Genomic DNA, 57,671 nt, shown 5'->3' on the forward strand with positions numbered 1-57,671 from the left:
TGAAGATTCAGGCGAGGTGTTAATTCAGATGGTGGCGGGAGAAGGATTCGAACCTTCGAAGTCGATGACGGCAGATTTACAGTCTGCTCCCTTTGGCCGCTCGGGAATCCCGCCACTGGCCTGAATTAAAGTGCCTGAAAGCGGGGCGCATCATACCAAATGCGTTTGGACTGTAAAGCGCTGAAAACAAAAATATGAATCGTTTGACCACTTTTCATCCGTGGCGCTGAAGAGTTGCACAATTCAGCGCCCGGTGAAGACTAAAGAATGATGGTACGATTGCCATAAACGAACACGCGTTGACCCAGCACTTTATACAGTGCGCGGCTAAGCACATTTTTCTCAACATCGCGGCCTGCACGCATCATTTCTTCTGCGGTATAGCTGTGATCAACGTTTATCACGTCCTGCATGATGATTGGACCTTCGTCCAAATTATCATTCACATAGTGTGCTGTTGCACCGATGATCTTCACTCCACGCTCATATGCCTGATGATAAGGACGTGCGCCAATAAAGGCGGGCAGGAACGAATGGTGAATGTTGATGATCTGGTTCGGATAACGTTGAACAAAAGCGGGCGTCAACACGCGCATGTATTTTGCCAGCACGACATAATCGGGCTGGTAACGATCGATTTCGTCGCACATGCGATTGTCATGTTCTTCACGCGTCAGCCCTTCATGGCTCACCAGTGCAAACGGAATATCAAAGCGTTCGACCAGTGAACGCAGTGTTTCATGGTTACCGATGACGGCGGCGATCTCCATATCAAGACCACCGAAGGCGCTCTTCATCAATAAATCACCGAGGCAATGTGCCTCTTTGGTCACCAGAATGACCACTCGGCGGCGTCCGGCGCTCTGCAGTTCACGCACTGAACCCACTGGCAGTGCGCTATCAAGATCCGCCAGTAAGGTGTTGTCGTTGAAAATCCCTTCCAGCTCTGTGCGCATGAAAAAGCGCCCGGTACGGTGATCGACGAACTCATTGTTCTGCACAATATTGAGTTCGTGCTTGTAGCAAATGTTGGTGATCTTGGCGATCAGGCCTTTTGCATCTGGGCAAATGGTCCGTAAAACTTTTCGTTGCGTGTTTGGCGCTTGCATCTCGATCAGAGTCCTGTCAAAGCGATGAATGGTAAAGCCGTTGTGCATCTGTCCAGATTAACCACAACATTTTTTGTATTTTTTATCGGAGCCACAAGGACAGCGATCGTTACGCCCTAACTCTGGCGTTGTACCGTCGATATAGTACCAGCGTTGATCCTCACGAAGAAAGCGTGAACATTCATAGATGGCCGAAGCGCGGCCTTTTTCGAGATAGCGCGCAAAAAAAGTCACAAAGGCTTCATTCTCGTGGCTTCCATGATTACAACGGGTTACATTCAAGCCCAGCCATTCAGAGTCGATAAAACTTTCAGATAATAACGTCTCAAAGTCGGCCACGCGCTTGCTGGAGTGCCAGGTTGCCGCTAAGTAAGCCGCATTTTTTTCAACGTAGGCGGTATAACGGGAACGCATTAATTGTTCAGCGCTGGCAGGTATCTCTTGGCCGCTCAGAAAGGGTTGGCAACATAAGCTATACTGCTTTCCGCTGCAGCAAGGGCACTTTTCGGACACGTCATCTCCTGTGAGTGATTAAAGTTACTTAAAGTATGCGCTATGGTAGCCGACTGCTCGGTGTGATGCTACGTGCCAGACGAATCACGAGGTGCGATGAGAAAGGTAAGAATTGGGCTGGCCCTGGGCTCAGGTGCCGCTAAAGGCTGGGCGCACATTGGTGTCATTAATGCGTTGGAACGTGCCGGTATTGAGATCGATGTTGTAGCAGGATGCTCTGTTGGGGCACTGGTGGGATCCGCCTACGTTAATGGCCGCCTCGGTCTGATGGAAAAGTGGGTGAGTGCTTTTCGCTACTGGGATGTTATCCGTTTGATGGATCTCTCATGGCAGCGCGGCGGGTTGTTGCGTGGTGATCGCGTGTTCAGCCACGTTCGGCAAATCATTCCCAACGAACTGATTGAAGGTTGCGATAAGCCATTCGGAGTGGTTGCCTCTAATTTAAGTACCGGACGCGAGTTGTGGTTAACGGAAGGCGATCTCCACCAAGCGGTGCGCGCGTCATGCAGTATGCCAGGTTTATTACCCCCTGTTAGCTACAATGGTTATTGGCTAGTGGATGGGGCAGTCGTCAACCCGGTGCCAATTTCGCTTACGCGTGCACTGGGTGCAGACATTGTGATTGCGGTTGACCTCCAGCACGACGCGCATTTGATGCAGCAAGATCTACTTTCGGTCACGCCACAAAGTGGCGAAGAGGCCGCCGCAGCCGAAGCACTGAGCTGGGGCAAAAAATTGCGTCAGCGGATTCTGGGGTTAACGCATCGTCGGGCTAATCAGACACCCGGCGCAATGGAGATCATGTCTACCTCCATCCAGATCCTTGAAAATCGTTTGAAACGTAATCGTATGGCAGGCGATCCACCGGATGTCCTGATCCAACCATTTTGTCCGCAGATATCCACACTGGATTTTCACCGTGCAGAAGAAGCCATCGCGGCAGGTAAAGCCGCAGTTGAGAAAAAAATGGATGAACTATTACCGCTGGTCCGTAGCAGATAATCAGGTTGTTCATTCACAAGCACGACGACTTCAGTCAATTCTGAAAGGCGTAACTGCGTTTTATGAACCACTATTGAAATATCTGGTACACAGGGGAAGAGAATGGAAAAGCCACTAATCGGCAAAAAGATACTCATTGTCGAAGATGAGGTCGTTTTCCGTTCATTATTGGACAACATGCTGGCGAATCTTGGCGCCAGTACGCTGGAAGCCGGTGATGGCCTTGATGGCTTGAACTTGCTGTCGGCGCAAGCCGTCGATCTGGTGATTTGCGATCTGGAGATGCCACGCATGGGCGGTATCCAGTTTGTGGAGCGTATTCGCAGCCGTGGTAACACGGTACCGATCCTCATCATTTCCGCCACGCAAAATATGGCTGACATCGCACGTGTTCTAAGACTGGGAGTACAGGATGTTCTGCTCAAACCGCTGAAGAATCTCGAGCGGTTTCGTGAAGCCGTTTATGAATGCCTGTATCCCTCGATGTTCACTTCCAAAGTAGAGGAAGATGAGCAGCTGTTTCAGGATTGGGACGCGCTGGTCAGCGATCCGTCAGCCGCCTCAAAATTACTGAAACAGCTGCAACCCCCCGTTCAGCAAACCATCGCCAACTGCCGTATTAACTATCGCCAACTGACGATGGCAGAGCAGCCGGGACTGGTGTTGGATATCGCCGCGCTGTCAGACAATGATCTTGCCTTTTACTGCCTCGATGTGACGAGAGCGGGAGATAATGGCGTACTGGCTGCGCTGCTACTGCGCGCATTGTTCAATGGTCTGCTGCAAGAACAACTGTCTGGGCAGAAACAACGTCTGCCAGAGTTAAATGGCCTGTTACGCCAGGTCAACTTGCTTTTACGTCAGGCCAACCTGACGGGCCAGTTCCCGCTTTTGGTGGGGTACTACCATCGCCAGCTTAAAAATCTGATTCTGGTCTCTGCCGGACTCAACGCCACTTTGCACGTTAACACCCACCAAATACAACTCAGTAACGGGGTGCCGCTTGGTACTATGGGCAGCACTCACCTCAATCAAATCAGCCAACGTGCCGATGCCTGGCAGTGCCATGTTTGGGGCGCGGGCGGCAGACTCCGTTTGATGCTTTCGACTGAAGAATAAGCGGTCGGATTTATATTTTTCGCGGGTTGAAGACAGGGCCAAGGGTAAGCTTTACACTTGGGTAATAGTCTTAAATTCCGCGGATTAACTCCATCCAGGATAAATCCGCCTGATACTAACTGATATACTCATTTCGTTTTTAAACCGACATATCAAGTATTAACTTGAACGGCCTATTAAGAGAGGTATTTAGATGTCTGCCTATAAGTCTAAAGTAAAAAAAGCGGTAATCCCGGTTGCGGGTCTGGGTACGCGTATGCTGCCTGCTACCAAAGCGATTCCTAAAGAGATGTTACCGCTGGTCGATAAGCCGCTGATCCAATATGTCGTGAATGAGTGCATTGCTGCGGGCATTAATGAGATTGTACTGGTCACCCACTCATCTAAGAATGCTATCGAAAACCATTTTGATACCAGTTTTGAACTGGAATCTATGCTGGAAAAACGCGTTAAGCGTCAGTTGCTGGATGAAATTCAGTCAATCTGCCCACCGCATGTCACCATCATGCAGGTTCGCCAGGGTATCGCTAAAGGCCTGGGCCACGCAGTGATGTGTGCACACCCGCTGATCGGTGATGAGCCATTTGCCGTTATCCTGCCAGACGTCATCATTGATGAGTACGAATCTAATCCTACAAAAGACAACCTGGCAGAAATGCTGACGCGTTATGAAGAAACGGGCCGCAGCCAGATCATGGTTGAACCTGTTGCTGACGTAACCGCATACGGTGTTGTGGATTGCCAGGGTGCCGATCTTGCACCGGGCCAGAGCGCACCCATGGTTGGCGTTGTAGAGAAGCCGAAAGCGGCTGAAGCACCTTCAAACCTGGCTGTAGTAGGACGTTATGTTCTTTCTCCTGATATCTGGCCACTGCTGGCAAAAACCCCTCCAGGTGCTGGCGGTGAAGTACAGTTGACGGATTCCATTGCCATGCTGATGGAAAAAGAGACCGTCGAAGCTTACCACTTGACGGGTATCAGCCATGACTGCGGTAACAAACTGGGTTATATGCAGGCTTTCGTTGAGTATGGCGTTCGTCATCCGGTGTTGGGTAAAGACTTTACTCAATGGCTCGAAGGCGCTGTAGGCAACAAAAAGTAATTCATTAAACACAGGATAATTCAATGAAAGTCACTGTATTTGGTATCGGCTATGTCGGTCTGGTTCAGGCTGCGGTGTTAGCCGAAGTCGGACATGACGTTCTCTGTATTGATGTCGATGAAAAGAAAGTCGAAAACCTGAAGAAAGGTCATATTCCGATTTTCGAACCTGGTTTGACGCCGCTGGTGATGTCTAACTACGAGTCGGGCCGCCTCAAATTCAGCACCAATGCAGAAGAAGGTGTGAACCATGGCGTGATGCAATTCATTGCTGTGGGTACGCCGCCGGATGAAGACGGTTCTGCCGATCTGAAATATGTGACTGCGGTTGCGCGCACAATTGCATCGCACATGGATGGCCACAAAGTGGTTATCGACAAATCGACCGTTCCTGTAGGAACCGCCGACCGTGTGCGTGCGGTTATGCTCGAAACGCTGCAAAAACGTGATGCGAACATCCCGTTTGATGTGGTTTCTAACCCTGAATTCCTCAAGGAAGGGGCTGCAGTAAACGACTGTATGCGTCCTGAGCGTATTGTTGTGGGCACCGATAACGATGATGTGGTTGAACTGTTGCGTGAGCTGTATGAGCCATTCAACCGCAATCACGATCGTATGATCCTGATGGATATCCGCAGTGCGGAGCTGACGAAGTACGCAGCAAACTGCATGCTGGCAACCAAGATCAGCTTCATGAACGAGATCTCGAACCTGGCTGAACGTCTGGGAGCCGACGTTGAGAAAGTGCGTCAAGGGATTGGATCGGATTCACGTATTGGTTACCACTTCATCTATCCGGGCTGTGGCTATGGCGGTTCGTGCTTCCCGAAAGACGTGCAGGCGTTAATTCGTACTGCGGAGTCTATCGGTTACACACCTCGTCTGTTACAGGCGGTAGAAGACGTAAACGACTCGCAAAAGAACAAATTGCCAAGCTTTATTAAGCGTCATTTCGGCGATGATTTACGCGGAAAAACGTTTGCACTATGGGGTCTGGCGTTCAAACCCAATACTGACGACATGCGTGAAGCCTCCAGCCGTGTGCTGATGGAAACGCTGTGGGAAGCCGGTGCGTCGATTCAGGCGTTTGACCCAGAGGCGATGGAAGAAGCCCAGCGCATCTACGGTCATCGCGATGATCTCAAGCTAACGGGCACGAAAGAAGCAGCGCTGCAGGGTGCGGATGGTTTGGTCATTTGTACTGAATGGCAGAATTTCCGTGCACCAGATTTCGATGTCATCAAAACCGCGTTAAAACAACCCGTGATTTTTGATGGTCGTAACCTGTATGATCCGGAGCGTATCAGCAAACGCGGCTTTACTTATTACGCAATCGGCCGCGGAGCATCAATTCAAATTGTGTAATGAATGAGGGATGTATGAAGTTTCTGGTTACTGGCGCGGCAGGTTTTATTGGATTTCACGTGAGTCAGCGTTTACTGACTGCCGGTCACCAGGTTGTCGGCATCGACAATCTGAATGACTATTACGATGTGAGTCTCAAACAAGCCCGCCTGGATCAGATTGCTCAACATCCCGAGTTTATATTTGTGAAAATGGACCTGGCAGACCGCCAGGCCATTTCTTCTTTATTTTCCAGTCATGGTTTTGACCGCGTAATCCATTTAGGCGCGCAGGCGGGGGTTCGTTATTCCATTGAAAACCCACACGCCTATGCCGATGCCAACCTGATCGGCCATCTCAATATTCTTGAAGGTTGTCGCCATCATAAAATCGGCCACTTATTGTACGCCTCATCGAGTTCTGTATATGGGCTCAACCGCAAAATGCCATTTTCAACTGATGACTCAGTTGACCATCCTATTTCATTGTATGCGGCGACCAAGAAAGCCAATGAGTTGATGTCGCATACATATTCACATCTGTATCAATTGCCCACTACGGGGTTACGCTTCTTTACTGTTTATGGCCCATGGGGCCGTCCCGATATGGCGTTGTTTAAGTTCACTCGGGCAATGCTGGCAGGTGAAGAAATTGATGTGTATAACCGCGGGCAGATGACGCGCGACTTTACCTATATTGATGATATTGCAGAATCGATTGTGCGTTTGCAGAATGTGATTCCACAGGCAGATGAAAACTGGACGGTTGAAGACGGTTCGCCAGCAACCAGCTCTGCACCGTACCGTGTCTACAATATTGGTAATAGCCAGCCAACAAGCCTAATGACTTATATTGAATCACTGGAAAAAGCGCTGGGCATTGAAGCAAAGAAAAATATGCTGCCAATGCAACCTGGTGACGTGCCGGGCACCAGTGCCGATACACAGCCGCTGTTTGAGGCGATTAATTTCCGCCCGCAAACGGGGGTTGAAGAGGGCGTTCAGAGTTTTGTTGATTGGTATCGCCGTTTTTATCAGCAGTAACATTCAATAAAAAAGGAAGCCAGAGGCTTCCTTTTTCTTACCCGGTGTAAAGTGAAACCGCCAAGGGCATTTCACAATTCGAAGCACTGGAGAGATTACAGCAGGAAATCGTCCAGTTGTTTGCCTTGTTCTTCAATTGCTTTTTTAATCACAGCTGGCGTACGTCCCTGGCCTGTCCAGGTGCGGTTTTCGCCATTTTCATCAACGTAAGAATATTTTGCAGGACGTGCAGCACGCTTAGCTTTACCTGGTGCTTTGGTCTCTGAAAGTGCCTGCAGTAACTCATTAGGGTCAATACCATCTGCAATCAGCATTTCACGGTACTGTTCCAGTTTACGGCTACGCTCTGCGTTTTCAGCCTGCGCATGGGTATCTTCTTCACGACGTTCATTAACCACAACTTCGAGTTTTTCCAGCATCTCTTCCAGCGTTTCCAGAGTGCATTCTCGAGCTTGTGCGCGCAATGTACGGATATTATTAAGAATTTTAAGTGCTTCGCTCATTGTCCTAATCTCAAAATATAATAAATGGGAGTTGTTCTGCCGACTTATAATAGTGTCGCCAAAAAATAACTGCAATAGCCAGTTTAAAAAGCAAAACGTAAAGTAAAAGTCAGGAATGTCATTTTATAACGGTATGCATAATATATTTACCCTTTTTAGTTTTTTCACAAGCCTTGATTTACTGCGGTTCAGGGCAGAGCAATGTGCTTATCCTTACAGTTTGGCGGTAATAAACTGGAATAAGTTGTGAGCATTAGATGTTCTTTGTCAAAACGTGCTGTTCTACGAGTGGTGACAAAATACTAAGTCAGTCATGCCGTTAATTTGAGCAAACGATAAAAATAATGCATCGCTACAGAATCGCCTGTTTATGGTAGACTGCGCCTCATCTGATTTGCGCTGCGATGAGAATTTGCACATGGCTCAACTTTATTTTTACTACTCTGCAATGAATGCGGGTAAATCAACAGCTTTGCTTCAGTCGTCTTATAACTATCAAGAACGCGGCATGCGCACCTTGGTGTATACCGCCGAGATTGACGATCGCTTTGGTGCAGGTAAAGTCAGCTCACGTATCGGACTTTCGTCTCCTGCCTTCTTATATAACGCCCAAACGAAACTTGACCAAGAAATAGCGCAAGAACATGCGAAGCAAGCGGTTCATTGTGTACTGGTCGATGAAAGCCAGTTCCTGACACGCGAACAAGTTAGGTCGTTGTCAGATGTGGTCGACAATATGGATATTCCCGTTTTATGTTATGGATTGCGCACCGATTTCCGCGGTGAGCTGTTTGTCGGCAGCCAATATTTGCTGGCGTGGGCTGATAAACTGGTTGAACTCAAAACCATTTGTCATTGTGGGCGTAAAGCCAGCATGGTGCTCCGTCTCGATGCCAATGGAAAACCCTTCAGTGAGGGTGAGCAAGTGGTGATTGGTGGTAACGAGCGCTATATTTCGGTGTGTCGTAAACACTATAAGCAAGCAATAGATGAAGGTTCGTTAAATGCCATCTATGGTTCGCAGTTACCGCATAGCTGATGATTTAGATGTATAAAAAACCCGCCGTGGCGGGTTTTTTATATTAATGACACTTACGCTTTTTTGGTTTTCTTATCCACTTTCACCGCTTTCTCCTCGGTAATTTCAGCGGGAGAATTATCGGACTCGGAGAATTCACGTCCGTAGAAAGTATCAAGCATAATTTGTTTCAATTCAGCAATCAGCGGATAACGTGGGTTAGCGCCGGTACACTGATCATCGAAGGCATCGTCTGCCAGTTTATCCACTTTTGCCAGGAAGTCGGCTTCCTGTACGCCAGCTTCGCGAATTGAGGTTGGAATGCCCAGCTGAGTTTTCATCTCCTCCAGCCATGCCAGTAGTTTTTCGATTTTCTGTGCAGTGCGGTCGCCTTCGCTGCTGAGTCCTAAATGGTCAGCAATTTCCGCATAACGGCGGCGCGCTTGTGGACGATCATACTGGCTGAAAGCGGTCTGCTTGGTTGGGTTATCATTCGCGTTATAGCGGATGACGTTACAAATCAGCAGGGCATTTGCCAGACCATGTGGAATGTGGAATTCAGAACCCAATTTATGCGCCATTGAGTGGCACACGCCGAGGAAGGCGTTAGCAAAGGCAATGCCGGCGATGGTCGCAGCATTGTGCACACGTTCACGCGCCACAGGATTTTTAGCACCATCGCGATAACTGGCAGGCAAATTCTCTTTCAGCAGTTTTAACGCCTGAAGGGCTTGTCCATCAGAATACTCATTGGCCAGAACAGACACGTAGGCTTCCAGAGAATGCGTGACGGCATCAAGACCGCCAAAGGCACAGAGCGAACGTGGCATATCCATCACCAGGTTAGCATCGACAATCGCCATATCCGGGGTCAGGGCGTAATCTGCTAATGGATATTTCTGACCGGTGGCATCATCTGTCACCACGGCAAACGGTGTGACTTCAGAACCGGTACCGGAGGTGGTGGTAATCGCTATCATGCGCGCTTTGACGCCCATTTTAGGGAATTTATAGATACGTTTACGGATATCCATAAAGCGCAGCGCCAGCTCTTCAAAATGCGTTTCAGGATGTTCATACATCACCCACATAATTTTAGCGGCATCCATCGGTGAGCCACCCCCCAGCGCGATAATCACATCGGGTTTGAAACTGTTCATCTGCTCCGCACCTTTACGCACGATGCTCAGCGTCGGGTCTGCCTCCACTTCAAAGAAGACTTCAGTTTCGATGCCGTGGGCTTTAAGAACACGGGTGACCTGATCTGCATAACCATTGTTGAACAGGAAGCGGTCCGTCACGATGAAAGCACGCTTAGCGCCGTCGGTGGCAACCTCTTCAAGGGCAATAGGCAGCGATCCGCGACGGAAGTAGATAGACTTCGGAAGTTTATGCCACAACATATTTTCAGCTCGCTTGGCCACGGTTTTCTTATTGATGAGGTGCTTAGGTCCCACGTTTTCAGAAATGGAGTTACCGCCCCATGAACCACAACCTAACGTCAGGGAAGGCGCCAGTTTAAAGTTATACAGGTCACCGATACCGCCTTGAGAAGCCGGTGTGTTGATCAGAATACGTGCCGTCTTCATCTTGTCGCCGAAATAGTGCACGCGTTCGTGTTGGTTATCCTGATCGGTGTAGAGGCAGGATGTATGGCCAATACCGCCCATGGCGACTAACTTCTCAGCCTTATCTACCGCGTCGTGATAATCCTTAGCCCGGTACATCGCCAGAGTAGGAGATAGTTTCTCATGCGCAAAAGGCTCTGACTCATCCACCAGTTTCACTTCACCGATCAAAATTTTGGTGCTGGCTGGCACGCTGATGCCGGCTAACTCGGCGATTTTTGCGGCGGGCTGTCCAACGATAGCGGCATTCAGTGCACCATTCTTCAGAATGATGTCCTGAATGGCTTTCAACTCTTTACCTTGCAGCAAATAACCGCCATGGCTGGCGAAACGCTCACGGACGGCATCGTAGATTGAATCGACTACAATCACCGACTGCTCAGAAGCACAAATCACGCCGTTATCGAAGGTCTTTGACATCAGGATCGAGGCGACAGCGCGTTTAATATCTGCGGTTTCGTCGATCACGACCGGGGTATTACCGGCACCGACACCAATTGCGGGCTTACCTGAACTGTAAGCGGCTTTCACCATACCCGGTCCGCCGGTGGCAAGGATCAGGTTGATATCAGGGTGATGCATTAACTGGTTAGACAGCTCAACAGAGGGCACATCAATCCAGCCAATAATGTCTTTTGGCGCGCCAGCAGCAATAGCGGCCTGCAGCACGATATCGGCGGCTTTATTGGTCGCATCTTTAGCGCGTGGATGTGGAGAAAAAATAATGCCGTTTCGGGTTTTAAGGCTGATCAGTGCTTTGAATATGGCGGTTGAGGTGGGGTTGGTTGTCGGGACGATACCGCAAATCAGGCCAATAGGCTCTGCGATGGTAATTGTGCCGAAGGTGTCATCGGTGTCGAGCACACCGCAGGTTTTCTCATCTTTATAGGCGTTATAGATATACTCCGAAGCAAAGTGGTTTTTAATGACTTTATCTTCAACAATACCCATGCCGGATTCGGCAACGGCCATTTTAGCCAGTGGGATTCGCGCATCTGCAGCAGCCAATGCCGCAGCTCGGAAAATGGCATCAACTTGTTCCTGACTAAAGTTGGCGTATTCACGCTGTGCCTTTTTAACACGCTCAACCAGTGCATTAAGTTCGGCAACATTTGTAACGGCCATAGTGCTCTCCTGAAGGAAGTTAAACTCTTTTAGTAAGCAAGCCTGAGTTCGAAAGTATAGCCGCGCTATGCTTATACGTTGGTCAGGATGGTGAGTGACGCACCGTTGCTTACTAAAAGGGTTTTCAGGTCAAGAGCCTCGTCTCTCTGTCTCTGGTTTTGATGGGTAAAGATTACCCCCGATGAGGTAGGCTAATTTTGATGCAGATCAATCTGGAGCGAAGCTGACTCCATTCAGCAACCACTTTGGCAACTAAAGTAAGCAATTTTTCAGAGGGCGCAGAGGTAGGTGAGTGGGCTGGCGGTGGAGAGCGGATTTCTTCAGATGATTTCGCTAACTATCTGCGAAAATAGCAGCATAAATTTCTGCTTGCCCTACTGGTTTTTTTCTGGTTTTTGCACTACATTAAGCGCGATTTAACCCATTTGAATTTTCCGGAGCTGATTTTGAACCCTGTGCTACTTGATTTTTCCGGCTATATAAAATTTTTTGTCGGATTGTTTGCCTTAGTGAATCCGGTGGGAATTATCCCGGTCTTTATCAGCATGACCAGCTACCAAGCGGCCGTTGAGCGAAATAAAACCAATTTCACCGCGAATCTTGCGGTGGCAATCATTCTCTGGACCTCGCTGTTCCTGGGAGATGCGATACTCCATCTGTTCGGCATCTCCATTGATTCATTTCGGATTGCAGGTGGAATATTGGTGGTCACCATCGCCATGTCGATGATCAGCGGAAAGCTGGGCGAGGATAAGCAAAACAAGCAGGAAAAGTCTGAGACAGCCATCCGCGAGAGTATTGGTGTGGTGCCGTTAGCATTACCTCTTATGGCTGGGCCAGGCGCCATCAGCTCCACTATCGTATGGAGCACGCGTTATCACAGTTGGCCAAACCTGATTGGCTTCAGTGTGGCTATTGCCCTTTTCGCATTTTGTTGTTGGCTGCTGTTTCGTGCTGCACCTTTAATGGTGCGAGTATTAGGACAAACCGGCATTAACGTCATTACGCGTATCATGGGATTATTGTTGATGGCGTTAGGAATCGAATTTGTCGTCACGGGTATGAAAGCGATTTTCCCAGGACTTCTAAACTAGTCGTTCGGTTATTTCTCATTATTAAAATACTCTCGGTCCAAAAAGGTGCAAATTAAGAGTGGTTTGCACCTTTTTGGTGAAAGTATTCGCTTGGCTTAATACGGGCCCTCCATCATCACTTTTGCTACTCGTGCATTATTATTTACCACTTCATTTACTAATATCTGTGATAATTATCACAGTGTTTTTCACTATTTAAATCACGTTATCTAGAATCTAACCAAAATTTTTATCGATACGAATAATCTATTATGCCGACATGACGTGATTATGCAGAATGATTGCAATTGTAGGCTATTTATTCATTACTTTGCGCAAAATTACTTCTATATTTTAATTTAATTGTTATAAATCATTAAGATAGTCGATAATTTGATTTAAAAATTAACACTTTTACTAGGGTTATTTACGTGATAAAAGAGAATTAGCTAACATTTTTGTTGTTTGGCTTTGGCGTGCGGGCATCTGTTCTGATAATTTTCGGCACATCACAAATTTTTAATCTGTTAGTCGCAAATGAGTACGCTTCTTGCTTATTGGCTATCAGGTTTTTTGTTTAAGGTTGATCTTTGTTGATGAAAAGCATGGTAGCGAAAACGGCCGGACGGTATTTAGCGCTATGCCTGTCGAGTGTTGTAGTAGCACCCGGTCAGGCCGCGCAGGTTCCAACGGGCACACCTTTATCAGAAACTCAGCGCATAGTGATCAACAATGGCAGCGAAGTTGCCTCGTTGGATCCGCAGAAAACAGAAGGCGTGCCCGAATCCAATGTGATCCGTAATTTATTGGAAGGATTGGTAGAGACTGATAATGACGGGCAAATCGTGCCGGGTGTGGCGGCCACTTGGCACCAAGAGCAAGGGCGTGTTTGGACCTTTACGCTGCGGGATGATGCACGCTGGAGTAATGGCGAACCGGTCACCGCGCAAGATTTTGTCTACAGTTGGCAGCGCTTGGCAGATCCTAAAACTGCTTCTCCATATGCCAGCTATTTGCAAGCGGCTCATGTGGCCAATATTGACGCTATTCTTGCGGGCAAAGCACCTCCCACTGAACTGGGTGTTAAGGCACTCGACGCACATCACCTGCAAGTGACCCTCTCTGAATCCGTTCCCTATTTTATCGATATGCTGGCACATACCGCTATGAAGCCGGTTTATCGTTCTGCCGTTGAAAAATGGGGTGAGCAGTGGACGCAACCGCAGCACTATGTCGGCAACGGGGCCTATACGTTGGCAGATTGGGTGGTGAATGAAAAAATCGTGTTGAAGCGCAATCCCCAATACTGGGATAACGCGCATACCGTGATTGATGAGGGCGTTTTATTGCCCCTGACCTCTGAAAACAGTGACATTAATCGTTATCGCAGCGGCGGTTCGGACATGACGAATAGCGTTGTCCCCCCGGATTTGTTCAAGAAGTTGCAGCAGGATTTGGGTGATCAGGTCAAAGTCAGCCCATTGCTTTGCACCTTTTACTATGAAATTAACAATAAAAAGTCACCGTTTGATGATGCACGTGTTCGCACTGCCCTCAAGCTCACACTTGATCGTGACATCATCGCCAACAAGATCATGGGACAGGGACAGATTCCTGCCTACGGGCTTACGCCGCCTTTCACGCACGGTATCACTCCTGAAGCACCCGCTTGGTCGAAGCAAACCCAGGCTGAACGTAACGCCAGTGCGAAGCAGCTTTTGACTGAGGCAGGCTTCACTGCGCAGCATCCGCTGCGGTTTACCCTGCTATATAACACCTCGGAACAAAATAAACGCCAGGCGATTGCCGCTGCGTCGATGTGGCAAAAGAATTTGGGTGCGGAAGTGACGTTACAAAATCAGGAGTGGAAAACACTGCTCGAAACGCGTCATCAAGCGCAGTACGACGTGGTGCGTGCCACTTGGTGTTCGGACTACAACGAGCCGTCTACCTTCCTCAATATGCTGTTAAGTGACGCTTCGATTAACACTGCGTTTTATCGCAGTGAGGCGTTCGACAACCTCATGGCGCAAACATTAACCGCTGCCGATAACACGCAGCGTGCCGCGCTTTATCAACAAGCAGAAGCGCAGCTGGATAAGGATTCAGCCATTGTACCGGTTTACTACCGCGTCAGTGTGCGACTGGTGAAACCATGGGTAGGAGGGTTCACCGGTAAAGACCCGCAGGATATGCTGGCATTGAAATACTATTACATAAAGAAACATTGAGAAATGCGCTGATCCGGCGCTAAAGTCGGACGGCACAAAACTGAAGTAAACCCTGAAGGGTGGTAGTGGTCTCTGTTCAGACAGGCAGAGATCTCCCGGAAACGGGGTACGCTGGGCGGTCAATCGACCCGGTGACGATAATAAAACTGGAGCGAAATAATGAACAACATCACGAAAAAAAGCCTGATTGCCGCGGGCGTTCTCGCAGCAATTGGCGCGCTGGCAGGGAATGCCGCGCTGGCAGCAGTACCAGCAGGCGTTGAATTGGCAGCAAAACAGGAACTGGTGCGTGGCAATGGCGATGAAGTGCAGTCGCTGGATCCGCACAAAATCGAAGGTGTTCCAGAAGACAACATCGCACGTGATCTGTATGAAGGTCTGATCATCAGCGACAGTGAGGGCAAACCGGTCCCGGGCGTGGCGGAAAGCTGGGAAAACAAAGATTTTAAAGTCTGGACTTTCCACCTGCGTAAAAACGCCAAATGGTCGAACGGCGAACCGGTCACTGCCCAAGATTTCGTGTATAGCTGGCAGCGTCTGGTGGACCCGAAAACGGCTTCACCGTATGCCAGTTATCCGCAGTATGGCCACATTCAGAACGTTGATGACATCATCGCCGGTAAAAAGCCTGTAACGGATTTAGGTGTGAAGGCCATTGATGACCACACGCTGGAAGTGACGTTGAGCGAGCCCGTGCCGTACTTCTACAAACTGCTGATTAACTCCGTGATGTCACCGGTATATAAGCCAGCCATCGATAAGTTTGGCGATCAGTGGACTCAGCCGCAAAACTGGGTCGGCAACGGTGCCTTCAAACTGGAATCACACGTTATCAACGAACGTGTCACTATCGTGCGTAACCCAGAATACTGGGATAACGCGCACACCGTGCTGAACAAAGTCACCTTCCTGCCAATCAACTCTGAAGTCAGTGATGTGAACCGTTACTTCTCTGAAAACGGCAGTGATATCACTTACAACAACATGCCGATTGAGCTGTTCAAAAAACTGCAGCGTGATAACGGTAAAGAGTTGATGGTGAAGCCATATCTCTGCACCTATTACTATGAAATCAACAACCAGAAGGCGCCATTCACCGATCCTCGCGTGCGTACTGCACTGAAACTGGGTCTGGATCGCGACATCATGGTGAACAAAGTGCTGGCGCAGGGTCAGTTACCGGCGTACAGCTTCACCCCACCTGCGACCGACGGCATGGAATTGCTGCCGCCAGACTGGTTCAAGTGGGATCAAAACAAGCGTAACGAAGAAGCAAAAAAACTGCTGGCTGAAGCCGGTTACACCGCTGACAAGCCGCTGACCTTCAACCTGCTGTACAACACCTCTGATCTGCATAAGAAACTGGCTATCGCTGCTTCTTCGATCTGGAAGAAAAACATCGGCGTTAACATCAAGCTGGAAAACCAGGAGTGGAAAACCTTCCTCGACACCCGTCATCAGGGCAACTTCGATGTGTCCCGTGCGGCTTGGTGTGCAGACTATAACGAACCGACTTCGTTCCTGAACATCATGTTGTCAGACAGCAGCAGTAACACCTCACATTATAAGAGCGCAGATTTCGATAAAGTGATTCATGACGCGGTGAAAGCGGTAGACGATAAAGCCCGTGTCGCGGACTACCAGAAAGCCGAGCAGATTCTGGATAAAGACAGCACCATCGTGCCGGTTTATTACTACGTGAATGCGCGTTTAGTGAAACCGTACGTGGGCGGTTACACCGGCAATGACCCGCTGGATAAAACCCTCGATAAAAACCTGTATATCATTAAACATTAATAGCACTCAGGCTATCGACAGTGGCGGTGCTGCGGCACCGCCTTTTTGACTTTGTGAAGCAACAGCCTGGTAGGTACGGCAATGTTAAAATTCATCTTGCGTCGGCTCTTGGAAGCGATCCCGACGCTCTTTATCTTGATCACCATCTCATTCTTTATGATGCGACTGGCACCCGGCAGTCCATTTACCGGCGAGCGTACGCTATCGCCTGAAGTGATGGCGAACATTGAAGCCAAATATCATCTTAACGATCCGATCGGCAAACAGTACGTCAGTTATCTGGTGCAACTGGCGCATGGCGATTTTGGCCCCTCGTTTAAATACAAAGATTACTCGGTAAACTATTTGGTCGGCCACGCCTTCCCAGTTTCAGCCAAGTTGGGTTTGGCCGCGTTTTTCCTGGCAGTGATTCTCGGTGTCACTGCGGGTGTGATCGCCGCGCTGAAGCAGAACAGCCTCTGGGATTATGCGGTGATGGGGGTCGCCATGACGGGCGTTGTGATACCCAGCTTTGTCGTCGCGCCGCTGCTAGTGTTGGTTTTCGCCATCACCTTGCGCTGGTTGCCGGGCGGCGGCTGGAACGGCGGACAGTGGAATTACATGCTGCTGCCGATGGTCGCGCTGTCACTGGCTTATATCGCCAGCATCGCGCGTATCACCCGTGGCTCGATGATTGAGGTGATGCACTCCAACTTTATCCGCACCGCGCGCGCCAAAGGCCTGCCGCTGCGCCGTATCGTTCTGCGTCATGCGCTGAAACCTGCGATGCTACCTGTGCTCTCGTACATGGGGCCTGCATTCGTCGGCATTATCACCGGTTCAATGGTGATTGAATCCATTTATGGCCTGCCAGGTATCGGCCAGCTGTTTGTTAACGGGGCACTCAACCGTGACTACTCGCTGGTCATGAGCCTGACCATTTTGGTTGGCGTGCTGACCATTCTGTTTAACGCGATCGTTGATGTGCTGTATGCCGTGATCGATCCGAAAATCCGTTACTGATGGTGGAGTTCGCCCATGATGTTAAGTAAGAAAAATAGCGAAGCTCTGGATGCCTTCAGTGAGAAACTGGAAGTCGAAGGGCGCAGCCTGTGGCAGGATGCGCGTCGTCGCTTTATCCATAACCGTGCCGCATTTATCAGCCTGCTGGTGCTGTTGGTGATCACCCTGTTTGTGGTGTTAGCGCCGGTGTTATCTCAGTTCAAATATGATGATACCGACTGGGCGATGATGTCAGCGGCGCCGGATACCGTTTCGGGCCATTGGTTTGGCACCGACTCTTCAGGCCGCGACCTGCTGGTGCGCGTTGCCATTGGTGGACGTATCTCGCTGATGGTTGGCATTGCATCCGCATTGATCGCCGTATTGGTGGGTACATTGTATGGCTCATTAGCGGGTTATCTCGGCGGCAAGATCGACTCAGTGATGATGCGTATTCTGGAAATCCTCAACTCCTTCCCGTTCATGTTCTTCGTGATCCTGCTGGTGACCTTCTTCGGTCGTAATATCCTGCTGATTTTCGTCGCGATCGGCATGGTGTCATGGCTGGATATGGCACGTATCGTGCGTGGTCAGACGCTGGGCTTAAAGCGTAAAGAGTTTATTGAAGCCGCGCAGGTGGGTGGGGTTACCACCTTTAATATTGTGCTGCGTCACATCGTGCCAAACGTGCTGGGCGTGGTGGTGGTTTACGCCTCGCTGCTGGTACCCAGCATGATTCTCTTTGAATCTTTTCTGAGTTTCCTCGGCCTGGGCACGCAAGAGCCGCTGAGCAGTTGGGGTGCGTTGCTGAGTGATGGCGCCAACTCCATGGAAGTGTCTCCGTGGTTGCTGATGTTCCCGGCAGGTTTCCTGGTGGTCACGCTGTTCTGTTTTAACTTTATCGGCGATGGCCTGCGTGATGCCCTCGACCCGAAAGATCGTTAAGGAGTTTCCCGATGACCATTCATGAATTTCAGCCAGCAATGGCTGCACGTGCGGGAAACAGTAACCTGCTGCTGGACGTCAAAGATTTGCGCGTCACATTTGGCACTCACGATGGTGATGTCACTGCGGTAAACGATCTCAACTTTTCGCTTCATGCCGGTGAAACGCTGGGTATTGTTGGCGAATCCGGATCGGGCAAGTCGCAAACGGCATTCGCGCTAATGGGCTTGTTGGCAAAAAATGGCCGCATTGGCGGTTCAGCGAAATTTAACGGCAATGAGATCCTCAATCTGCCGGAAAATAAGCTAAACAAACTGCGTGCCGAACAGATTGCGATGATTTTTCAGGATCCGATGACCTCGCTCAATCCGTACATGCGGGTGGGCGAGCAGCTGATGGAAGTGTTCAAGCTGCATAAAGGCATGAACAGTGCGCAGGCTTTTGAAGAGTCAGTGCGGATGCTGGATGCGGTTAAGATGCCAGAAGCGCGCAAACGCATGAAAATGTATCCGCATGAGTTCTCAGGCGGCATGCGGCAGCGCGTGATGATTGCGATGGCGCTGCTGTGTCGTCCAAAATTGCTGATTGCCGATGAGCCAACCACCGCGCTGGATGTGACGGTGCAGGCGCAAATCATGACCTTGCTGAACGAGCTAAAACGCGAGTTCAACACGGCCATCATTATGATCACTCACGACCTCGGCGTCGTTGCCGGTATCTGTGACAAGGTGCTGGTGATGTACGCAGGGCGTACCATGGAGTACGGTCGCGCGCGTGATGTGTTCTATCAACCGGCACATCCGTATTCGATTGGCCTGCTCAGCGCGGTGCCGCGTCTGGATGCGGAAGAGGGCGAGTCGCTGACCACGATTCCGGGTAATCCACCTAACCTGTTGCGCTTGCCTCAGGGCTGTCCGTTCCAGCCACGTTGTGCTTATGCGATGGACGTGTGCGCGAAATCACCGCCATTGGAACCGTTTGCTGAAGGCCGCCTGCGTGCCTGCTTCAAGCCCGTGGAGGAATTGGTATGAGCACCGTGATTGAAGAGAAAAAAGTCTTACTGGAAATCGCCGATCTCAAGGTGCATTTCGAGATTAAAGATGGCAAACAGTGGTTCTGGCAGCCCCCGAAAACCCTCAAAGCAGTCGACGGTGTCAGCCTGCGTCTCTACGAGGGCGAAACGCTTGGCGTGGTAGGAGAATCCGGCTGCGGTAAATCGACGCTGGCGCGTGCCATCATTGGGCTGGTCAAGGCCACCGAAGGCCGTGTGGCGTGGCTGGGGCGTGATCTGCTCGGTCAAAGCCAGCAAGAGTGGCGCCAGGCGCGCAGTGATATCCAGATGATCTTCCAGGATCCGCTGGCCTCGCTAAACCCGCGTATGACTATCGGCGATATCATTGCAGAACCGCTGCGCACCTACTATCCGAAGATGGCTAAGCAGGAAGTGAAGGATAAGGTAAAAAACATGATGATGAAGGTTGGGCTGTTGCCAAACCTCATCAACCGTTATCCGCATGAGTTTTCAGGTGGTCAATGTCAGCGTATTGGTATCGCTCGTGCGCTGATCCTTGAGCCGAAGCTGATCATCTGCGATGAACCGGTATCGGCGTTGGATGTGTCGATTCAGGCGCAAGTGGTGAACCTGCTGCAGAAGTTACAGCGAGAGATGGGACTGTCGCTGATCTTCATCGCGCACGATTTAGCGGTGGTGAAGCACATCTCTGACCGCGTACTGGTGATGTATCTCGGTCATGCGGTGGAACTGGGGACTTACGACTCGGTGTACAACAATCCACAACATCCCTACACCCGTGCTTTGATGTCGGCGGTGCCGATTCCCGATCCGGATCTGGAGAAGAATAAGCAGATTCAGTTGCTGGAAGGGGAATTACCGTCACCAATCAATCCGCCGTCGGGCTGTGTGTTCCGCACGCGCTGTCCGATTGCCGGACCGGAATGCGCCAAAACGCGTCCATTACTGGAAGGCAGTTTCCGCCATGCGGTATCCTGCTTGAAAGTTGATCCGCTCTAAGCTGTAAATGAAAACGCCGGGCAATTGCCCGGCGTTGTTTTATGCGTTGCTGACGACTATTCGCGCCACAGAATATGACACAGCTTGTGATCCTTCTCGCGGCACAGCAGGACGCGGGCAAAGATATCGGTAATCGGCTCGCCATCCGCTTCACCTAAACCAATCACCACTTCCGCGAAGAAGTCAGGGTTGAGATCACAATCAACATGCTCCTGCCAGTCATCAGCCGGATCAAACAGCTCTGCGCCGCCGCGCTCTTCAAACTGCAAATTGAACAGAATGATGTCAGCGGGATCAAGGTTATCGCCAGCTAGCTCAAGAAAAATGTCGTAAGCCTGTTCCAGCGTTTCATCTTCGGTAAGGCGATTATTTAAATCCATAGTCATTCCTGCTTGCCTGAGGCGGTAATATTTTCGCTCGTTTTACAGTAAAGGACTAAAGAAGTAAAACAGTCGTTCAACGATACGCTGCCACCACGCACGTTTAGCCCAGCGCGCGCCATCCAGTAAGCGTGAACGGGCAATATAGTCATCCTGTACGGTAGCTAAATCGCTGCCAAAGCCATCATCATCCACCACCAGCGTGATTTCAAAATTGAGCCACAGGCTGCGCATATCGAGGTTAACGGTGCCCACTAAGCTTAACTGGCCATCAACCAGTACGCTTTTAGTGTGTAGTAAACCATCTTCGAATTGATAGATTTTAACGCCCGCTTCCAGCAGCTCGGTAAAGAAGGCACGGCTGGCCCAACCTACCAACAGCGAATCATTGTGGCGGGGCACCACAATACTGACTTCAACGCCGCGCAAGGCCGCTGTGCAGATGGCGTGTAGCAAGTCATCGCTGGGGACAAAATAAGGTGTCGTCATGATCAGTTGCTCACGTGCAGAGTAAACAGCCGTGAGCAACGCTTGGTGAATCATATCTTCTGGGAAACCGGGGCCAGATGCGATCACCTGGATGGTATGGCCGCTCTCTTGTTCAAACGGCATGATATTGCCGTCTGGTGCGGGGGGCAAAATGCGCTTGCCGGTTTCAATCTCCCAGTCGCAGGCGTAAACGATGCCCATGGTGGTGGCCACAGGGCCCTCCATGCGCGCCATGAGATCAATCCACTGCCCAACACCAGCATCTTGTTTAAAGAAGCGAGGGTCGACTAAGTTCATGCTGCCGGTGTAAGCGATGTAGTTATCGATCAGCACCACCTTACGATGCTGACGCAAGTCCATACGTCGCAGGAAAACACGCAGCAGGCTGACTTTGAGAGCCTCAACGACATCAATACCTGCATTGCGCATCATATTGGCCCATGGGCTGCGGAAAAACGCCACGCTGCCGGCTGAATCCAGCATCAGGCGACAATGTACGCCGCGACGTGAGGCTGCCATCAATGACTCCGCTACTTCATCCGCCAGGCCGCCCGGATGCCAGATATAAAACACCATCTCGATGTTGTGACGAGCCAATTGGATGTCACGAATCAACGCGTGCATCACGTCATCAGAGTTTGTGAGCAACTGTAGCTGATTGCCTTTTACACCCGCAATCCCCTGACGATGGTGGCAGAGTTCAAATAATGAACGTGCAACGTCACTGTGCTCGGTCGCGAAGATGTGGCGGCACTGCTTGAGGTCATTAAGCCATTTGGCGGTTGAGGGCCACATGGTGCGGGCTCGTTCCGCACGTCGCTTACCCAAGTGGAGCTCACCAAACGACAGATACGCGATAATACCCACCAGTGGCAGAATATAGATGATCAACAACCAGGCCATTGCAGAGGTGACGGCACGGCGCTTCATCAGAATACGCAGTGTGACACCCGCAATCAGCAACCAGTAGCCGAACAACAGCAACCAACTGATCAGGGTATAAAATGTTGTCATTAAGTGGACATCCTGTTCGCGCTTTGATGAGCAAAGTTTACGTGCTGATCAGCACTAGTGAAACCTTTAATCGTGAATGAAGGTTTGATGAAGCTTTCGATTTGGCATTTTCGAACAGATCTTTATAATGCCTGCCGAGTGTAGCCTGTCTGAGAGGATGTGATGAGACGAAGCAGAAATGAAGTTGCGCGCTGGAGAATGTTACGTCAGGTACACCGTCGTCGCTCACGTTGGCTGGAAGGGCAGTCACGTCGTTATAAACGGATTCATACTATCCGTCATCAGGTGGCGCAACAGCATCGCCGTTCCATTCTGTTCATCACCCAAGATATTTGAAGGGCATACGCGGCCACTAAGCGCCGCGTAATACCAAAGACACGTTCACAATCTGCAACGCTGCGGCCAGCACAACTAACATGACAATATGCTGCCGAGCGTGACGCCAGCCTTGCTGGCGCCAAACCCATACCGCTCTGCTAATCAGCACAAACACTGCCACCAGCAGTAAAACTGACTGCCACATCGATTAGAAAACGCGTTTGAACGGCTTAACGGCCACTTTCTCATACACGCCAGCGGCGATGTACGGATCGTCATTGGCCCAAGATTGTGCTGTTTCCAGAGAAGAAAACTCAGCAATAATCACGGAACCGCTGAAGCCTGCTGGACCTGGGTCATTACTGTCTACCGCAGGCAACGGGCCAGCAGCGATCAGACGACCTTCATCCTGCAGCAACTGCAAGCGCGCGAGATGCGCAGGGCGTACGGAATTGCGTTTATCCAGTGAATCTGCGGTATCTTCCGCATAAATGACGTAAAGCACGATGGGGTACTCCCGTTAGACTTGCCGAAATTGCGAGACACGTTAAGTGATCGTTAATCAGAGTGCAAATGAAAGATAATTACACTAGTTAATAGCGCAATTGGCGCTAAAAAAAGCCTTTCTGATAGCAGCTTGCACATCGCTTATTGAAACTGATTGCTATTTGCATTTAAAATCTGCCCTTCACTCAATGAATATGACTGATATGACGACGTTGACTACGCCTCTTCCTACACGTACACCCGTAGCTATGATTTTATCCGTGGTGCTTCACGGATCGCTGATTGCGGGCATTCTCTATGCATCGTTTCATCAGACCATTGAGGTTCCGAAAGCATCCCAGCCAATCAGCGTGACGATGGTGGCGCCGGAAGTCCAGCCAGAACCTGCTCCTGCGCAGGTCACGCCACCGCCTCCTGAGCCTGAGGCCGAACCTGAGCCAGAGGTCGCGCCTGAGCCGCCTAAGGCCGAGCCTGTGCCCATTCCGAAACCGGAACCTAAGCCGAAACCCAAGCCTAAGCCTAAACCCAAGGTTGAGAAGAAAGTTGAGCCGAAGCCGCGCCAGGAAGTGAAGCCACAGGAAAATCAGGTTAAGCAAGACGCACCTACTACGCAAACGCGTCCTACGACTGCGCCGAAAAGCAATCCATCCCCGACGCAAACCATCTCCGATGGTCCGAAAGCCGTGAACGTCAGTAAGCCTGTTTATCCGGCGCGAGCGCAAGCATTGCGTATTGAAGGTAACGTCCGCGTTAAATTTGATGTGGATAGCGATGGCCGCGTTGATAACATTGAAATTCTTTCCGCTAACCCGCGTAACATGTTTGAGCGTGATGTGAAAAATGCGATGAGGAAGTGGCGTTATCAAGCGGGTCGCCCGGGTACGGGTTTGACGATGAACATCGTGTTCCGTTTCAATGGCGGCGCCAGCATAGAGTAATAAGCTCGTCATAATAGAAAAGCGGTCATTGACCGCTTTTTTTATCGCTACTCTTCGCTGAGATTGGCTCTTCCTGGGGGGAGTGGGCGAGATTGACCTGAGTGATCCACGGCGACATAGACGAATACGGCTTCCGTCGCACAATAGGTCTGTCCAATAGGTTCTGACGATACCTTTTTGATCCACACTTCTACATTGATGGTCATTGAACTGTTACCGGTGCGGATGCAACGCGCATAACAGCTCACCACATCACCGACGGCCACAGGCTTCAGGAATGACATACCATCCACGCGCACCGTGACGACACGACCTTCGGCAATCTCTTTGGCCATGATGGCGCCGCCCATGTCCATCTGCGACATTAACCAGCCGCCAAAGATATCACCATTAGCATTGGTATCCGCTGGCATCGCCAGGGTACGCGACACCATCTCGCCTTGCGGCAATTTATGTTTTTCGTCCATTGCTCAGTTCTTCTGCAGATGAAGAGAAGCCCGACTGTGTCGGGCGGGTTTCTTATTTTTGTTCTTGTTGTGGCATCTGTCGCCAGATGTACACGCCGCTTAAAAGCGTAAACAGTAGGGTCAGGCCGGTCAGACCGAACACTTTAAAGTTAACCCAAAACTCTTGTGATAACCAAAATGCAACATAGATATTTGCCAAGCCGCAGGTAAGGAAGAAGATCGCCCAAGCCACGTTCAGCCGACGCCACACGCCGCCTGGCAACTGCAGTTCTTTGCCCAGCATGGTCTGAATCAATGGTTGTTTCATGAACCACTGGCTATAGAGCAGCGCCAGCGCGAACAGGGAATAAATGACGGTCACTTTCCATTTAATGAATTCATCATTGTGGAACACCAGCGTCAATGTTCCGAATACCGCGACCAGCACGAAGGTAAAGATGGTCATCTTTTCCAGCTTGCGATACAGCACCCAGCTTACGACCAGTGCTAATCCCGTTGCGACAATCAGGGCACCTGACGCGACAAAAATGTCGTACAGCTTGTAGAAGATAAAGAAAACTACCAGGGGAAGAAAATCGAGTAACTGCTTCATAGTGTTTCCAGTTAGGGCAGGATCGTTCAGTCAAGGCGCCCCGCAGAGCGCCTTAGCCGTCAACGTAACAGCATATACAGCCGATACAAATAAATAATCAGGATGGCAGAAACCAGATTGCCCAGCGCGTTCATCACAACGGAGGCGATATTCACCGGCAATACGGTGAGTGATGATACGAGGAACATCAACACGATTTTAGCCAAAAGCCACAGCACAATGGCCGGTGCGATGACTTTCATGTTTTTCCACGCCAGTTTCATACTGGCACGCATGGCACCAATGACACCCATTTTCTCGCTCACCAGCATCACCGGCGCCAGTGACAACAGGATCGCAAGAATAACGCCGGGGACCATCAGAACCATAAAGCCAATTTGAACCAGCAAGGTGATCAGGAAGGTTTGCAGCAGCAGTTTCGGCAATAAAGGCGCAGAGGCACCAATCGCACGCAAGGCGCTTACGCGTTGGCCGTTAGAAACCAGTGGAATCAGACACAACATACCGCCCAACAACAGGGTGTTGCCAATCAGCGCAGCAAAGGTGCCAGCAGCGGAGGCGCGCAGCAAAATGCGTTGTTGATCGGGTGACATATTCTGGACCAGCTCAAACAGCGATGTTGCGCTGTCATCGGCTTGGCTGAGCAACGATAACTGGTCTTCGCCTGGCGTTAATGCATGACCCACGATCACGGTAATGAACGACGTCAGCAATGCCATCAGCACAATAGTAACCAGCTGATGGCGCAGAAAATTTCCTGTGTCACGGTATAACGAGCTTGCCGTGATAGACATGTACTCTCCTTGATGGAACCGGGTTAATTAACCCGGCGATTGTACATGTTCTACGGGCATGCTGGCACCCGCAATACCATAACTTTCTGTCATCTGAGGTAAAGAAGGATTAAGCCGCGCAACTATGACGCCTGACAGGCTGCCGCAACGGGTTTTCATTTAGGCTGCGACACCAAAATTGATCTGAATCAATCCATTGTTTTTTAAGTGATTAATTTGAATTGATACAGATGATCTTTTACCGAAAAAGGGGTAGATCTTGTGCCGCAATCAACATTGAGACCCTACTTTTCTGCAAAGGAGTGATTATGAAACTGGCAAAATGCGCGCTGTTGATGGCTCTGGCCATTCCTCAATGGGCACTGGCTCATGAAGCCGGGGATTTCTTTATGCGTGCGGGTAGTGCCACCGTTCGCCCGACCGAAGGCTCTGATAATGTGCTGGGTATGGGTGGTTTTAACGTGAGCAACGATACGCAGCTAGGCTTAACCTTCACTTACATGGCCACCGACAATATCGGTGTTGAGCTATTAGCCGCTACGCCGTTCCGCCACAAGGTTGGATTGGGGCCAACGGGTAATCTGGCGACCGTGCGCCAACTGCCACCGACGTTAATGGCACAGTATTACTTTTTTGAGCACAATAGCCCGGTACGCCCTTATGTCGGTGTTGGGATCAACTACACCACATTCTACGATGCCAAATTTAATCAGACGGGCCAGGATGCAGGCTTAAGCGATTTAAGCGTCAAAGATTCTTGGGGTATTGCCGGTCAGGTGGGGATGGATTATCAAATTAATCGCGACTGGATGCTCAACGCTTCATTGTGGTACATGGATATCGATACCGAAGTGAAATTCAAAGCAAACGGTGAACAACAGAACATTAATACGCGAATTGATCCCTGGGTGTTCTTCTTTGGTGTGGGCTACCGCTTCTGATGGAGCCATAACGCGACGTCATCCCGTCGCGTTATGCAGTAAATTTACGGTCGGTTAAACAGGGAAGTGCCTTACCGCTATCAGTTGCTTCTCTTTGGGCTTTTTAGGCGGCTTTTTTGCCCCGCACAAGGGAATAAGAAGAGGGGGATTGACGGGGGCAACTTTGGCATGCGTTACCTCAGACAAACAATGAGGGCAGTAGTGAATGTTACTGTATTGCATTAATGAAACGGTTAATGCCTGCGCTGGCGTATAACAGCTTCCAATAAACGTACGAGAATCAGGTCGAGGCAAATACTGACAGCCTTCTTTATGGAGCAGCACAGTTCTCGAAGTATGTTGTGAAATATAATACTTTGTTGATTTATACATGATATTTCCGTTAGCTGTGTGCGAGTCCTGAAGGAGACTCAAAGTTTAATGAATGATGCGGCTTACATAACTTATAGTTTATCGTATTCAATATTATTTAAATCTGAGCATTTCACTATAGCCTGAAAATGAATCTGACTACCACGATCGTTGAGGGTGAAAGGGATAAGAAATTTCGTCCCCTCCCTTTTAATCTCATCCCCATGAAATAACAAGGAATTCATAGTGATAAGCTGCTTTCCTGACATCTCAGGATGCAGACTCTCAATTAAATCTTGTTTTACTGACTTCAAAGCATCGTTGCTATGAACTTTAAGGCAAATTATCGGATCTTGCTGGTTTCCCGTGGGTTGTGAAGCAACTTCATAACCGGATCCACACAGCAACATTCCCAATGTGCATAACAATCCAAGCTTAGCAGTAGCCTTCATTTTTGATAATTCCCTTTTTATTATAATTCTTAGCTAGTGTCCTGGATATTTATTGCACACACAATATTAATTTCGAGATTATGCTTAATGCTGACTAATGGAATTATTTTTGTTATGGGTAATATTCTTAATTTTATTCAGCCGTTCAGTACCATTTCTGCCAAGTGTGAGGAATGCTAACAACATACCAAATCAATAGTCTCGCGCATCTTAGTAAAACTCATTCAATTAACCTGATGAACAGGGAGGGAAATGCAAGAATGTGATGTCAGTAATAAGGATATTGCGTTTTGACTTCAGTATTAAATGGCACTAATCAGGTGAATTTGACAGCTAATGTGGCAAAAATAAAATTTCAGGCGCACGACCCATGTGGCGGCGATCGGGCCCATTGTAAAAAAAATGGGCGGCCAAAGGCCACCCATGATGCTATCTGTAAACTGTTACTTAATCTGCATGTTGTTGACTACAGATTTCACCCCTTCAACACTGCGGGTCACCGTTACGGCGCGATTCGCCATCTGCGGTGAGCTGACAAAGCCGCTTAGCTGCACTTTACCTTTGAAGGTTTCTACATTGATCTCGGTCGATTTCAGCGATTCATCGTGCAATAGCTGAGCCTTAACCTTGGTTGTTATCACCGTATCATCAAGGTAGCCCCCGGTGCCTTCCTGTGTAGCGGTTGGTGCACAGGCGCTGAGTGTCAGTGCCATAAATGCAGCCATCAAAAATCCTGCAACGACTTTGAAAAGATTCATTGGTTATCTCCCTGTCTTAGATGGTGTTTCACCGCAACGAGACGGTGCATCTAATTGTGGTCTGGGGTTGGCGAATCAGCAAATCGCGGAGAGTGAAAAAGTTTGAATGGCGTAGGTTTTGCCACTCATTGGGTTAATACGTGCCGTGAATGCAGGGTGGCAGCGTGGCTGGGCGAGAAGGGGGATAATGAATCAAAAATGGCTGGTGAACACTGATGATGCTGATTCTTTAATACAGAATGTAGATCATTAAGGTGAGGCGGGTCTTAGATTAATCCACAAGCTTCCAGGGCTCTTACGCTGGAAAGTTGAAATGCCCTGCAGCTCTCTTGACGAACCACACTCATAGCTACAAGGCATAATGTTTAAGGCGTAATGTGTGAGGCTATGTTTTTAGCAACCTGAACCGCAACGTCATCCCATGCACTTTCGAGAATACCCGTCTGGCTGGTGCCTCCAATGGTTGGATCCTTTTTATGCGAAGAAAATTGCTGGGTCCAGGTTTTACCATTTAGATTAAACGCTGCATTTAATGTCACTGTACCGACATCAATCGCAGGAGTGATGTTGAACATACCTGCTGAGTATTCAAAGCCTGAACGTGCTTCAAGCACTGTGATGGTCAAATTCTTGCCACCCGCAGTGATGTCTGCATAAGTTGAAATGGCTTCTTCAATTCTCGAAGACAATGCAACACCTGTGGGCAGTCGTGTGCGAGAGCCCCCACCCACGAAACCATCAGATCCGTGAATATCGATACGTTGAGGGAAATCAGCTGGATTCCAAACAATAGACAGTTTCGGTCTTTCACCCTGAACCTGAACAGACTTCATATCCGTAATAGATGAGTAAGCAAGACGATTATTAAAAGGCAGGCTAATAGCGCAGCCAGATAGCCCAACAGCCACACATGCAACGATGGAGGCCTTGAGAAGCGTATTCATAGGTAGTCCCTTTAGAGAAGTAAAGTGCGTAACTGATTACATTTTATAGTTATTACGCGAGCAGTTTACTCTCTTTGAACCAAATCAGTACTACCAAAACTAGTAGTTGTTGATTGGCAAGGTCAGTGTGAGTACTTGGGGTGATTGGAATGTAAGATGAGCCATCACAGTCAACGTCCTAATGTTTTTCCTGTGGTGAGCAGTATTCAGACTATCAATTACATCAGTAAATGGAGTATTAATGTCAATCATTATTACAATGAATAAATGGGATCATAACATTCATGAATTCATGAGTGTGATTTTGAAAGTCCATAGAAAATGATAGAAGGGCAATGGCTAGAATTGTCACGACCCGGTGAAGGATTTAATGTGTCAGTAATTGATGATATCAAGTTTTTCGTTAAAGGAAAGAATGTATGGGAAGATGCAGTTGGGATTATTTAAAAGGAGTAGGACATATTTGGATTAGGGACAATCATTGAACTGGTGAAGACCGCAATTGGGTACTTCACCAAGAAGCAGGAAAGCAAAAAGGAGTTAGATGCGAAGAACTAAGAACAACAGAATGAAATTACACTGAAAAGGCGCGCAAGGAGTTTGTCTAGCGTCAGGCACTTGGCTATGTACTCACATTCATAATTGCATGGAATTACATTGTGAACCCCATCCTTAGGGTTTGTTTCGGTGTAGTACTAACGTCAATTCCATTACAGAATGTTTGGAGAGTTTTAATTTGTTTTAATTTGTGGTGGTTGAGTCATTATTAACTAATATATAGATACTTTAATCAACCTTGTCTTTTTTCTCGATGATTTTTTCTTTTAAACATAAGCGACAAGGTTCAAAACAAAATTTTTCAAGGAATGACTTTTCGAAACTGAAGTCAGATGGACCAAATTTTTTTATTCCATATTGATACAAAGCCTCCATTAATTTAGGTTTCAAATTCTTAAGCCAGTAAGTTAATTCTTCTGAATCATTTTTTAATAGTCTCGCTGGCTTGTACCGTTTATTATAAACATCCCTATTATTATTCATGAGGTCAACTGCTTTTTTTGTTAACTCTATAGATTTAGCGTAAACTTCTTCAACTGAAAGTTCAGAAAATTCATAACGGCCACTATTCACATACTCTAATTTTCTTGGCGGGTTTGCTAAAAAAAACTGAGCAGTTAATTTGTCAATGAACTTTGATTCATCTTCCCTAAGTAATTCCTTGTGTTCATTAGCGAATTTTTTTAGCCTAAGAATCTCGCCATCACCACGGAATTTAATCTCTGGTGGGATTTCAAAGTTTATATAATTATTTTTTAAAGACTCGCAATCTGAATTCTTATGGTATTTTGGCGTTGTGTTGGTATCAAACAATAAATTCATGTTTAAAGATTTTAATCGAGCTTTCTCGATGAAATCCTCTTTTGACTCATCGAACAGAATTCGCGTCTTCCATAATAACTTTATATCATCATCATTCAATAAGACTCTTAATTTTTCATTGCTATAGTATTTCTGGCACAATTCGACTGTTACATCATTTGCTATAACATGAAATTGATAAGTAAGACTTTTAAAGCTACTTAATGTTATGTGATATTTTTGGGGGTGTATATTACTCATCATTCCGCACCATTAATTTCAATTCTTTCAAGTATGGGTTCCCTTCCAAAAGATCAAACTCTATGATTTCCTTTTCTAACAAAATGCCTATGGCAGAACCTGAAAGATCAACGTTATTATGAGCTTCAATTGCTTTTTTAATCAATGGAATTGTTTCCTTAGATGATAATAATATATTTGCTAGTAGTTCACTAATTTTAGCGTGGAACAAACTTGTTTTATTAGTGCCATAAATCTTGCACATTACATCGATCATTGAGTTTATTTTATTGCTAGGGCGATAGCTTATTATCGAGTAATGGTCTGTACTACTTTCAACTAAACGTTGGTTTATCACATCAGTAAGTTTTTTCATTTTAGTTCTCAATGGATAGTAGTTTAATTAAAGCATCATGCTCATGCGAATGTTGGTCGTAAGGATTTGAATATCTGTCGTTTAAATCACTAATGCTTTTCTCTGTATCGATTTCGAAAAGCCAACTTTGTGCAGGCTGAAAATTATTTAACTCAGGATTGTTAATGTCAGCTAGCCTAGCAATTATATAGCGTGAGTCAAAGTTCTCAACTTCTTTATGAATGAAGTTATTAATTGCCTTTTCTATAATGGCATTAACCACTTGAGAGCGAGTCTCATCTAAAATTTTTGAAAGCTCATCAATTACATATAAATCAATTTTGTTTACTTTAATATTCATTTTTGGTTGGGGATGTTTGGTAACTGAAAGATTACCATCTTGAAAATGATTTTCATTAACTTTAATCATTGTATTCTACCTTTTTTATTAAAGCTATCATTGAAGTAAGTAGTAATCAGTGTATTTTCAGATTCCACAAGAGTTACCCCACCTCTATTTTTGATTCTTTCAAGCTGCTTTTTAATTTCAGAAATTGAGATCATCATCATTTCAATGGTTTTTTTGTCAAGAATGATTTTGTCACCATCTTTACTTTCAGAACCAAAATGAAGAACCATATCAATCATAGACTTATTAATACATCTTTCATTCATACGTTTATATGCATGCCGTGAAATATTCATTGATGTCTCCCTTAAGTGTTGGACTAATCATAAAGTCATAAATCGAACATTGCAATAGTCATAAAATGACTATTTTAGTGAATATTGCTTAACCTATTGAATTTTAAGTTTTAATTTGTCGTAAGATTTAAATGGTTTAACAGTTGATTCAGTATTGTGTACAAGAAGTTTTCAGATCAGACAGGTTATGTACTGGAAGCGGGATGCGGTATTGATACTTCAATTTATCGGGAGCAATGGCATGGTACTAACGTTGTATGTGAGGTAGTTACTGTTGAGTACGAAAATTCATGATTGTTAAACGTTACTGGTTATCACCGTATCATCAATGTATCCCCCGGAGCCTTCCTATGCAGCAGTTGGTGCACAGGCGCTGAGTGTCAGTGCCATAAATGCAGCCATCAAAAATCCTGCAACGACTTTGAAAAGATTCATTGGTTATCTCCCTGTCTTAGATGTTGTTTCACCGCAACGAGACGGTGCATCTAATTGTGGTCTGGGGTTGGCGAATCAGCAAATCGCGGAGTGTGAAAAAGTTTGAATGGCGTAAGTTTTGCCACTCATTCGGTTAATACGAGGAGGGGATGCAAGAAAGACCTTACTCGCCGAAACGAATAAGGTCTTGAAGATTTAACGGGTGCCCGCTTTCAGATTGCTAACGAAGGCTTTCAGTTCCGCCAGCAGGGTTGCCGGTTCATGCTGATGGCGTTCGATGATTTTCACGATGGCCGATCCGGAAATGGCACCTGCTGCGCCTGCGGCAATCGCTTCCTTAACCTGGCTGGCTTCTGAGATGCCAAAGCCCTGAAGGGGAGGGGCTGCGTTATATTCACTCAGCTTTTCAATCAAATGATGCAGTGGCTGACTGGCGCGATTCTCCGCACCTGTCACACCTGCGCGTGACAGCAGATAAGTATAACCACGGCCGTGTGAGGCGATTTCACGCAGCAGATCATCATCAGCATTGGGTGGGCAGATGAAGATGGGTGCGACGTTGTGGCGCATCGCGGCCTGGCGGAATGGGGCGGACTCTTCGACTGGCACATCGGCAACCAACACCGAGTCCACGCCAACCGCCTCGCACTGAGCATAGAAATTATCAATGCCTTTGCTGAACACCAGGTTGGCATACATCAGTAACCCAATCGGCAGCTCAGGATACTTTTGGCGCACGGTGGCCAGGATTTCGAAACACTGTGCAACGGTTGTACCGGCGGCGAATGCGCGTAATGTTGCCCCCTGAATCGTCGGGCCATCAGCCAAGGGATCGGAGAACGGGATGCCAAGCTCTAAGGCATCGGCACCGCCCTCGACCAGCGTATCGATAATCTTCAGTGACAGCTCAGGTGAAGGATCGCCAAGGGTAACGAAAGGTACGAATGCCCCTTCTTTTTTGGCCGACAGACGTTGAAACAGCTGATTATAACGTTCCATCAGATCTCTCCCTTAGCTTTCAAAATATCGTGAACGGTGAAGATGTCTTTATCGCCACGACCAGACAGGTTGACGACCAGTAACTGCTCTTTTTCTGGATTCTCGCGGATCATTTTCAACGCGTGAGCCAAGGCGTGAGAGGATTCCAAGGCCGGAATGATCCCCTCTGCGCGGCACAGCTCTTTGAAAGCAGAGAGCGCTTCGTCATCGGTGATAGAAACATACTCTGCACGACCAATGCTGTTGAGATGGGCGTGCTGAGGACCGACTGATGGGAAATCGAGACCTGCAGAAATAGAGTAAGACTCCTCAATCTGCCCCTCTTCAGTCTGCATCATCGGTGCTTTCATACCGAAGTAGATGCCCACGCGGCCATGTTTCAGTGGCGCACCGTGTTCACCGGTTTCGATCCCGTGACCGGCGGGTTCCACACCGATAAGGCCCACGCTGGTTTCATCGATAAAGTCGGCAAACATACCGATAGCGTTAGAACCGCCACCGACACAAGCCAAAACTGCATCAGGCAGACGACCTTCACGTTCTAGAATTTGAGCTTTGGTCTCTTCACCAATCATGCGTTGGAATTCACGCACAATAGTCGGGAACGGATGGGGACCGGCTGCCGTGCCGAGCATGTAATGCGCGGTTTCATAGCTGCCAGACCAGTCGCGTAAAGCTTCGTTACAGGCATCTTTCAGCGTGGCGGAACCGCTGTGCACCGGGATCACTTCTGCGCCCATCAAACGCATGCGGAACACGTTCGGTGACTGACGTTCAACGTCTTTAGCGCCCATATAAATACGGCACTTCATACCCAGCAATGCGCAGGCCAGAGCGGACGCAACACCGTGCTGACCCGCACCGGTTTCGGCAATGATTTCATTCTTGCCCATACGCTTAGCCAACAGCGCCTGACCCAAAACCTGGTTGGTTTTATGCGCGCCGCCGTGCAGCAGATCTTCGCGCTTCAAGTACAGGCGGGTGTTGGTGCCTTTGGTCAGGTTAGTGCACAAAGTCAGGGCGGTAGGACGCCCGGCATAGTTCTTCAGCAGGTCGGTAAACTCCGCCTGAAACTCTGGATCACGTTGTGCTTCGACAAACGCGTTTTCCAGTTGGCGCAGGGCCGGCATCAAAATTTGTGGCACATATTGACCGCCAAACTCGCCAAAATAGGGATTCAATAACGTGGTCATCTTTTCATCTTCCTTATTCGGCCCGCGCAGGGGCGGGCTCGCGAAATTAATAAGCACGCAACGTGCGAAACACTGCTGCGACTTTACTGGCATCTTTAATGCCTGGCGCGGATTCAACACCGGAGTTGAAGTCGAGACCCGAGCAGCCAAGTTGTGCGGCTTCAACGCAATTATCTGCACTGAGCCCTCCTGCCAGCAGCACATTGCTCAGGTCTTCACCTTGCAGCAATGACCAGTCGAAACGCTGTCCGCTGCCACCTTGGCCATTATCAAACACGTAACGATCAACATGCGGCCAATCGCGTGCTGGAAGGTGGCTGCTGATGCTCAGCGCCTTCCAAATTTTCACCTCTTCAGGTAACGCGTTTCGCAGTTCTGCTACAAACGCGGGGTCTTCGTCACCGTGCAGCTGAACTGCGGTGAGGTTCAGTGATGTCGCTTTCGCTACAATGTCACTGATGGACGCGTTGCGGAATACACCTACGTATTTCAGAGGCGCAGCCAACATCACGTTTTGAGCTTGTTCAGTGCTGACTTTGCGCGGCGAGCCTTCAGCAAAAATGATCCCGCCATAAATGGCGCCCGCTTCATACGCACTGCGCGCATCTTCAGGGCGGGTCAGGCCACAGACTTTATTGTCGCCTAACAGTACGCGACGCACGCCAGCATTGAGGTCCGCTTCTTCCATTAACGCTGAGCCAATCAGGAAGCCATTCGCGAAGTGGTTTAACTCGCGTACTTGTGCATAGTTGTGAATGCCTGACTCACTGATTACCGTCACACCGTGGCCCAGACGTGGTGCCAACTGGCGCGTGCGGTTCAGGTCAATCGAGAGATCGCGCAGATCGCGGTTATTAATCCCGACCACTTTCGCTTCCAACGCAATAGCCCGCTCCAGTTCTTCTTCATTACTGACTTCAGTCAGTACGCCCATCTTCAGGCTATGCGCAACGCCTGCGAGTTGACGGTACTGTTCATCATCCAGGACGGAAAGCATCAGCAGGATGGCATCAGCCTGATAGTGACGCGCGAGATAAATCTGGTAAGGATCAATGATGAAGTCTTTGCACAACACCGGCTGAGTGATTGCAGCACTGACAATCGGCAGAAATTCAAAGTCGCCTTGAAAGTACTTTTCATCCGTTAACACGGAAACGGCGGAAGCGTAATGGCGATAGACACCTGCGATAGAAGCCGGATCGAAATCTTCGCGAATCAGGCCCTTAGACGGTGACGCCTTCTTGCATTCAAGGATAAACACCGTGCGTGTGCCGCGCAGTGCATCGTAAAAGTGACGTCCAGCAGGTTGTAAACTGTTCTGGAAGGTGGACAGCGGCTGCTGTGCTTTACGTTCTTCAACCCAGACAGCTTTGTCCTGAACGATTTTCTCTAAAACGGTGCCCTTAATGCTCATCTCATCCTCTCGCTGCCAGAGCCACAACGCGCTCGTACGCCTGACCGCTACGGATGGCGGTAATGGCACGCTGTGCGTTGTCGCGCAGATCTTCATTTCCAAATACTTTCAGCAACATTGCGACATTCACCGCAACGGCCTGCTCATGGGCGGGCTGGCCTTTACCCTGAAGTAATCGCGTTAGAATGTCACGGTTTTCTTCCGGAGTGCCGCCTGCCAGCGCTTCTTTATCATGGAAGCTAAAACCAAAGTCTTCAGGCGTCAGTTGATAACTGGTGATCTCACCGTCACGTAACTCTGCAACCTGTGTTGGGCTGTGCAGGGCAACTTCATCCATACCGCCACCGTGCACGACGGCCGCACGCTGATAGCCAAGTACTTTCAGGGTTTGGGCAATCGGCAGCACCAATTCTGCGCTGTAGACACCAATCACCGCCAGCGGAGGACGCGCAGGGTTAATTAATGGCCCCAGTACGTTGAACAGCGTGCGGGTTTTCAACTGTTGGCGCACCGGCATCGCGTGACGGAAGCCACTGTGATACTGCGGGGCAAACAGAAAGCAGACGTTAAGATCGTCCAACGCCTTCCGCGCTTTCTCTGCTGGCATGTCCAGATCAATGCCAAAGGCCGCGAGGAGATCGGATGAACCGGATTTGCTCGATACGCTGCGGTTGCCATGTTTTGCCACTTTCAACCCGCAGGTTGCTGCCACAAAGGCACTGGCTGTAGAGATATTAATGCTGTTGCTGCCGTCGCCGCCGGTGCCGACAATGTCCGCAAAGGTGTAGTCGGGGCGTGGGAAGGGCTTCGCATCTTCCAACAGTGCGGTGGCTGCCCCGGCAATCTCTTCCGGGCGTTCGCCGCGGACTTTCATGGCAATCAGCGCGGCAGCGAGTTGAGTCGGCTCAAGCTGGCCTTTGATGATGGCGCTGAACAGCTGGTGGCTTTCGGTCTGGCTCAGGGTTTCTGCCTGATACAGTTTTTCCAAAATAGTTTGCATCATAATCTCCCTATTACTTCGCCAGCGCCCAGGCCAGCGTTTGCTCTAACAGACGCGCGCCCTGGGTGGTGAGAATGGATTCGGGGTGGAACTGGAAGCCACACACACGGTCGGCATCGTGGCGCACGGCCATCACCATGCCGTTGTAGCTGGCGTTAACGGTCAAATCGGCAGGCGTATTACTGCCAACCAGCGAGTGGTAACGGGCCACGGGCAGCGGATTGCTCAACCCAGTAAACATCGCGTCACCATCGTGGTTAATAGAAGAGGCTTTGCCGTGCAGAATCTCACCGGCCTGACCGACGTGACCGCCATAGGCTTCGACAATCGCCTGATGGCCGAGGCAGATGCCGATGATGGGCAGACGGCCGCGCAGCGCTTGCAGTAACGCAGGCATGCATCCCGCATCTTTCGGTGCGCCAGGTCCAGGCGACAGCATCAGTATGGGATTCTCCATCTGCTGCAGACGTTCAATCAGCAGTTCAGCAGGCACGTTATTGCGGTAAATCACCACGTTGTGGCCAAAGGTACGCAGCTGATCAACCAGGTTGTAGGTAAAGGAGTCGATGTTATCGAGCAGCAGGATATCGGCCATCAGAAAATCTCCTTGCAATGATGGGCAGTGGCGATGGCACGCAATACCGCGCGCGCTTTATTGCGGCTTTCATCGGCTTCCGCTTGAGGTTGAGAATCGAGAACCACGCCCGCTCCGGCTTGAACCGTGGCAACACCGTCTTCTACCCAGGCAGAACGAATAACGATGCAGGTGTCGAGATCGCCATGAGCGGTGAAGTAACCGACCGCACCGCCGTAGCTTCCGCGACGCGTGCCTTCTTTCTCAGCAATCAGCTGCATCGCGCGGACTTTAGGTGCGCCGCTCAACGTGCCCATGTTCATACAAGCGCGATAGGCATGCAGGACATCAAGATCGTTGCGCAGCGTACCTACCACGCGTGATACCAAATGCATCACGAACGAGTAACGGTCCACTTTGGTCAGATCCGCCACGTAGCGGCTGCCAGGGACACAGATGCGCGCCAAATCATTACGGGCCAAATCCACCAGCATCAGATGCTCTGCCAGCTCTTTGTGATCGGTGCGCATTTCGAGTTCGATACGGCTGTCCAGGTCACGGTCCAGTGAGCCATCTGCATGACGTCCACGTGGACGCGTGCCGGCAATCGGGTAGATCTCAATCTGGCGTGAAGTGGCGTCATACTTCAGTGAGCTTTCCGGTGAGGCACCAAACAGCGCGAAATCCTGGTCCTGCATGAAGAACATGTACGGGCTGGGATTGCTGTGCTTCAACGTGTCGTAAGCGGCCAGCGGTGAAGGGCAGGGCAAGGAGAAGCGGCGCGATGGCACCACCTGGAAGATTTCGCCAATGCGAATCGCTTCCTGCATCTCACGTACCACACTGCAATACTCTTCATCGCTCTGATTGGTGCTGAGCGCCATGTGCTCAACGCGCTGTACCGGTAACGCCGGGGCAGGTTGCGTCATTTGGCCACGCAGTTGCTCTATGCGGCTTTGCAGGCGCTGGAATTCGCTGGTTGAGGGGCTAAACAGGCTCGCCTGCAGGCGGGCGCTGCGTGTCTGATGATCGATCACCAGTAACGTCTCGGCCAGGTAGAAGCAGTAATCTGGGCAGCTCTGTTCGTTACGTAATGATGGAAGGTCTTCAAAACCGGCCACCAGATCGTAAGCGAACAATCCCCCGAGGAACATGGCTTCACGCTCTTCGGCTGGGCTGTTGACCAGTTGAGGAATCAGGCGTAGCGCATCGAATACCGACAAGGCTTTCAGGCGCGAGTCTTCATCATGTAAACCCTGCGGCTGCGGGAAATGCAGTTCGCGGCCATCTGGACGAGCCTGAATGCGAACTTCTTGCGGCAGGGCCTCGTCCAGCAGCGGCAGAATCGCGCGGCCATTTTCGGAGAGGGCCTGCAGCGTGACGACATTGCCCAGCGCGCTGATGCGCAAGGCGCTATCCACAATCAGCAAACTCTTGAGGTTCTGTTTGCTGTCGATATCGGCAGATTCAAGCAGCAACGTTGCTGGACGTGCGCCGCAAATTTGATGAAACACTGCGGCCGGATCTTCGCGGTAGGGCGCGGTACCGGTAATCAACTTCAATGTAGGTTTCGCATTAGACATTATTGTGTTCTCTAAATTTCGCTCAAAAAAAAGCCCGCTCGGTGGCGGGCTCAGGTATCTGCACAGCGGTTACGCAAATTGTGCACGACGACGTCGCCCGTTAAAGGGATTATCGCGCCACCAACCTTTTGCATGCGTAACGAAAACAGCCATGATTGAATACCCTATGCGTGTGAACTTGTGTACTAGTTAACTGGTTCGGGTGAAAAATGTCAATACCCTTTTTCAGTCTGGGGCAAAATCGTTATCATGCCAGCCGGTTTATGCAGTTGCTGGAGTTACCTTGTCGGATATCGCCCGTTTTCCCCTCTATGATTTACACAGCCATACGCAAGCATCGGATGGTTTACTGACACCTACTGCGCTGGTGCAGCGTGCCGTTGAGATGAGAGTCGGTGTGCTTGCCATTACCGACCACGACACCGTTGCGGGTGTGGCTGAAGCGCAACAGGCGGTGTTGCAACAGGATTTGCCGATTCATATTCTGGCGGGACTCGAAGCTTCCACGCTGTGGGAAAATCACGAAATTCACATTGTGGGGTTGAATGTGGATTGCCAGCATCCGGTCTTGGTCGAATTTCTTGCGCAGCAGCATCAATGCCGGGCGGATCGCGCGCTGTTGATTGCGGAGCGGCTGGAACGTGCACGCATACCGGACGCGTTAGCGGGCGCACAGCGCCTGGCTCAGGGCGGTGTCATAACGCGCGGCCATTTTGCCCGTTATCTGGTCGAGATAGGCAAAGCGGATAACATGGCGCAGGTCTTTAAGAACTACCTTGCGCGAGGGAAAACCGGCTACGTGCCGCCGCAATGGTGTACAATTAAACAAGCTATTGATGCCATTCATCATTCTGGTGGTGTCGCCGTACTCGCACATCCCGGCCGCTATGGCTTGTCAGCAAAGTGGCTTAAGCGATTGATTGCCCATTTTGCAGAAGTCGGGGGGGACGCCATGGAAGTGGCGCAGTGTCAGCAAGCACCTAATGAACGGTCACAGCTGGCGACTTATGCTCGCGGTAATAAACTGGCGGCATCGCAGGGATCAGATTTTCACCAACCCTGTCCGTGGATAGAACTGGGGCGCAAATTGTGGCTTCCGGGCGGCGTGGAACCCATTTGGGAACGTTTCCCCGAGTTAGCACCGGCCTCGGCTATTGAAGACAGGTGATATGAGGTTTTTATGAGTCAATGTTTTCACATTCATCCCGATAATCCACAGCCGCGTCTGGTGAATCAGGCGGTAGATTACCTTAATAAAGGTGGCGTCATCGTCTACCCAACCGACTCCGGCTACGCGCTGGGCTGCCGTTTGGAGGAGAAGAATGCCATGGAACGCATCTGTCGGATTCGTCAACTGGATGGCAATCACAACTTCACGCTGATGTGTCGTGATCTGTCTGAACTGTCAACCTATTCGCAGGTTGATAACACGGCGTTTCGTATCCTGAAGAATAATACCCCAGGCAGCTATACCTTCATTCTGAAGGCGACCAAAGAAGTCCCGCGTCGTTTAATGAATGATAAACGTAAAACTATCGGCTTACGCGTACCCTCAAATCCAGTGGCGCTGGCCCTGTTGGAACGTCTGAATGAACCGATGATGTCAACTTCGCTGATGCTACCAGGCAATGACTTCACCGAATCGGATCCAGAAGAGATTCAGCACAGCATTGGTAAGCTGGTGGATCTTATCCTTGATGGCGGCACTCTGGGCCAGCAGCCAACAACCGTGATTGATCTCACCAGCGATACACCCGTTGTGGTGCGCGAAGGGGTCGGCGACACGCGCCCGTTCCTCTAATCACACGTGGCCGGGCGGCGTTAGCGTTGTCGGGCCAATATTCTGTTCCAGCCAATGCTTGAAATCACCATAGGGAATATACAGTGAGACATCTTTAAGGATGACTTGCTTGCTGCGTATATTGGAGATTTCATGGCTGTAGCCGACGATCACACCGCCAATTGTCTGGTCGGCATTATATACCGCGCCGCCTGACATTCCTTGCACAACGCCGGCATTTGATGCCATCGCCATACACGGTCTTTTATTCCATTTATTGGTGATGGCAGTGCGTGCTAAATTTACGCCGCTTGATTCAACCGGCATGGCTGAAATAAAGCTGTAACCGTACATCTTAATCGGTTCACCAACTTTACTGGTGCGGAATTTTGCCAGAGTTTCAGGGCTATTCTTGTGATAGATAATGGCGACATCACAATAGGGATGATAAGCCTTAACACGTTGAACAGCGGTCGTTGCCACGTGTGCAGCTGTCAGACTATATTCAGGTGTTAAAGGGATGGTGGTGCCGAGGATACCCAAACCCAGCACTGTCGGGATGCCTGTCACGCTCATATCAACGTGTTCAAGCGCCGTACGACTGTACTCAGTGTGGCCCACGGAACAACCGCTCAGTGCCAGCGCAGCAAGCGCAGGCCAAAGCAGGGTGGTTCTCATGATGAGTTGCCTTAATTTTCAGCATGCCAGTAAAATCCCTGGTGAAGACTTTCGACATGCAAATTAAATTCATTCCATGAATGAATTAACGCGTCATTTCCCGTGCGCGCCGGATTATATTATCAACGAAATAACGCAGTGATCGTTAATGGCTTGTTAGATAATCAAGTGTAAATAGTAAAGATTTCGCTTTATAAATACGATGCACCGGATTTCAGGGTTAAATTTTACACATATTTTTTTCAGAACAATTCATCAAATTTAATCTGAATCAAATAATGTGAAAATACAGACTTAATCCAACCTGCAGTGCCAATTAACTAGTAATTTATTATTACTGGAGTGATGACCCTAATTTATCTCATGTATCTGGAGTTTTATGCTGTTTTTAAATTTGGCTTTAGATTTTATGTTTGGGATTATCCTTAAGCACGGTGAGCAATGCTACCAAAGCAGTCTTGAGATGGGCTAATGTATCATTGGGCTAAAGTGGGATGAACAAGCAGGCTTATCATGCTGAAGGTAAATAACAAAAATTCAAGGGGTTGGCTTCATCGGTATCTTAGGTCCGCTGGGCAATCAATCAGATACGCAAATATATTCATCAGTGGCACGGATCGTGTGACGTAGCCTTTGGCCTTTATTATCGGCAGCAAAGGAAAAGGTGTTAACGAAACTTGCGTTAGTGTAAAATCGCGGGCCGCATGAGATTGCCGAAGTCAGGCAAAGCGGTAACAGATTCTGATATGGGAGTTGGTAATCCCTGTATCTTACCTCTTCTTACCACGACGCCTGGGAAGGCGACAACGAGGCTGCTCCATGAGCGAGAAACTACAGAAAGTATTAGCGCGCGCCGGTCACGGTTCGCGCCGCGAACTCGAAACAATGATTTCAGCCGGACGCGTCAGCGTCGATGGCAAATTGGCGACGCTGGGCGATCGCATCGAGAGTGATAAATCTCTTAAAATCCGTATTGATGGCCACTTGGTTTCAATTGCTGAGTCCGCGACTGAAGTGTGCCGCGTGCTGGCGTATTACAAACCAGAAGGTGAACTCTGTACCCGCAATGATCCTGAGGGTCGCCCAACCGTGTTTGATCGCTTGCCACGTCTGCGTGGTTCGCGTTGGATTGCCGTCGGCCGCCTGGACGTTAACACCTGCGGTTTGATGCTATTCACGACTGACGGAGAGTTGGCCAATCGCTTGATGCATCCAAGCCGTGAAGTTGAGCGTGAATATGCAGTACGTGTGTTTGGTGAAGTCGATGACGACAAAATTCGCCAGTTAAGCAAAGGCGTGCAGTTGGAAGATGGCCCTGCATCGTTCAAAACCATTAAGTTTGCTGGCGGTGAAGGCATCAACCAGTGGTACAACGTTACTCTGACTGAAGGCCGTAACCGTGAAGTTCGCCGCCTGTGGGAAGCGGTGGGTGTGCAGGTAAGCCGTCTGATGCGTGTGCGTTACGGTGACATTCAGTTACCCAAAGGCTTGCCGCGTGGTGGCTGGATGGAAATGGAGTTACCCGCAGTGAACTACCTGCGTACGCTGGTGGACATGCCAGAAGAAACGGTGACTAAAGTCGCGGTAGAGAAAGATCGCCGTCGTACTAAGGCCAACCAGATTCGTCGTGCGGTGAAACGCCACAGTAATGTGAGTGGAAGCCCGCGCCGTGGTGGTGCAAGTAGCAGCCGCAATGGTACCAGTAAAAAACGTGGTGCCTGATGTTGTGTTGACGCCGCAGTATGCGGCGTCATTGTTTTACCAGTCTATTCCCTGCTGTGCCTGAATCCCCGCGTCAAACGCATGCTTTACTGGCCGCATTTCCGTCACGGTATCCGCCATATCCAGCAAGATGCGATGACAGCCCCTACCTGTAATGATCACACTTTGATGGGCGGGACGTTGCGAGAGTGCATCCACTAACTCATCCAGGCCCAGATAATCCATGCTGACCATGTAGGTGATCTCGTCGAGAATCACCAAGTCTAGCCGCGTATCAGCCAGCATACGCCGCGCTTCTTGCCATACCTTTTGGCAGGCGAACGTATCAGTTTCACGGTTTTGTGTGTCCCAAGTAAAGCCCGTGGCCATGACCTGAAACTCGACGCCATGCTGTTCAAGCAGATTGCGTTCACCGTTAGGCCATTCCCCTTTAATGAATTGCACGGCTGCAACCGTTTTACCATGCCCACAGGCACGCAAAGCGGTTCCAAAGGCGGCAGTGGTTTTGCCTTTTCCATTGCCCGTGAACACCATTAATATCCCACGTGATTCTGTCGCGGCGGCAATACGCGCATCCACCTGCTCTTTTAAACGCTGCTGGCGTTGCTGATGACGGTCACTCATGCGCTGGCGGGTCCTGGTTTACGCCCGGGTTGTGCATCAAAACTGATGCCCGTTTTACGTCGGCTATCGTCGCCCATTAAATAGAGGTAGAGCGGCATCAAATCGGCCGGGGTCTTTAGTAAATTGGCATTCTCATCAGGGAACGCACTGGCACGCATTTTCGTGCGTGTGCCGCCAGGGTTGATGCAGTTAACCCGTAGAGGGCGATTTTTATACTCATCGGCCAGCACTTGCATCATGCCTTCGGTGGCGAATTTCGATACCGCATAAGCGCCCCAGCCTGAACGTCCCGTTCGTCCTACGCTCGATGTGGTAAACACCAGTGAACCCGCATCTGACTTCAGCAACAGCGGCAGCAGGGCTTGCGTCAGATAAAAGGTCGCATCGAGGTTAATTTGCATCACCTCGCGCCAGACGGCGGGATCAAGTTCGGCCAGCGGCACGATTTCGCCAAGGATACCGGCATTGTGCAGCACACCATCAAGACGTGGCACCAGGGCTGCGATTTGTTCAGCTAACTGCTCGCAGCTTTCTGGCGTAGCTTGGGATAGATCAAGCAACAAATAAGAGGCCGGTTGCTTATTGAGCTGATTAATCGCCTGTTCGGTTTGTTGCAGCGTTTCGGCGTTGCGCCCAAGCAAGATAACGCGAGCGCCGTAGCGCGCGTAGGTCAGTGCAGCTTCACGGCCAATGCCGTCTGAAGCGCCGGTGACGAGAATGATGCGATTTTCCAGTAGATCGCTTTTCGGTTGATAATGCACAGCGATGTCCTATGGCAGGTCAAAGGGTTTTTGGTTTTATGCCTCAATTCGTCGCAAGGTGCAATCGCTCTACCTCGCAATCTGTGCCGCCTGCGGGCATTTCAGGCGACGCAAGCGCGTAAAGCGGGTAAACTCAGCCTTTGATTGTAATTCACTGTTTAATAAGGCGGCAGAATGGATTTACTCTCCAGTTATGGATTATTCCTGGCCAAGGCCGTCACAGTCGTCGTGGCGGTTGCAGCTATTGTTCTGATTGTGCTCAATGCCGCAATGCGTAAACGTCATAGCGGCGGTCAGCTGCGCTTAACCCATCTCGACGAAGAGTACCGCGAGATGAAGGAAGATCTGCAGCTGGCTAAGATGAAGCCGCAGGCGCAAAAAGTATGGCTCAAGCAGCATAAAAAAGAAGAGAAGCAAAAGGCTAAAACAGAGAAGCGCAACGCTAAGACAGGTGTGAGCGAAGCAGCCAAGCCAACGCTTTATGTATTGGAATTCAAAGGCAGTATGGATGCGAGTGAAGTCAGCTCGTTGCGTGAAGAGATTTCAGCCGTGTTGGCGGTCGCCGTTCCAGGTGATGAAGTGTTGCTGCGATTGGAAAGCCCTGGCGGCGTAGTCCATGGTTATGGCCTGGCGGCCTCTCAATTACAACGCTTGCGTGATGCAGGTCTGCAATTGACGGCGGTGGTTGATAAAGTCGCCGCAAGTGGCGGTTATATGATGGCCTGTGTGGCTGATCGTATTGTCGCTGCACCGTTCTCTATTATTGGTTCGATTGGCGTCGTTGCCCAGATTCCTAACTTTAACCGCCTGCTCAAGCGAAATGATATTGATGTGGAACTGCACACGGCCGGTCAGTACAAACGCACGTTGACGCTGTTTGGTGAGAACACCGACGAAGGGCGTGAGAAATTCCAGGAAGATCTCAACGAAACGCATCAACTGTTCAAAGATTTTGTCCAGCAGATGCGCCCGACGCTCGAACTGGATAAGGTCGCAACGGGCGAACATTGGTATGGTCGTCAGGCGCTGGACTTGGGTCTGATTGATGAGATCGGCACCAGTGATGCACTGATTATCAAACAGATGGATCGCTTCACCGTTCTCGGTGTGCATTTCGCACGTAAGAAGAAAATGATGGATCGCTTTACCAATAGCGCCAGCCTGGCAGCAGAGCGGTTAATTCTGAAAATATGGCAGCGCGGTGATAAGCCGTTACTGTAAGCGAGCCCGGCTGATGCCGGGCTTTTTTATGCCAGATGATATTGCGCAGAAAGCTCGACGGCGAGGTGTTTAAAAACGTTAAATACCGCCGTTGTTTTCGCGGTCGGTAAGCCGTCCTCATCGAGAAAATAGGGACCGCGAAACACCAGCACGCCGCCTTGCTGAATCACGTCATGCGCTTCCATGCCAGCCAAATAATCATTGTGCTGTTTGATCATCTGATTGGCTATTTCCAGTAACGCTTGGCGTGAAATGGATTCCGTTTCTGCTGACATTTTTCACCTCTTTTTTGACAGCGATTATTCTCCTTCTATATTACTTGCCAGTTAACGTGTTCAGCAAATCTCCATCGGCCAGCAAAACTGGCGCAAAATTAACCTGAATGCTAATTAAGTTGCGTAACGGATTTTATCAGGTAGAGTGTGGGCGATTCAGCTTTCAGGGAGATCACACCCGGATGTGTGATGGTGTCAGATGGAAAACTCGCTCCTAATCATAAAGTTGCATAAGTCGATGCAATCTGACCTGAGATTATCCCCGCTGCCTTGAAAAGCGAAAAGCTGGCAGCAATATTGAACCCGTTGGGTTTTGGGGCATCCAATCCTCTCCCGTTTATCAGGACGTTTCAATTAGGTAAAGGTACATATGGGTAAAGCACTCGTAATCGTTGAGTCCCCGGCAAAGGCGAAAACAATCAATAAATACCTCGGTAATGACTACGTGGTGAAATCCAGCGTCGGTCATATCCGTGATTTGCCGACCAGCGGTTCAACTGCCCGTAAAAGTGCCGATGGGGAAAAAGCGAAAACAGGCAAAAAGGTCAAGAAAGATGAGAAGGCCGCGCTGGTCAGCCGTATGGGTGTCGACCCTTGGCATGGCTGGGAAGCGGACTATCAAATTCTGCCTGGCAAAGAGAAAGTCGTTGCTGAGCTAAAAAACCTCGCTGCTGATGCTGACCACATCTATCTCGCAACCGACCTTGACCGCGAAGGGGAAGCCATTGCGTGGCACCTGCGGGAAGTGATCGGTGGCGATGACAAACGTTTCAGCCGCGTAGTGTTTAACGAAATCACCAAAAATGCGATTCGTCAGGCGTTTGAAAAGCCGGGCGAACTGAATATTGAGCGCGTCAATGCGCAACAGGCACGCCGGTTCATGGACCGTGTTGTGGGCTACATGGTATCCCCGCTGCTGTGGAAGAAGATTGCCCGTGGCCTGTCTGCCGGTCGTGTGCAGTCGGTAGCTGTGCGTCTGGTGGTTGAGCGCGAGCACGAAATCAAAGCTTTTGTGCCGGAAGAGTATTGGGAAATCAATGCCGACTTCACCACGCCAAAAGGTGATGATCTGGCGATGCAGGTGTCGCATCAAGGCGACAAAGCATTCCGTCCGGTTAACCGCGAACAAACGCACGCTGCCGTCGCTGTTTTGCAGAAAGCACGTTTCGACGTGTTGGATCGTGAGGACAAACCGACCAGCAGTAAACCTTCTGCACCTTTTATTACCTCCACGCTGCAACAGGCTGCGAGCACGCGCCTTGGCTTTGGCGTGAAAAAAACCATGATGATGGCGCAGCGTCTTTACGAAGCGGGTCACATTACTTACATGCGTACTGACTCTACTAACCTGAGCCAGGATGCCGTGGCCATGGCGCGGGGTTATGTTGAGAAGAGTTTCGGCAAGAAATACTTACCGGAATCGCCGATCACTTACGCCAGTAAAGAGAATTCACAGGAAGCGCACGAAGCGATCCGTCCTTCAGATGTCAACATTGCTGCTGAACAGCTGAAAGACATGGAAGCGGATGCGCAGAAACTGTATCAGCTTATCTGGCGCCAGTTTGTTGCCTGCCAGATGGTGCCTGCACAGTATGATTCCACCACGCTGACCGTGGGCGCGGCGGACTTTAAACTGAAAGCGAAAGGGCGCACGCTGCGTTTTGACGGCTGGACCAAAGTGATGCCGGCGCTGCGTAAGAATGATGATGATTTAACCCTGCCGCCTGTGAATGTGGGCGACACCTTGGACCTCAAAGAGTTGATGCCGAGCCAGCACTTTACTAAACCGCCTGCGCGCTTTAGTGAAGCGTCTTTGGTACGCGAGCTGGAGAAACGCGGCATTGGGCGTCCTTCGACCTACGCATCGATTATCTCCACCATCCAGGATCGCGGTTACGTGCGAGTTGAAAACCGTCGTTTCTACGCTGAGAAGATGGGCGAGATTGTTACCGATCGTCTGGAACAGAACTTCCGTGAGCTGATGAACTATGACTTCACCGCGCGTATGGAAGATCGCCTGGACCAGGTAGCGAACAATGAGGCGCAGTGGAAAGCCGTGCTGGACTCTTTCTTCAGTGATTTCAGCCAGCAGTTAGGTCAGGCTGAGAAAGAGCCGGAAGAGGGGGGGATGCAGCCGAATCAGATGGTGTTGACCACCATCGACTGCCCAACCTGCAGCCGTAAAATGGGGATTCGTACCGCGAGTACCGGCGTATTCCTCGGTTGTTCGGGTTATGCCTTGCCACCCAAAGAACGTTGTAAGCAAACCATCAATTTGATTCCAGAAAATGAAGTGCTGAACATTCTGGAAGGCGATGATGCGGAAACCAACGCCTTACGTGCGCGCCGTCGCTGCCAGAAATGTGGCACCGCGATGGACAGCTACCTGATCGATAATCAACGTAAGCTGCATGTCTGTGGTAACAACCCAGAGTGTGATGGTTACGAAATTGAGCAGGGTGAATTCCGTATCAAGGGTTACGACGGCCCTATCGTAGAGTGTGAGAAGTGTGGTTCTGAGATGCACCTGAAAATGGGGCGTTTCGGTAAGTACATGGCTTGTACCAACGATGATTGTAAAAACACCCGTAAAATTCTACGCAATGGTGATGTTGCACCGCCGAAAGAAGATCCGGTTCCACTGCCCGAACTGGCATGTGAGAAATCAGACGCTTACTTCGTGCTGCGTGATGGGGCTGCGGGCGTGTTCCTGGCGGCAAATACTTTCCCGAAATCGCGTGAAACCCGTGCGCCTTTAGTGGAAGAGTTGCAACGTTTCGCCGACCGTTTACCGGAAAAGCTGAAGTATCTTGCGGAAGCCCCGGCTGCCGATCCAGAAGGGAACAAAACCCTGATTCGCTTTAGCCGTAAAACCAAACAGCAGTATGTCTCCTCTGAAAAAGAGGGTAAGGCGACGGGCTGGTCGATGTTCTACATTGATGGTAAGTGGCAGGAAGCGAAAAAATAATCTCCCCTCAAGGCCAGCATCAGCTGGCCTTTGCTTTATCCTTATAGCTAATCGTTCTACATTCTTCCTTTAACTGATATAGTGGTTATAGATTTTTCGTTTCGCTGACACACTTTCCCTATCCAAATCTTAATCAAGGCGGAAACACGCCTGCTGGGAATGTTCCTCTGTCGCTACCGGGAAGATATAACTATGAAATTGCAGCAGTTGCGTTACATCGTCGAAGTGGTTAATCACAATTTAAATGTCTCTTCGACCGCCGAAGGTCTCTATACGTCACAACCGGGTATCAGTAAGCAAGTTCGCATGCTGGAGGATGAGCTCGGTGTGCAGATCTTTGCACGCAGCGGGAAGCATCTCACCCAAGTAACGCCCGCAGGTGAAGAGATTATTCGTATTGCCCGTGAAGTATTGTCTAAAGTGGACGCCATTAAAGCGGTGGCGGGTGAGCACACCTGGCCTGATAAAGGGTCACTGTATGTCGCGACGACACACACTCAGGCGCGCTATGCGCTACCCGGAGTGATTAAAGGGTTTATCGAGCGCTACCCACGCGTCTCTCTGCATATGCATCAAGGATCACCGACACAAATCGCTGAGGCGGTCTCGAAAGGTAATGCCGACTTTGCCATTGCCACCGAGGCGCTGCATCTCTATGACGACCTCATCATGCTGCCTTGCTATCACTGGAACCGCGCCATTGTCGTGACGCCAGACCATCCTTTAGCGGGCAAATCGAATGTGACGATTGAAGAGTTAGCTGACTTCCCACTCGTCACCTACACCTTTGGCTTTACAGGCCGTTCTGAACTGGATACCGCATTTAATCGTGCTGGATTAACACCACGCATCGTCTTCACTGCAACGGATGCTGACGTCATTAAAACCTATGTCCGCTTAGGGCTTGGGGTGGGTGTGATTGCCAGTATGGCCGTTGACCCAGTTTCAGATCCTGACTTAGTGCGCATTGAAGCATCAGAGATCTTTACCAATAGTACGACCAAAATTGGGTTTAGACGTAGCACGTTCCTTAGAAGCTATATGTATGATTTTATTCAACGTTTTGCACCTCATCTGACGCGTGATGTCGTGGATGCCGCGGTCGCATTACGTTCGAATGAAGATATCGAAGCGATGTTCCGCGATATCAAACTGCCCTTCAAATAATTTCCTAAGTCATTATTTTGCCAAGGTGTCCAGTGGGCACCTTGCAGATCCCCTCCCACTTAGCGCCACAAGTATCTTAAAAAAATTCATTATTTTTGTGTAAATGAAACATGGGTCACATGTTTTTCCATTGTTAGTTCTTAAATGCGAATCAGTACACAATTTTTACTTTGTCACTTTGCGGGTCGCCAGGATTATTCCCATACTCCAGTTAAGAGTTGATGAGGAAGGGCTTTTTCGCTGGCCTTGAGAATTAAACTCAAATTTAGATTGGCCCTAAATTTGTTTTAACCCAAATTTACAATGTAACTATTTAATTAATAGTTTGATTGGTTATTAAATTTATCTCATCAGTTTTTTGGGTTTTGATAAATAGCGTTAATCGTTGTGCTCAATAAAAATAACTGGATTTTCGGCCTTAACAAGTTTAGGATTCGTCCTAAATCTTAATCGTTATCAACAATCGTTTTATTGAGAGTGATTATCAAAAACTATGAATACAAGACTGACTGTGCAACAAGATTTCCGTACTAAAAGTACCAAGGTTGAACGCTCAGGTAACGTGCGTCGCAAGGCTTGGTTGACTGTCTTCGCTGCTTCAGCACTGTTCTGGGTAGTGGTGGCGTTAATGATTTGGCGTATGTGGGGTTAAGCCATGTGGGCAAATTCACTCAGTCGTAAGTCTACCGTTTCTGCGCGTCAGCCGAACACGCCAGCGTGCAAAGCAAAAGAAGTCAAGAGCGCTGAACAACCTGTGGCGATTCCATCGTCTTGGGAACTGAGTGAGAACCAGCGCAACTTTATCGAATCTTTTATGGATCCGAAGTCTAAATAACGCAGTCTGCGTTCTGCTTTATATCGTTATTCGTCCCTCATTTTACCGGATTATCCGGTGGGCATTTTAAAAGCCCGTCCTTTAACACTCAGCATTAAAAAAACGGTGTCATCAGTACAAAGCTGAAGACGGTGGACTTTTTTTGCCGGAATCCGGGAGGGAGTGATTTAATGAACACGACAACTATTTCATGGTTTAGCATTTATGCCTTTTCATTTGCATTTTGGGCAGCAGCCGTGTGGGCAATGATGTAATCCAATAACTCAAATTGTGCCAGAATTTATTAATGCCCTGACAAACGTCAGGGCATTTTTCTTTGTGCGTATATGTGTCATTTCGTGTTGTTATCAAATCGTTAACGGCAATGTGGTCTATCTTTAAGCTAAACCTTGTGGTTATTGAGGTTTATGAGAGGCCCATAAAAGGAGGAGCTATGTCGTTAACGCTACGCGAGCAAAGTCAGGATACGCTGGACGTTCGGGCAAAAAAATATCATTACTACAGCCTGCCTAAAGCCGCCCAGCAACTGGGCAATATTGACCGCTTACCTAAATCCATGAAGGTTCTGCTGGAAAATCTGTTGCGCTGGCAGGATGGTGATTCCGTTACCGCCGATGATATCCAGTCGCTGGTTAGCTGGCAGAAAGATGCGCATGCTGACAGAGAAATCGCTTATCGCCCCGCACGCGTACTGATGCAGGATTTCACCGGTGTGCCCGCCGTCGTGGATCTGGCCGCCATGCGCGAAGCCGTAAAACGTTTGGGGGGGGATGTAGCCAAAGTAAATCCCTTATCACCGGTTGATCTGGTTATTGACCACTCAGTCACCGTCGATCATTTTGGTGATGATGACGCGTTCGAAGAGAACGTGCGCTTAGAGATGGAACGCAACCACGAACGCTATGTCTTCCTGCGCTGGGGACAGAAAGCATTCAACCGATTCCGCGTAGTACCACCCGGGACGGGGATCTGTCATCAGGTCAATCTGGAGTATCTGGGCAAGTCAGTCTGGCATGAGACGCTGGATGGCAAAGAAGTGGCTTATCCCGACACGCTGGTGGGTACCGACTCGCATACCACCATGATAAATGCCTTGGGCGTTCTGGGCTGGGGAGTGGGGGGGATTGAGGCAGAGGCTGCAATGCTGGGGCAACCTGTCTCAATGCTGATTCCCGATGTAGTCGGCTTCAAACTAACGGGTAAACTCCGCCCAGGTATCACCGCCACCGACTTGGTATTAACCGTGACGCAAATGCTGCGTAAACACGGGGTTGTGGGGAAGTTTGTCGAATTCTATGGTGATGGACTCGCCGACCTACCCTTGGCTGACCGCGCGACTATCGCCAATATGGCACCAGAATATGGTGCAACTTGCGGTTTCTTCCCCATCGACGAAGTGACGTTAAGTTATATGACGCTGACCGGACGTGATGCCGAGCAGGTTGAATTAGTCGAAGCCTATGCGAAACAACAAGGCATGTGGCGTAATCCCGGCGATGAGCCGATATTTACCAGCTCGCTGGCATTGGATATGGCCGAGGTCGAATCGAGCCTTGCCGGTCCGAAACGCCCGCAGGATCGTGTGTCTCTTGGGGATGTCCCTGCCGCGTTTGATGCCAGTAATGAACTCGAAGTGAATCATGCGCAGAAGACTCACCGCACAGTGAGTTATCGCGACAGTGAAACGGGTGACACTTATCAGCTGGATGATGGCGCCGTTGTTATCTCGGCCATCACATCCTGCACCAATACTTCCAATCCCAGCGTGCTTATGGCCGCCGGTTTGTTAGCTAAAAACGCGGTAGAGCGCGGCTTAATGCGCAAACCTTGGGTAAAAGCCTCGCTGGCTCCAGGGTCTAAGGTAGTGTCTGATTACCTCGCCGTTGCACAACTGACACCTTACCTCGATGAGCTGGGTTTCAATCTGGTGGGCTATGGTTGTACGACCTGTATCGGCAACTCGGGTCCGCTGCCGGATGAAATCGAAAGTGCGATTAAAGAGGGCGACTTGACGGTAGGAGCCGTGTTATCAGGCAACCGAAACTTTGAAGGGCGTATTCACCCGCTGATTAAAACTAACTGGCTGGCATCACCGCCTCTGGTTGTGGCGTATGCGTTGGCCGGGAATATGAAGTTGAACCTGCAAAATGATCCGCTCGGCCAGGATAAGCAAGGCAAGGATGTATTCCTGAAAGATATCTGGCCATCGCCTGAAGAGATCGCTGCTGCGGTGCAGAAGGTCACCAGCGACATGTTCCATAAAGAGTATGCTGAAGTGTTTGATGGCACGCCGGAGTGGCAGCAGATAAAAGTGAGCGAAGCCGCAACCTATGATTGGGATGAAGGCTCGACTTATATTCGTTTGTCCCCGTTCTTTGACGACATGGGAAAAACACCAGAACCGGTACAGGATATCAAGGGCGCGCGTATCCTGGCGATGCTGGGTGATTCTGTCACGACCGACCATATCTCCCCAGCGGGTAGCATCAAAGCGGAAAGCCCTGCTGGACGTTATCTGTTGGCGCATGGTGTGGAACGCACTGATTTCAACTCCTATGGCTCACGTCGTGGCAACCACGAAGTGATGATGCGAGGCACCTTCGCAAACATTCGTATCCGTAATGAAATGGTGCCAGGCGTTGAAGGAGGGTATACCAAGCACTTCCCAAGTAATGAGCAGCTGGCTATCTACGATGCGGCGATGAAATATCAGGAAGAGGGTGTACCGCTGGCGGTGATCGCGGGGAAAGAATATGGTTCAGGTTCAAGTCGAGACTGGGCAGCGAAAGGCCCGCGCTTACAAGGTGTTAGGGTAGTTATTTCCGAATCATTCGAGCGAATTCACCGTTCCAATCTCATCGGTATGGGGATTCTGCCGCTGGAGTTTCCCGCTGGCGTGACGCGGAAAACACTGGGCTTAACGGGCGAAGAGTCTATCGATGTAGCCGACCTTGCACTGTTGAAGCCTGGCTGCACGGTAAGTGTGACGCTGACCCGTACCGACGGTAGCAAAGAACAGTTGGATACACGCTGTCGTATCGATACCGGCAACGAGCTAACGTACTACCAGAATGACGGCATCTTACACTATGTGATTCGTAACATGCTGAACTAAGGAGAGAGCCGGGATGCTTCCCGGCTTTTTACATTCTGCTTCAGGCTTTAGGCAGCAGGTGACCCATTTTTTCCGCTTTGGTATCGAGATAATGCGCATTTTTCGGGTTGCGGCCAACCACTAACGGAACGCGCTCAACGATATTGATCCCGGCTTCAGACAGAATCTCAACTTTGCGCGGATTGTTCGTGAGTAATCGGACTTCATTCACGCCCAGTAATTTAAACATGTCTGCACAGAGTGTGAAGTCACGCTCATCCGCGGCAAAGCCTAACTGATGATTGGCTTCCACGGTATCGTACCCCTTATCCTGCAACGCATAAGCTCGGATTTTATTCAGCAATCCAATGTTACGGCCTTCCTGACGGTGGTAAAGCAATACACCGCGTCCTTCCTCAGCGATAGCCGTCAACGCGGCTTCCAGCTGGAAACCGCAATCGCAGCGCAGGCTGAACAACGCATCGCCAGTGAGACATTCGGAGTGAACGCGCGCCAGGACTGGATTGTGATCGCTAACATCACCGTATACCAGCGCAACATGATCCTGGCCGGTTGCCAGTTCTTCAAAACCAACCATCAGGAAATCTCCCCATGGCGTGGGCAGTTTGGCTTCTGCTACCCGTTTAAGCTGCATGTGACTCTCCAGAACCTTCAGAGGATGCGTTATCATCATGATAACGCACGGGCCCGATTGGCCCGACAAAACTGCCAATATTGTGCCACAACCTGAACCCGGGCCGCTAATCAGTCCGAGTGATTGTAGTGATAAAGCACAATTATCTAAGCTGCAATAAGTAGGTTATTCTTTTTTCAGCTAAAGTTATGCAAACTATGCTTTTTTAAGGCGGATCTAAAAGGAACAGGATGGTCAAAATCGCTCAACGCACGACCCTAGGGATGTTGCTGCTTCTCATCATGCCGGTAGGTGTCTGGATATCCGGCTGGCAATGGCAACCCGATCAGAGCGGCGCGTTTTTGCGTGTCTTGTTTTGGATGACCGAAACCGTGACCAGCCCATGGGGCACGCTGACCAGCATTATTCTCAGCGCGTGGGTTCTTTGGTGCCTGCGCTTCCGCTTCAAACCCGCCTTACTGCTGATTATTTTTATGAACGGTGCCATTCTTGCCGGTCAATACACCAAATCATTTATCAAAGAACAGGTGCAGGAACCGCGCCCGTATGTGGTGTGGTTGGAGAAGCGTCACGGCATCAGTGAAACGCAGTTTTATCAACTCAATCGTCAAGGCCGTAGCGAAATGGTCTCAACCTTGCTGGTTAACGACACGCAGCTGCCGACATGGCTGAAACGACATTGGGCTTTTGAAACGGGGTTTGCCTTTCCATCCGGGCACACATTATTTGCCGCCAGTTGGTCACTGTTAGTGATCGGTCTACTGTGGCCACGCCGCCGCATTATCACCGTGCTGGTCCTGTTTGCCTGGGCCACCATGGTCATGGGGAGTAGATTGCTACTGGGGATGCATTGGCCACGCGACCTGGTGGCGGCCACGCTGATATCATGGGTATTGGTGACCTGCGCGACTTGGCTGGCTCAACGCTTTTGTGGCCCGCTTACGGTGCCTCGTGATGAGCAACAAGAGATTGCGCAACGTGATGATGCATTGTAATTCTGGCCTGCGCCCCCATATGATTGATTGCCCTTACAGAAAATGCGCTATGTGATGTGCTGATAAGCAGCATCGGCGGCACTTTTTTGGCATACTTCTAACGGATAACCTCTCGACAGGACGCATTGTGAAATATTTGCTGATTTTTCTCGTGATTTTGGTCATTTTTATCATCTCCGTTACGCTCGGAGCGCATAACGACCAAGTCGTCACCTTTAATTATCTGCTGGCGCAGGGCGAATTCCGTATCTCAACCTTGCTGGCTAGCCTGTTTGCTGCTGGATTCCTGCTCGGATGGGCAATTTGCGGTCTCTTCTGGTTACGAATCCGTGTTTCTCTAGCCCATGCGCAGCGCAAGCTGAAACGTATGCAGGCGCAGAATGAACAATCCACGGCCGTGACAACGTCTTCTTCTGCTGGTCGTCGGGATTAAGTTTCGATGCTTGAATTGCTGTTTTTGCTTCTTCCTGTTGCTGCGGCGTATGGCTGGTACATGGGACGCCGCAGTGCTCATCAGGATAAGCAACAGGAAGCCAATCGCTTGTCACGTGAATACGTTGCTGGCGTTAACTTCTTGCTCTCAAATCAACAGGATAAAGCGGTTGATCTCTTCCTCGATATGCTGAAAGAGGATAGCGGCACAGTTGAGGCTCACCTGACGCTAGGCAACCTGTTTCGCTCACGCGGTGAAGTAGATCGGGCCATACGTATTCACCAATCGTTGATGGAGAGCGCATCACTCAGTTATGAGCAGCGTTTGTTGGCGATCCAGCAATTGGGCCGCGATTACATGGCTGCTGGTCTTTATGACCGCGCCGAAGACATGTTCAGCCAGCTCATTGATGAAACCGACTTTCGTGTCGGCGCGTTGCAACAGCTATTGTTAATCCACCAGGCTACCAGCGACTGGCAGAAAGCCATTGAAGTTGCAGAAAGATTGGTGAAGCTTGGTAAAGATAAACAGAAAGGTGAAATTGCCCATTTTTACTGTGAACTCGCCTTACAGGCGATGAGCAGTGATGATCTTGATCGTGCGATGAATCTGCTGAAGAAAGGTGAATCAGCTGACCATCAGAGTGCGCGCGTCTCCATTATGATGGGGCGCATCTTTATGGAGCAGGGTGAATATGCCAAAGCGGTCGATCAGCTCGAGCGCGTGCTGGACCGTGACAAAGAGCTGGTCAGTGAAACCTTGCCGATGCTGGAAACCTGCTATCAGCGGCTGAATAAACCAGAGGACTGGGCGCATTTTCTGCAGCGCTGTGTCGAAGAGAACACCGGTGCGGCGGCAGAGCTGTATGCGGCTGACATTCTGGAGCAGCAGCAGGGACCCGAAGCGGCGCAGCTCTATATTAATCGTCAGCTTCAGCGCCATCCCACCATGCGTGTCTTCCATCGCTTGATGGACTTCCACCTGCATGAAGCTGAAGATGGCCGTGCGAAAGAGAGCTTGATGGTACTACGCGATATGGTCGGTGAGCAGATCCGCACCAAGCCTCGTTATCGCTGCCAAAAATGCGGTTTTACTGC

General features: G+C 49.7%; 54 protein-coding genes, 1 tRNA gene, 3 pseudogenes and 1 other annotated feature (1 of these 59 running past the window's edge). Of the genes and pseudogenes, 27 read left to right on the plus strand and 31 right to left on the minus strand.

The genetic code is table 11. From position 1 onward, the window contains the following. Positions 1–29: 29 nt before the first annotated feature. The 3 genes from HA51_RS08470 to HA51_RS08480 all read right to left on the minus strand — a co-directional run bounded on the left by HA51_RS08470 (position 30) and on the right by HA51_RS08480 (position 1,622). Positions 30–114: transfer RNA gene (locus HA51_RS08470), tRNA-Tyr, on the minus strand. A gap of 146 nt (positions 115–260) precedes the next feature. After that, positions 261–1,109: a formyltetrahydrofolate deformylase gene (purU, locus tag HA51_RS08475; RefSeq protein ID WP_084934245.1), complete on the minus strand. Its 849-nt coding sequence runs from the start codon at positions 1,107–1,109 to the stop codon at positions 261–263. 57 nt (positions 1,110–1,166) lie between these two features. After that, on the minus strand, positions 1,167–1,622 hold the full coding sequence (locus HA51_RS08480) for a YchJ family protein (RefSeq protein WP_084934106.1): 456 nt from the start codon (positions 1,620–1,622) through the stop codon (positions 1,167–1,169). A gap of 96 nt (positions 1,623–1,718) precedes the next feature. Here HA51_RS08480 and rssA point away from each other — a divergent pair, with 96 nt between their 5' ends. The 5 genes from rssA to HA51_RS08505 all read left to right on the plus strand — a co-directional run bounded on the left by rssA (position 1,719) and on the right by HA51_RS08505 (position 7,231). Continuing rightward, a complete protein-coding gene (rssA, locus tag HA51_RS08485) occupies positions 1,719–2,624 on the plus strand; it encodes a patatin-like phospholipase RssA (protein WP_084934107.1) in 906 nt (301 codons plus the stop codon). A 102-nt stretch (positions 2,625–2,726) separates the two neighbouring features. Next, the gene (gene rssB, locus HA51_RS08490; RefSeq protein ID WP_084934108.1) at positions 2,727–3,743 is read left to right on the plus strand and encodes a two-component system response regulator RssB; all 1,017 of its coding nucleotides are present in this window, start codon (positions 2,727–2,729) and stop codon (positions 3,741–3,743) included. Positions 3,744–3,936: 193 nt separating this feature from the next. Further along, positions 3,937–4,845: a UTP--glucose-1-phosphate uridylyltransferase GalU gene (gene galU / locus HA51_RS08495; protein WP_084934109.1), complete on the plus strand. Its 909-nt coding sequence runs from the start codon at positions 3,937–3,939 to the stop codon at positions 4,843–4,845. A gap of 23 nt (positions 4,846–4,868) precedes the next feature. Beyond that, a complete protein-coding gene (locus HA51_RS08500) occupies positions 4,869–6,209 on the plus strand; it encodes a UDP-glucose dehydrogenase family protein (RefSeq protein ID WP_084934110.1) in 1,341 nt (446 codons plus the stop codon). 14 nt (positions 6,210–6,223) lie between these two features. Continuing rightward, positions 6,224–7,231 (plus strand): NAD-dependent epimerase, encoded by a 1,008-nt coding sequence (locus HA51_RS08505; RefSeq protein WP_084934111.1) that lies wholly within the window; start codon positions 6,224–6,226, stop codon positions 7,229–7,231. A gap of 95 nt (positions 7,232–7,326) precedes the next feature. On the opposite strand, the gene hns is transcribed toward HA51_RS08505, so the two are convergent. Next, a complete protein-coding gene (hns, locus tag HA51_RS08510; protein WP_084934112.1) occupies positions 7,327–7,734 on the minus strand; it encodes a histone-like nucleoid-structuring protein H-NS in 408 nt (135 codons plus the stop codon). 418 nt (positions 7,735–8,152) lie between these two features. On the opposite strand from hns, the gene tdk reads away from it, so the two are divergent. Further along, positions 8,153–8,773: a thymidine kinase gene (gene tdk / locus HA51_RS08515; RefSeq protein WP_084934113.1), complete on the plus strand. Its 621-nt coding sequence runs from the start codon at positions 8,153–8,155 to the stop codon at positions 8,771–8,773. Positions 8,774–8,826: 53 nt separating this feature from the next. Here the strand turns inward: tdk and adhE are convergent, their stop codons facing one another. Continuing rightward, positions 8,827–11,505 carry a bifunctional acetaldehyde-CoA/alcohol dehydrogenase gene (adhE, locus tag HA51_RS08520; RefSeq protein WP_084934114.1) on the minus strand — a complete coding sequence of 893 codons (2,679 nt, stop codon included), beginning with the start codon at positions 11,503–11,505 and terminating at the stop codon, positions 8,827–8,829. Positions 11,506–11,951: 446 nt separating this feature from the next. Between adhE and HA51_RS08525 the strand changes: the two genes are divergently transcribed. From HA51_RS08525 to oppF, 7 genes are all read left to right on the plus strand, one after another. Next, complete coding sequence (locus tag HA51_RS08525; protein ID WP_084934115.1) at positions 11,952–12,599, plus strand: YchE family NAAT transporter; 648 nt, start codon at positions 11,952–11,954, stop codon at positions 12,597–12,599. A 584-nt stretch (positions 12,600–13,183) separates the two neighbouring features. Further along, on the plus strand, positions 13,184–14,809 hold the full coding sequence (locus HA51_RS08530; RefSeq protein WP_425435712.1) for an ABC transporter substrate-binding protein: 1,626 nt from the start codon (positions 13,184–13,186) through the stop codon (positions 14,807–14,809). 159 nt (positions 14,810–14,968) lie between these two features. Beyond that, positions 14,969–16,606 carry an oligopeptide ABC transporter substrate-binding protein OppA gene (gene oppA, locus HA51_RS08535; protein ID WP_084934117.1) on the plus strand — a complete coding sequence of 546 codons (1,638 nt, stop codon included), beginning with the start codon at positions 14,969–14,971 and terminating at the stop codon, positions 16,604–16,606. Between the two features lie 81 nt (positions 16,607–16,687). Further along, positions 16,688–17,608, plus strand: coding sequence for an oligopeptide ABC transporter permease OppB (gene oppB / locus HA51_RS08540; RefSeq protein WP_038646657.1), 921 nt, complete (start codon positions 16,688–16,690; stop codon positions 17,606–17,608). Between the two features lie 15 nt (positions 17,609–17,623). Continuing rightward, positions 17,624–18,532 carry an oligopeptide ABC transporter permease OppC gene (oppC, locus tag HA51_RS08545; protein ID WP_084934118.1) on the plus strand — a complete coding sequence of 303 codons (909 nt, stop codon included), beginning with the start codon at positions 17,624–17,626 and terminating at the stop codon, positions 18,530–18,532. A gap of 11 nt (positions 18,533–18,543) precedes the next feature. Next, positions 18,544–19,563, plus strand: coding sequence for an ABC transporter ATP-binding protein (gene oppD, locus HA51_RS08550; RefSeq protein ID WP_084934119.1), 1,020 nt, complete (start codon positions 18,544–18,546; stop codon positions 19,561–19,563). Beyond that, the gene (gene oppF / locus HA51_RS08555) at positions 19,560–20,564 is read left to right on the plus strand and encodes a murein tripeptide/oligopeptide ABC transporter ATP binding protein OppF (RefSeq protein ID WP_084934120.1); all 1,005 of its coding nucleotides are present in this window, start codon (positions 19,560–19,562) and stop codon (positions 20,562–20,564) included. The genes oppD and oppF overlap by 4 nt, the downstream gene beginning before the upstream one ends. Positions 20,565–20,620: 56 nt before the next feature. Here oppF and HA51_RS08560 read toward each other — a convergent pair whose 3' ends face one another. Both HA51_RS08560 and cls read right to left on the minus strand, forming a co-directional pair. Continuing rightward, the gene (locus HA51_RS08560; RefSeq protein WP_211282922.1) at positions 20,621–20,950 is read right to left on the minus strand and encodes an HI1450 family dsDNA-mimic protein; all 330 of its coding nucleotides are present in this window, start codon (positions 20,948–20,950) and stop codon (positions 20,621–20,623) included. A 36-nt stretch (positions 20,951–20,986) separates the two neighbouring features. Then, positions 20,987–22,447: a cardiolipin synthase gene (gene cls / locus HA51_RS08565; protein ID WP_084934122.1), complete on the minus strand. Its 1,461-nt coding sequence runs from the start codon at positions 22,445–22,447 to the stop codon at positions 20,987–20,989. A gap of 162 nt (positions 22,448–22,609) precedes the next feature. Here cls and HA51_RS26900 point away from each other — a divergent pair, with 162 nt between their 5' ends. After that, entirely contained in the window at positions 22,610–22,783 is a 174-nt protein-coding gene (locus HA51_RS26900) for a YciY family protein (RefSeq protein WP_139810657.1), read from the plus strand. Positions 22,784–22,799: 16 nt separating this feature from the next. On the opposite strand, the gene HA51_RS27185 is transcribed toward HA51_RS26900, so the two are convergent. Together HA51_RS27185 and HA51_RS08570 are read right to left on the minus strand one after the other, a co-directional pair. Next, positions 22,800–22,970 carry a hypothetical protein gene (locus tag HA51_RS27185; RefSeq protein ID WP_169718779.1) on the minus strand — a complete coding sequence of 57 codons (171 nt, stop codon included), beginning with the start codon at positions 22,968–22,970 and terminating at the stop codon, positions 22,800–22,802. Positions 22,971–22,973: 3 nt separating this feature from the next. Further along, on the minus strand, positions 22,974–23,270 hold the full coding sequence (locus HA51_RS08570) for a YciI family protein (RefSeq protein ID WP_084934123.1): 297 nt from the start codon (positions 23,268–23,270) through the stop codon (positions 22,974–22,976). Between the two features lie 205 nt (positions 23,271–23,475). On the opposite strand from HA51_RS08570, the gene tonB reads away from it, so the two are divergent. Further along, positions 23,476–24,210, plus strand: a complete 735-nt coding sequence (gene tonB / locus HA51_RS08575; RefSeq protein WP_211282923.1) for a TonB system transport protein TonB — start codon at positions 23,476–23,478, stop codon at positions 24,208–24,210. 47 nt (positions 24,211–24,257) lie between these two features. Here tonB and yciA read toward each other — a convergent pair whose 3' ends face one another. The 4 genes and pseudogenes from yciA to HA51_RS27750 all read right to left on the minus strand — a co-directional run. Continuing rightward, positions 24,258–24,677 (minus strand): acyl-CoA thioester hydrolase YciA, encoded by a 420-nt coding sequence (yciA, locus tag HA51_RS08580; protein WP_084934125.1) that lies wholly within the window; start codon positions 24,675–24,677, stop codon positions 24,258–24,260. Positions 24,678–24,729: 52 nt separating this feature from the next. After that, positions 24,730–25,269 carry a septation protein A gene (locus HA51_RS08585; RefSeq protein WP_084934126.1) on the minus strand — a complete coding sequence of 180 codons (540 nt, stop codon included), beginning with the start codon at positions 25,267–25,269 and terminating at the stop codon, positions 24,730–24,732. Between the two features lie 59 nt (positions 25,270–25,328). Next, positions 25,329–26,063, minus strand: a complete 735-nt coding sequence (locus HA51_RS08590; protein ID WP_039334634.1) for a YciC family protein — start codon at positions 26,061–26,063, stop codon at positions 25,329–25,331. A gap of 27 nt (positions 26,064–26,090) precedes the next feature. Continuing rightward, positions 26,091–26,183: pseudogene (locus HA51_RS27750) on the minus strand (YkgJ family cysteine cluster protein); the annotation flags it as partial. A 188-nt stretch (positions 26,184–26,371) separates the two neighbouring features. Here HA51_RS27750 and ompW point away from each other — a divergent pair. Continuing rightward, complete coding sequence (gene ompW, locus HA51_RS08595) at positions 26,372–27,004, plus strand: outer membrane protein OmpW (RefSeq protein ID WP_084934127.1); 633 nt, start codon at positions 26,372–26,374, stop codon at positions 27,002–27,004. Between the two features lie 443 nt (positions 27,005–27,447). Here ompW and HA51_RS08600 read toward each other — a convergent pair whose 3' ends face one another. The 13 genes and pseudogenes from HA51_RS08600 to HA51_RS08670 all read right to left on the minus strand — a co-directional run bounded on the left by HA51_RS08600 (position 27,448) and on the right by HA51_RS08670 (position 39,366). Then, entirely contained in the window at positions 27,448–27,807 is a 360-nt protein-coding gene (locus HA51_RS08600; protein ID WP_084934128.1) for a hypothetical protein, read from the minus strand. Between the two features lie 443 nt (positions 27,808–28,250). Beyond that, a complete protein-coding gene (locus HA51_RS08605; RefSeq protein ID WP_084934129.1) occupies positions 28,251–28,565 on the minus strand; it encodes a BON domain-containing protein in 315 nt (104 codons plus the stop codon). A gap of 365 nt (positions 28,566–28,930) precedes the next feature. Then, positions 28,931–29,509: a hypothetical protein gene (locus tag HA51_RS08610; RefSeq protein ID WP_084934130.1), complete on the minus strand. Its 579-nt coding sequence runs from the start codon at positions 29,507–29,509 to the stop codon at positions 28,931–28,933. 786 nt (positions 29,510–30,295) lie between these two features. Further along, the gene (locus HA51_RS08620) at positions 30,296–31,132 is read right to left on the minus strand and encodes a hypothetical protein (RefSeq protein WP_139810658.1); all 837 of its coding nucleotides are present in this window, start codon (positions 31,130–31,132) and stop codon (positions 30,296–30,298) included. Further along, positions 31,122–31,484 carry a hypothetical protein gene (locus HA51_RS08625; RefSeq protein ID WP_084934132.1) on the minus strand — a complete coding sequence of 121 codons (363 nt, stop codon included), beginning with the start codon at positions 31,482–31,484 and terminating at the stop codon, positions 31,122–31,124. The genes HA51_RS08620 and HA51_RS08625 overlap by 11 nt, the downstream gene beginning before the upstream one ends. A 1-nt stretch (position 31,485) precedes the next feature. After that, positions 31,486–31,893 (minus strand): hypothetical protein, encoded by a 408-nt coding sequence (locus tag HA51_RS08630; protein WP_084934133.1) that lies wholly within the window; start codon positions 31,891–31,893, stop codon positions 31,486–31,488. After that, positions 31,890–32,168 (minus strand): DUF4258 domain-containing protein, encoded by a 279-nt coding sequence (locus HA51_RS08635; protein ID WP_084934134.1) that lies wholly within the window; start codon positions 32,166–32,168, stop codon positions 31,890–31,892. Before HA51_RS08635 ends, HA51_RS08630 begins: the two co-directional genes overlap by 4 nt. A gap of 351 nt (positions 32,169–32,519) precedes the next feature. Further along, a pseudogene (locus tag HA51_RS27790) lies at positions 32,520–32,603 on the minus strand (BON domain-containing protein); the annotation flags it as partial. A gap of 195 nt (positions 32,604–32,798) precedes the next feature. Then, complete coding sequence (trpA, locus tag HA51_RS08645; RefSeq protein ID WP_084934135.1) at positions 32,799–33,602, minus strand: tryptophan synthase subunit alpha; 804 nt, start codon at positions 33,600–33,602, stop codon at positions 32,799–32,801. Further along, complete coding sequence (trpB, locus tag HA51_RS08650; protein WP_084934136.1) at positions 33,602–34,795, minus strand: tryptophan synthase subunit beta; 1,194 nt, start codon at positions 34,793–34,795, stop codon at positions 33,602–33,604. The genes trpA and trpB overlap by 1 nt, the downstream gene beginning before the upstream one ends. A 46-nt stretch (positions 34,796–34,841) precedes the next feature. After that, entirely contained in the window at positions 34,842–36,209 is a 1,368-nt protein-coding gene (gene trpCF / locus HA51_RS08655; RefSeq protein ID WP_084934137.1) for a bifunctional indole-3-glycerol-phosphate synthase TrpC/phosphoribosylanthranilate isomerase TrpF, read from the minus strand. Position 36,210: 1 nt separating this feature from the next. Next, positions 36,211–37,804 (minus strand): annotated as a pseudogene (trpD, locus tag HA51_RS27505) (bifunctional anthranilate synthase glutamate amidotransferase component TrpG/anthranilate phosphoribosyltransferase TrpD). After that, on the minus strand, positions 37,804–39,366 hold the full coding sequence (locus HA51_RS08670; RefSeq protein WP_084934140.1) for an anthranilate synthase component 1: 1,563 nt from the start codon (positions 39,364–39,366) through the stop codon (positions 37,804–37,806). Before HA51_RS08670 ends, trpD begins: the two are co-directional and overlap by 1 nt. A gap of 24 nt (positions 39,367–39,390) precedes the next feature. Further along, positions 39,391–39,495: a sequence feature (Trp leader region), on the minus strand. Positions 39,496–39,649: 154 nt separating this feature from the next. Between HA51_RS08670 and rnm the strand changes: the two genes are divergently transcribed. Beyond that, on the plus strand, positions 39,650–40,534 hold the full coding sequence (gene rnm, locus HA51_RS08675; protein WP_084934141.1) for an RNase RNM: 885 nt from the start codon (positions 39,650–39,652) through the stop codon (positions 40,532–40,534). 12 nt (positions 40,535–40,546) lie between these two features. Continuing rightward, complete coding sequence (locus HA51_RS08680; protein WP_084934142.1) at positions 40,547–41,167, plus strand: L-threonylcarbamoyladenylate synthase; 621 nt, start codon at positions 40,547–40,549, stop codon at positions 41,165–41,167. On the opposite strand, the gene HA51_RS08685 is transcribed toward HA51_RS08680, so the two are convergent. After that, positions 41,168–41,824 (minus strand): serine protease, encoded by a 657-nt coding sequence (locus HA51_RS08685; protein WP_084934143.1) that lies wholly within the window; start codon positions 41,822–41,824, stop codon positions 41,168–41,170. 819 nt (positions 41,825–42,643) lie between these two features. Between HA51_RS08685 and rluB the strand changes: the two genes are divergently transcribed. Then, entirely contained in the window at positions 42,644–43,546 is a 903-nt protein-coding gene (gene rluB / locus HA51_RS08690; protein ID WP_084934144.1) for a 23S rRNA pseudouridine(2605) synthase RluB, read from the plus strand. A gap of 36 nt (positions 43,547–43,582) precedes the next feature. On the opposite strand, the gene cobO is transcribed toward rluB, so the two are convergent. Together cobO and HA51_RS08700 are read right to left on the minus strand one after the other, a co-directional pair. Then, complete coding sequence (cobO, locus tag HA51_RS08695; protein WP_084934145.1) at positions 43,583–44,170, minus strand: cob(I)yrinic acid a,c-diamide adenosyltransferase; 588 nt, start codon at positions 44,168–44,170, stop codon at positions 43,583–43,585. Further along, positions 44,167–44,931, minus strand: a complete 765-nt coding sequence (locus tag HA51_RS08700) for a YciK family oxidoreductase (RefSeq protein ID WP_084934146.1) — start codon at positions 44,929–44,931, stop codon at positions 44,167–44,169. Before HA51_RS08700 ends, cobO begins: the two co-directional genes overlap by 4 nt. Before the next feature lie 174 nt (positions 44,932–45,105). Between HA51_RS08700 and sohB the strand changes: the two genes are divergently transcribed. Continuing rightward, positions 45,106–46,152 (plus strand): protease SohB, encoded by a 1,047-nt coding sequence (sohB, locus tag HA51_RS08705; RefSeq protein WP_084934147.1) that lies wholly within the window; start codon positions 45,106–45,108, stop codon positions 46,150–46,152. Between the two features lie 26 nt (positions 46,153–46,178). Here sohB and HA51_RS08710 read toward each other — a convergent pair whose 3' ends face one another. Then, positions 46,179–46,427 (minus strand): YciN family protein, encoded by a 249-nt coding sequence (locus tag HA51_RS08710; RefSeq protein ID WP_084934148.1) that lies wholly within the window; start codon positions 46,425–46,427, stop codon positions 46,179–46,181. A gap of 370 nt (positions 46,428–46,797) precedes the next feature. On the opposite strand from HA51_RS08710, the gene topA reads away from it, so the two are divergent. The 4 genes from topA (at position 46,798) to acnA (ending at position 54,512) form a co-directional block, all read left to right on the plus strand. Beyond that, positions 46,798–49,395, plus strand: coding sequence for a type I DNA topoisomerase (gene topA, locus HA51_RS08715; protein ID WP_084934149.1), 2,598 nt, complete (start codon positions 46,798–46,800; stop codon positions 49,393–49,395). A gap of 192 nt (positions 49,396–49,587) precedes the next feature. Next, complete coding sequence (cysB, locus tag HA51_RS08720; protein WP_084934150.1) at positions 49,588–50,562, plus strand: HTH-type transcriptional regulator CysB; 975 nt, start codon at positions 49,588–49,590, stop codon at positions 50,560–50,562. A 493-nt stretch (positions 50,563–51,055) separates the two neighbouring features. Then, positions 51,056–51,214 carry a YmiA family putative membrane protein gene (locus tag HA51_RS08725; RefSeq protein WP_084934151.1) on the plus strand — a complete coding sequence of 53 codons (159 nt, stop codon included), beginning with the start codon at positions 51,056–51,058 and terminating at the stop codon, positions 51,212–51,214. A gap of 616 nt (positions 51,215–51,830) precedes the next feature. Continuing rightward, positions 51,831–54,512: an aconitate hydratase AcnA gene (acnA, locus tag HA51_RS08735; protein WP_084934153.1), complete on the plus strand. Its 2,682-nt coding sequence runs from the start codon at positions 51,831–51,833 to the stop codon at positions 54,510–54,512. Between the two features lie 40 nt (positions 54,513–54,552). Here the strand turns inward: acnA and ribA are convergent, their stop codons facing one another. Then, positions 54,553–55,146 carry a GTP cyclohydrolase II gene (ribA, locus tag HA51_RS08740; RefSeq protein WP_034821474.1) on the minus strand — a complete coding sequence of 198 codons (594 nt, stop codon included), beginning with the start codon at positions 55,144–55,146 and terminating at the stop codon, positions 54,553–54,555. Positions 55,147–55,376: 230 nt separating this feature from the next. Here ribA and pgpB point away from each other — a divergent pair, with 230 nt between their 5' ends. The 3 genes from pgpB to lapB form a co-directional block, all read left to right on the plus strand. Then, positions 55,377–56,141 (plus strand): phosphatidylglycerophosphatase B, encoded by a 765-nt coding sequence (gene pgpB / locus HA51_RS08745; protein WP_084934154.1) that lies wholly within the window; start codon positions 55,377–55,379, stop codon positions 56,139–56,141. Between the two features lie 127 nt (positions 56,142–56,268). Next, positions 56,269–56,574 (plus strand): LapA family protein, encoded by a 306-nt coding sequence (locus HA51_RS08750; RefSeq protein WP_084934155.1) that lies wholly within the window; start codon positions 56,269–56,271, stop codon positions 56,572–56,574. Between the two features lie 6 nt (positions 56,575–56,580). Further along, a protein-coding gene (gene lapB / locus HA51_RS08755) for a lipopolysaccharide assembly protein LapB (RefSeq protein ID WP_084934156.1) crosses the window boundary here: on the plus strand, positions 56,581–57,671 show its 5' portion. It continues 79 nt past the right edge of the window; the window shows 1,091 of its 1,170 coding nt (coding positions 1–1,091); it begins with the start codon at positions 56,581–56,583; its stop codon lies beyond the right edge, outside the window.

The organism is Pantoea rwandensis, from assembly GCF_002095475.1.
Taxonomy (GTDB): domain Bacteria; phylum Pseudomonadota; class Gammaproteobacteria; order Enterobacterales; family Enterobacteriaceae; genus Pantoea; species Pantoea rwandensis.

Coding starts and splice junctions, on each gene's coding strand:
- oppC (WP_084934118.1), top strand. CDS start 17,624: ATGATGTTAAGTAAGAAAAATAGCGAAGCTCTGGATGCCTTCAGTGAG.
- galU (WP_084934109.1), top strand. CDS start 3,937: ATGTCTGCCTATAAGTCTAAAGTAAAAAAAGCGGTAATCCCGGTTGCG.
- cysB (WP_084934150.1), top strand. CDS start 49,588: ATGAAATTGCAGCAGTTGCGTTACATCGTCGAAGTGGTTAATCACAAT.
- HA51_RS27185 (WP_169718779.1), bottom strand. CDS start 22,970: ATGTGGCAGTCAGTTTTACTGCTGGTGGCAGTGTTTGTGCTGATTAGC.
- rssA (WP_084934107.1), top strand. CDS start 1,719: ATGAGAAAGGTAAGAATTGGGCTGGCCCTGGGCTCAGGTGCCGCTAAA.
- oppD (WP_084934119.1), top strand. CDS start 18,544: ATGACCATTCATGAATTTCAGCCAGCAATGGCTGCACGTGCGGGAAAC.
- HA51_RS08505 (WP_084934111.1), top strand. CDS start 6,224: ATGAAGTTTCTGGTTACTGGCGCGGCAGGTTTTATTGGATTTCACGTG.
- HA51_RS08725 (WP_084934151.1), top strand. CDS start 51,056: ATGAATACAAGACTGACTGTGCAACAAGATTTCCGTACTAAAAGTACC.
- oppA (WP_084934117.1), top strand. CDS start 14,969: ATGAACAACATCACGAAAAAAAGCCTGATTGCCGCGGGCGTTCTCGCA.
- trpA (WP_084934135.1), bottom strand. CDS start 33,602: ATGGAACGTTATAATCAGCTGTTTCAACGTCTGTCGGCCAAAAAAGAA.
- HA51_RS08605 (WP_084934129.1), bottom strand. CDS start 28,565: ATGAATCTTTTCAAAGTCGTTGCAGGATTTTTGATGGCTGCATTTATG.
- HA51_RS08635 (WP_084934134.1), bottom strand. CDS start 32,168: ATGAATATTTCACGGCATGCATATAAACGTATGAATGAAAGATGTATT.
- topA (WP_084934149.1), top strand. CDS start 46,798: ATGGGTAAAGCACTCGTAATCGTTGAGTCCCCGGCAAAGGCGAAAACA.
- cobO (WP_084934145.1), bottom strand. CDS start 44,170: ATGAGTGACCGTCATCAGCAACGCCAGCAGCGTTTAAAAGAGCAGGTG.
- acnA (WP_084934153.1), top strand. CDS start 51,831: ATGTCGTTAACGCTACGCGAGCAAAGTCAGGATACGCTGGACGTTCGG.
- HA51_RS08610 (WP_084934130.1), bottom strand. CDS start 29,509: ATGAATACGCTTCTCAAGGCCTCCATCGTTGCATGTGTGGCTGTTGGG.
- adhE (WP_084934114.1), bottom strand. CDS start 11,505: ATGGCCGTTACAAATGTTGCCGAACTTAATGCACTGGTTGAGCGTGTT.
- cls (WP_084934122.1), bottom strand. CDS start 22,447: ATGACAACATTTTATACCCTGATCAGTTGGTTGCTGTTGTTCGGCTAC.
- trpCF (WP_084934137.1), bottom strand. CDS start 36,209: ATGAGCATTAAGGGCACCGTTTTAGAGAAAATCGTTCAGGACAAAGCT.
- HA51_RS08710 (WP_084934148.1), bottom strand. CDS start 46,427: ATGTCAGCAGAAACGGAATCCATTTCACGCCAAGCGTTACTGGAAATA.
- HA51_RS08585 (WP_084934126.1), bottom strand. CDS start 25,269: ATGAAGCAGTTACTCGATTTTCTTCCCCTGGTAGTTTTCTTTATCTTC.
- HA51_RS08625 (WP_084934132.1), bottom strand. CDS start 31,484: ATGAAAAAACTTACTGATGTGATAAACCAACGTTTAGTTGAAAGTAGT.
- HA51_RS08500 (WP_084934110.1), top strand. CDS start 4,869: ATGAAAGTCACTGTATTTGGTATCGGCTATGTCGGTCTGGTTCAGGCT.
- ribA (WP_034821474.1), bottom strand. CDS start 55,146: ATGCAGCTTAAACGGGTAGCAGAAGCCAAACTGCCCACGCCATGGGGA.
- HA51_RS08685 (WP_084934143.1), bottom strand. CDS start 41,824: ATGAGAACCACCCTGCTTTGGCCTGCGCTTGCTGCGCTGGCACTGAGC.
- rluB (WP_084934144.1), top strand. CDS start 42,644: ATGAGCGAGAAACTACAGAAAGTATTAGCGCGCGCCGGTCACGGTTCG.
- HA51_RS08560 (WP_211282922.1), bottom strand. CDS start 20,950: ATGACTATGGATTTAAATAATCGCCTTACCGAAGATGAAACGCTGGAA.
- HA51_RS26900 (WP_139810657.1), top strand. CDS start 22,610: ATGAGACGAAGCAGAAATGAAGTTGCGCGCTGGAGAATGTTACGTCAG.
- HA51_RS08530 (WP_425435712.1), top strand. CDS start 13,184: ATGGTAGCGAAAACGGCCGGACGGTATTTAGCGCTATGCCTGTCGAGT.
- HA51_RS08680 (WP_084934142.1), top strand. CDS start 40,547: ATGAGTCAATGTTTTCACATTCATCCCGATAATCCACAGCCGCGTCTG.
- HA51_RS08630 (WP_084934133.1), bottom strand. CDS start 31,893: ATGATTAAAGTTAATGAAAATCATTTTCAAGATGGTAATCTTTCAGTT.
- HA51_RS08670 (WP_084934140.1), bottom strand. CDS start 39,366: ATGTCTAATGCGAAACCTACATTGAAGTTGATTACCGGTACCGCGCCC.
- oppF (WP_084934120.1), top strand. CDS start 19,560: ATGAGCACCGTGATTGAAGAGAAAAAAGTCTTACTGGAAATCGCCGAT.
- HA51_RS08620 (WP_139810658.1), bottom strand. CDS start 31,132: ATGATGAGTAATATACACCCCCAAAAATATCACATAACATTAAGTAGC.
- yciA (WP_084934125.1), bottom strand. CDS start 24,677: ATGGACGAAAAACATAAATTGCCGCAAGGCGAGATGGTGTCGCGTACC.
- sohB (WP_084934147.1), top strand. CDS start 45,106: ATGGATTTACTCTCCAGTTATGGATTATTCCTGGCCAAGGCCGTCACA.
- ompW (WP_084934127.1), top strand. CDS start 26,372: ATGAAACTGGCAAAATGCGCGCTGTTGATGGCTCTGGCCATTCCTCAA.
- purU (WP_084934245.1), bottom strand. CDS start 1,109: ATGCAAGCGCCAAACACGCAACGAAAAGTTTTACGGACCATTTGCCCA.
- tdk (WP_084934113.1), top strand. CDS start 8,153: ATGGCTCAACTTTATTTTTACTACTCTGCAATGAATGCGGGTAAATCA.
- HA51_RS08590 (WP_039334634.1), bottom strand. CDS start 26,063: ATGTCTATCACGGCAAGCTCGTTATACCGTGACACAGGAAATTTTCTG.
- tonB (WP_211282923.1), top strand. CDS start 23,476: ATGACGACGTTGACTACGCCTCTTCCTACACGTACACCCGTAGCTATG.
- oppB (WP_038646657.1), top strand. CDS start 16,688: ATGTTAAAATTCATCTTGCGTCGGCTCTTGGAAGCGATCCCGACGCTC.
- hns (WP_084934112.1), bottom strand. CDS start 7,734: ATGAGCGAAGCACTTAAAATTCTTAATAATATCCGTACATTGCGCGCA.
- pgpB (WP_084934154.1), top strand. CDS start 55,377: ATGGTCAAAATCGCTCAACGCACGACCCTAGGGATGTTGCTGCTTCTC.
- trpB (WP_084934136.1), bottom strand. CDS start 34,795: ATGACCACGTTATTGAATCCCTATTTTGGCGAGTTTGGCGGTCAATAT.
- rssB (WP_084934108.1), top strand. CDS start 2,727: ATGGAAAAGCCACTAATCGGCAAAAAGATACTCATTGTCGAAGATGAG.
- HA51_RS08600 (WP_084934128.1), bottom strand. CDS start 27,807: ATGAAGGCTACTGCTAAGCTTGGATTGTTATGCACATTGGGAATGTTG.